The sequence below is a fragment of the Rhizobium sp. A22-96 genome (assembly GCF_053521805.1).
The window spans coordinates 1-55,929 of sequence record NZ_JBNWDQ010000012.1 but is presented as its reverse complement, the minus strand read 5'-3'; the positions used below and the strand labels follow the sequence as shown (position 1 = coordinate 55,929).

At 60.0% G+C, this 55,929-nt stretch carries 54 protein-coding genes and 1 riboswitch (1 of these 55 only partly in view); of the genes, 21 read left to right on the top strand and 33 right to left on the bottom strand.

Annotated features, from left to right (window positions below):
- The 4 genes from ACQZ6F_RS33190 to ACQZ6F_RS33175 form a co-directional block, all read right to left on the bottom strand.
- Positions 1-1,032 carry the 5' portion of a glycosyltransferase family 39 protein gene (locus ACQZ6F_RS33190; RefSeq protein ID WP_449096250.1) on the bottom strand. 531 nt of this gene lie to the left of the window's left edge, so only the first 1,032 of its 1,563 coding nucleotides appear in the window; the start codon lies at positions 1,030-1,032; the stop codon falls past the left edge of the window.
- A 301-nt stretch (positions 1,033-1,333) separates the two neighbouring features.
- Positions 1,334-2,539, bottom strand: coding sequence for an adenylate/guanylate cyclase domain-containing protein (locus tag ACQZ6F_RS33185; RefSeq protein WP_449096251.1), 1,206 nt, complete (start codon positions 2,537-2,539; stop codon positions 1,334-1,336).
- 30 nt (positions 2,540-2,569) lie between these two features.
- Positions 2,570-4,171 (bottom strand): MDR family MFS transporter, encoded by a 1,602-nt coding sequence (locus tag ACQZ6F_RS33180; protein WP_077471013.1) that lies wholly within the window; start codon positions 4,169-4,171, stop codon positions 2,570-2,572.
- A gap of 77 nt (positions 4,172-4,248) precedes the next feature.
- Positions 4,249-5,481 carry an HlyD family secretion protein gene (locus tag ACQZ6F_RS33175; protein WP_077471012.1) on the bottom strand — a complete coding sequence of 411 codons (1,233 nt, stop codon included), beginning with the start codon at positions 5,479-5,481 and terminating at the stop codon, positions 4,249-4,251.
- Positions 5,482-5,618: 137 nt separating this feature from the next.
- Here ACQZ6F_RS33175 and ACQZ6F_RS33170 point away from each other — a divergent pair, with 137 nt between their 5' ends.
- Both ACQZ6F_RS33170 and ACQZ6F_RS33165 read left to right on the top strand, forming a co-directional pair.
- A complete protein-coding gene (locus ACQZ6F_RS33170) occupies positions 5,619-6,521 on the top strand; it encodes a LysR family transcriptional regulator (protein ID WP_077471011.1) in 903 nt (300 codons plus the stop codon).
- A gap of 99 nt (positions 6,522-6,620) precedes the next feature.
- Entirely contained in the window at positions 6,621-7,091 is a 471-nt protein-coding gene (locus ACQZ6F_RS33165; protein ID WP_449096252.1) for an MEKHLA domain-containing protein, read from the top strand.
- Between the two features lie 110 nt (positions 7,092-7,201).
- Here ACQZ6F_RS33165 and ACQZ6F_RS33160 read toward each other — a convergent pair whose 3' ends face one another.
- Entirely contained in the window at positions 7,202-7,600 is a 399-nt protein-coding gene (locus tag ACQZ6F_RS33160) for a RidA family protein (protein ID WP_449096253.1), read from the bottom strand.
- 159 nt (positions 7,601-7,759) lie between these two features.
- Between ACQZ6F_RS33160 and ACQZ6F_RS33155 the strand changes: the two genes are divergently transcribed.
- Entirely contained in the window at positions 7,760-8,353 is a 594-nt protein-coding gene (locus ACQZ6F_RS33155; RefSeq protein WP_449096254.1) for a TetR/AcrR family transcriptional regulator, read from the top strand.
- 12 nt (positions 8,354-8,365) lie between these two features.
- Here ACQZ6F_RS33155 and ACQZ6F_RS33150 read toward each other — a convergent pair whose 3' ends face one another.
- Complete coding sequence (locus ACQZ6F_RS33150; protein ID WP_449096255.1) at positions 8,366-9,121, bottom strand: SDR family NAD(P)-dependent oxidoreductase; 756 nt, start codon at positions 9,119-9,121, stop codon at positions 8,366-8,368.
- Positions 9,122-9,306: 185 nt separating this feature from the next.
- On the opposite strand from ACQZ6F_RS33150, the gene ACQZ6F_RS33145 reads away from it, so the two are divergent.
- Positions 9,307-9,855, top strand: coding sequence for a VOC family protein (locus ACQZ6F_RS33145; protein ID WP_077471007.1), 549 nt, complete (start codon positions 9,307-9,309; stop codon positions 9,853-9,855).
- A 48-nt stretch (positions 9,856-9,903) separates the two neighbouring features.
- On the opposite strand, the gene ACQZ6F_RS33140 is transcribed toward ACQZ6F_RS33145, so the two are convergent.
- A complete protein-coding gene (locus tag ACQZ6F_RS33140) occupies positions 9,904-10,752 on the bottom strand; it encodes a LysR substrate-binding domain-containing protein (protein ID WP_449096256.1) in 849 nt (282 codons plus the stop codon).
- A 98-nt stretch (positions 10,753-10,850) separates the two neighbouring features.
- Here ACQZ6F_RS33140 and ACQZ6F_RS33135 point away from each other — a divergent pair, with 98 nt between their 5' ends.
- Both ACQZ6F_RS33135 and ACQZ6F_RS33130 read left to right on the top strand, forming a co-directional pair.
- Positions 10,851-12,161 carry an aspartate aminotransferase family protein gene (locus tag ACQZ6F_RS33135; protein ID WP_449096257.1) on the top strand — a complete coding sequence of 437 codons (1,311 nt, stop codon included), beginning with the start codon at positions 10,851-10,853 and terminating at the stop codon, positions 12,159-12,161.
- Positions 12,162-12,740: 579 nt separating this feature from the next.
- Positions 12,741-13,112, top strand: a complete 372-nt coding sequence (locus ACQZ6F_RS33130) for a hypothetical protein (RefSeq protein ID WP_449096258.1) — start codon at positions 12,741-12,743, stop codon at positions 13,110-13,112.
- Positions 13,113-13,282: 170 nt separating this feature from the next.
- On the opposite strand, the gene ACQZ6F_RS33125 is transcribed toward ACQZ6F_RS33130, so the two are convergent.
- From ACQZ6F_RS33125 to ACQZ6F_RS33110, 4 genes are all read right to left on the bottom strand, one after another.
- Positions 13,283-15,007, bottom strand: coding sequence for a peptidoglycan D,D-transpeptidase FtsI family protein (locus tag ACQZ6F_RS33125; protein WP_449096259.1), 1,725 nt, complete (start codon positions 15,005-15,007; stop codon positions 13,283-13,285).
- 165 nt (positions 15,008-15,172) lie between these two features.
- A complete protein-coding gene (locus ACQZ6F_RS33120; protein WP_449096260.1) occupies positions 15,173-15,943 on the bottom strand; it encodes an SDR family NAD(P)-dependent oxidoreductase in 771 nt (256 codons plus the stop codon).
- A 63-nt stretch (positions 15,944-16,006) separates the two neighbouring features.
- Positions 16,007-17,206: an arabinose transporter gene (locus ACQZ6F_RS33115; protein WP_449096261.1), complete on the bottom strand. Its 1,200-nt coding sequence runs from the start codon at positions 17,204-17,206 to the stop codon at positions 16,007-16,009.
- A gap of 72 nt (positions 17,207-17,278) precedes the next feature.
- Complete coding sequence (locus ACQZ6F_RS33110; RefSeq protein ID WP_449096262.1) at positions 17,279-18,619, bottom strand: amidohydrolase family protein; 1,341 nt, start codon at positions 18,617-18,619, stop codon at positions 17,279-17,281.
- Positions 18,620-18,747: 128 nt separating this feature from the next.
- Here ACQZ6F_RS33110 and ACQZ6F_RS33105 point away from each other — a divergent pair, with 128 nt between their 5' ends.
- Entirely contained in the window at positions 18,748-19,653 is a 906-nt protein-coding gene (locus ACQZ6F_RS33105) for a LysR family transcriptional regulator (protein WP_449096263.1), read from the top strand.
- Between the two features lie 25 nt (positions 19,654-19,678).
- On the opposite strand, the gene ACQZ6F_RS33100 is transcribed toward ACQZ6F_RS33105, so the two are convergent.
- From ACQZ6F_RS33100 to ACQZ6F_RS33040, 13 genes are all read right to left on the bottom strand, one after another.
- Complete coding sequence (locus ACQZ6F_RS33100) at positions 19,679-19,885, bottom strand: dehydrogenase (RefSeq protein ID WP_449096264.1); 207 nt, start codon at positions 19,883-19,885, stop codon at positions 19,679-19,681.
- A 62-nt stretch (positions 19,886-19,947) separates the two neighbouring features.
- The gene (locus ACQZ6F_RS33095) at positions 19,948-20,187 is read right to left on the bottom strand and encodes a hypothetical protein (RefSeq protein ID WP_068394662.1); all 240 of its coding nucleotides are present in this window, start codon (positions 20,185-20,187) and stop codon (positions 19,948-19,950) included.
- A gap of 111 nt (positions 20,188-20,298) precedes the next feature.
- On the bottom strand, positions 20,299-20,676 hold the full coding sequence (locus ACQZ6F_RS33090; protein ID WP_077470998.1) for a hypothetical protein: 378 nt from the start codon (positions 20,674-20,676) through the stop codon (positions 20,299-20,301).
- 336 nt (positions 20,677-21,012) lie between these two features.
- The gene (locus ACQZ6F_RS33085) at positions 21,013-23,133 is read right to left on the bottom strand and encodes a carboxy terminal-processing peptidase (RefSeq protein ID WP_449096265.1); all 2,121 of its coding nucleotides are present in this window, start codon (positions 23,131-23,133) and stop codon (positions 21,013-21,015) included.
- Between the two features lie 263 nt (positions 23,134-23,396).
- The gene (locus ACQZ6F_RS33080) at positions 23,397-25,127 is read right to left on the bottom strand and encodes an ABC transporter substrate-binding protein (RefSeq protein ID WP_449096266.1); all 1,731 of its coding nucleotides are present in this window, start codon (positions 25,125-25,127) and stop codon (positions 23,397-23,399) included.
- A gap of 69 nt (positions 25,128-25,196) precedes the next feature.
- Positions 25,197-25,484 (bottom strand): DUF2160 domain-containing protein, encoded by a 288-nt coding sequence (locus ACQZ6F_RS33075; RefSeq protein WP_449096267.1) that lies wholly within the window; start codon positions 25,482-25,484, stop codon positions 25,197-25,199.
- Between the two features lie 12 nt (positions 25,485-25,496).
- Positions 25,497-26,363 (bottom strand): carbohydrate ABC transporter permease, encoded by an 867-nt coding sequence (locus ACQZ6F_RS33070; protein ID WP_246662612.1) that lies wholly within the window; start codon positions 26,361-26,363, stop codon positions 25,497-25,499.
- A gap of 47 nt (positions 26,364-26,410) precedes the next feature.
- On the bottom strand, positions 26,411-27,283 hold the full coding sequence (locus ACQZ6F_RS33065; RefSeq protein ID WP_449096268.1) for a carbohydrate ABC transporter permease: 873 nt from the start codon (positions 27,281-27,283) through the stop codon (positions 26,411-26,413).
- A 2-nt stretch (positions 27,284-27,285) separates the two neighbouring features.
- Entirely contained in the window at positions 27,286-28,356 is a 1,071-nt protein-coding gene (locus tag ACQZ6F_RS33060) for an ABC transporter ATP-binding protein (RefSeq protein WP_449096269.1), read from the bottom strand.
- A gap of 15 nt (positions 28,357-28,371) precedes the next feature.
- Positions 28,372-29,454, bottom strand: coding sequence for an ABC transporter ATP-binding protein (locus ACQZ6F_RS33055; protein ID WP_449096270.1), 1,083 nt, complete (start codon positions 29,452-29,454; stop codon positions 28,372-28,374).
- A 626-nt stretch (positions 29,455-30,080) separates the two neighbouring features.
- The gene (locus ACQZ6F_RS33050) at positions 30,081-30,608 is read right to left on the bottom strand and encodes a hypothetical protein (RefSeq protein WP_077470991.1); all 528 of its coding nucleotides are present in this window, start codon (positions 30,606-30,608) and stop codon (positions 30,081-30,083) included.
- The gene (locus ACQZ6F_RS33045; RefSeq protein WP_449096271.1) at positions 30,605-31,633 is read right to left on the bottom strand and encodes an SAM-dependent methyltransferase; all 1,029 of its coding nucleotides are present in this window, start codon (positions 31,631-31,633) and stop codon (positions 30,605-30,607) included. The genes ACQZ6F_RS33050 and ACQZ6F_RS33045 overlap by 4 nt, the downstream gene beginning before the upstream one ends.
- Entirely contained in the window at positions 31,630-32,436 is an 807-nt protein-coding gene (locus tag ACQZ6F_RS33040) for a DUF1295 domain-containing protein (protein WP_449096272.1), read from the bottom strand. Before ACQZ6F_RS33040 ends, ACQZ6F_RS33045 begins: the two co-directional genes overlap by 4 nt.
- Before the next feature lie 172 nt (positions 32,437-32,608).
- On the opposite strand from ACQZ6F_RS33040, the gene ACQZ6F_RS33035 reads away from it, so the two are divergent.
- Genes ACQZ6F_RS33035 through ACQZ6F_RS33015 form a run of 5 tightly spaced genes read left to right on the top strand, consistent with a single transcriptional unit; the run spans position 32,609 to position 36,875 of the window.
- Complete coding sequence (locus ACQZ6F_RS33035; protein ID WP_449096273.1) at positions 32,609-33,982, top strand: NAD(P)/FAD-dependent oxidoreductase; 1,374 nt, start codon at positions 32,609-32,611, stop codon at positions 33,980-33,982.
- Positions 33,979-34,812 carry a DUF1365 domain-containing protein gene (locus tag ACQZ6F_RS33030; RefSeq protein ID WP_449096274.1) on the top strand — a complete coding sequence of 278 codons (834 nt, stop codon included), beginning with the start codon at positions 33,979-33,981 and terminating at the stop codon, positions 34,810-34,812. Before ACQZ6F_RS33035 ends, ACQZ6F_RS33030 begins: the two co-directional genes overlap by 4 nt.
- Entirely contained in the window at positions 34,799-36,031 is a 1,233-nt protein-coding gene (locus ACQZ6F_RS33025) for a class I SAM-dependent methyltransferase (RefSeq protein ID WP_449096275.1), read from the top strand. Before ACQZ6F_RS33030 ends, ACQZ6F_RS33025 begins: the two co-directional genes overlap by 14 nt.
- 27 nt (positions 36,032-36,058) lie before the next feature.
- Complete coding sequence (locus tag ACQZ6F_RS33020) at positions 36,059-36,430, top strand: DUF2147 domain-containing protein (RefSeq protein ID WP_449096276.1); 372 nt, start codon at positions 36,059-36,061, stop codon at positions 36,428-36,430.
- Between the two features lie 28 nt (positions 36,431-36,458).
- Positions 36,459-36,875 carry a DUF2177 family protein gene (locus ACQZ6F_RS33015; RefSeq protein ID WP_077470986.1) on the top strand — a complete coding sequence of 139 codons (417 nt, stop codon included), beginning with the start codon at positions 36,459-36,461 and terminating at the stop codon, positions 36,873-36,875.
- A gap of 64 nt (positions 36,876-36,939) precedes the next feature.
- Here ACQZ6F_RS33015 and ACQZ6F_RS33010 read toward each other — a convergent pair whose 3' ends face one another.
- Complete coding sequence (locus ACQZ6F_RS33010; RefSeq protein WP_077470985.1) at positions 36,940-37,827, bottom strand: cation diffusion facilitator family transporter; 888 nt, start codon at positions 37,825-37,827, stop codon at positions 36,940-36,942.
- 69 nt (positions 37,828-37,896) lie between these two features.
- Positions 37,897-38,457 carry a manganese efflux pump MntP gene (locus ACQZ6F_RS33005; RefSeq protein WP_449096277.1) on the bottom strand — a complete coding sequence of 187 codons (561 nt, stop codon included), beginning with the start codon at positions 38,455-38,457 and terminating at the stop codon, positions 37,897-37,899.
- 1 nt (position 38,458) lies between these two features.
- Positions 38,459-38,632, bottom strand: a riboswitch (yybP-ykoY riboswitch).
- A gap of 498 nt (positions 38,633-39,130) precedes the next feature.
- Between ACQZ6F_RS33005 and ACQZ6F_RS33000 the strand changes: the two genes are divergently transcribed.
- A complete protein-coding gene (locus tag ACQZ6F_RS33000) occupies positions 39,131-40,504 on the top strand; it encodes a phosphatase PAP2 family protein (RefSeq protein ID WP_449096278.1) in 1,374 nt (457 codons plus the stop codon).
- 75 nt (positions 40,505-40,579) lie between these two features.
- Here ACQZ6F_RS33000 and ACQZ6F_RS32995 read toward each other — a convergent pair whose 3' ends face one another.
- The 4 genes from ACQZ6F_RS32995 to ACQZ6F_RS32980 all read right to left on the bottom strand — a co-directional run bounded on the left by ACQZ6F_RS32995 (position 40,580) and on the right by ACQZ6F_RS32980 (position 46,863).
- A complete protein-coding gene (locus ACQZ6F_RS32995) occupies positions 40,580-40,759 on the bottom strand; it encodes a hypothetical protein (RefSeq protein ID WP_136686931.1) in 180 nt (59 codons plus the stop codon).
- 237 nt (positions 40,760-40,996) lie between these two features.
- Positions 40,997-42,484, bottom strand: coding sequence for an MFS transporter (locus tag ACQZ6F_RS32990; RefSeq protein WP_449096279.1), 1,488 nt, complete (start codon positions 42,482-42,484; stop codon positions 40,997-40,999).
- A gap of 40 nt (positions 42,485-42,524) precedes the next feature.
- Positions 42,525-45,674, bottom strand: coding sequence for a multidrug efflux RND transporter permease subunit (locus ACQZ6F_RS32985; protein WP_449096280.1), 3,150 nt, complete (start codon positions 45,672-45,674; stop codon positions 42,525-42,527).
- 7 nt (positions 45,675-45,681) lie between these two features.
- Positions 45,682-46,863, bottom strand: a complete 1,182-nt coding sequence (locus ACQZ6F_RS32980) for an efflux RND transporter periplasmic adaptor subunit (RefSeq protein WP_449096281.1) — start codon at positions 46,861-46,863, stop codon at positions 45,682-45,684.
- 224 nt (positions 46,864-47,087) lie between these two features.
- Between ACQZ6F_RS32980 and ACQZ6F_RS32975 the strand changes: the two genes are divergently transcribed.
- The 6 genes from ACQZ6F_RS32975 (at position 47,088) to ACQZ6F_RS32950 (ending at position 50,674) form a co-directional block, all read left to right on the top strand.
- Complete coding sequence (locus tag ACQZ6F_RS32975) at positions 47,088-47,783, top strand: response regulator (protein WP_136686933.1); 696 nt, start codon at positions 47,088-47,090, stop codon at positions 47,781-47,783.
- Positions 47,767-48,825, top strand: a complete 1,059-nt coding sequence (locus tag ACQZ6F_RS32970) for a sensor histidine kinase (RefSeq protein ID WP_068394696.1) — start codon at positions 47,767-47,769, stop codon at positions 48,823-48,825. Before ACQZ6F_RS32975 ends, ACQZ6F_RS32970 begins: the two co-directional genes overlap by 17 nt.
- Positions 48,826-49,010: 185 nt before the next feature.
- Positions 49,011-49,334 (top strand): hypothetical protein, encoded by a 324-nt coding sequence (locus ACQZ6F_RS32965; RefSeq protein WP_077470978.1) that lies wholly within the window; start codon positions 49,011-49,013, stop codon positions 49,332-49,334.
- Positions 49,335-49,503: 169 nt separating this feature from the next.
- A complete protein-coding gene (locus ACQZ6F_RS32960) occupies positions 49,504-49,932 on the top strand; it encodes a polyketide cyclase (RefSeq protein WP_449096282.1) in 429 nt (142 codons plus the stop codon).
- 10 nt (positions 49,933-49,942) lie between these two features.
- The gene (locus ACQZ6F_RS32955) at positions 49,943-50,383 is read left to right on the top strand and encodes a MarR family winged helix-turn-helix transcriptional regulator (protein WP_449096283.1); all 441 of its coding nucleotides are present in this window, start codon (positions 49,943-49,945) and stop codon (positions 50,381-50,383) included.
- A gap of 33 nt (positions 50,384-50,416) precedes the next feature.
- Positions 50,417-50,674 (top strand): hypothetical protein, encoded by a 258-nt coding sequence (locus tag ACQZ6F_RS32950; RefSeq protein ID WP_449096284.1) that lies wholly within the window; start codon positions 50,417-50,419, stop codon positions 50,672-50,674.
- 81 nt (positions 50,675-50,755) lie between these two features.
- Here the strand turns inward: ACQZ6F_RS32950 and ACQZ6F_RS32945 are convergent, their stop codons facing one another.
- Positions 50,756-51,376, bottom strand: coding sequence for a TetR/AcrR family transcriptional regulator (locus ACQZ6F_RS32945; protein ID WP_449096285.1), 621 nt, complete (start codon positions 51,374-51,376; stop codon positions 50,756-50,758).
- A 131-nt stretch (positions 51,377-51,507) separates the two neighbouring features.
- Between ACQZ6F_RS32945 and ACQZ6F_RS32940 the strand changes: the two genes are divergently transcribed.
- A complete protein-coding gene (locus ACQZ6F_RS32940) occupies positions 51,508-52,257 on the top strand; it encodes an SDR family NAD(P)-dependent oxidoreductase (protein WP_449096286.1) in 750 nt (249 codons plus the stop codon).
- Between the two features lie 127 nt (positions 52,258-52,384).
- Here ACQZ6F_RS32940 and ACQZ6F_RS32935 read toward each other — a convergent pair whose 3' ends face one another.
- Complete coding sequence (locus tag ACQZ6F_RS32935) at positions 52,385-52,960, bottom strand: YdeI/OmpD-associated family protein (protein ID WP_449096287.1); 576 nt, start codon at positions 52,958-52,960, stop codon at positions 52,385-52,387.
- A 366-nt stretch (positions 52,961-53,326) separates the two neighbouring features.
- Between ACQZ6F_RS32935 and ACQZ6F_RS32930 the strand changes: the two genes are divergently transcribed.
- The gene (locus tag ACQZ6F_RS32930; RefSeq protein ID WP_449096288.1) at positions 53,327-53,704 is read left to right on the top strand and encodes a hypothetical protein; all 378 of its coding nucleotides are present in this window, start codon (positions 53,327-53,329) and stop codon (positions 53,702-53,704) included.
- Between the two features lie 61 nt (positions 53,705-53,765).
- Here ACQZ6F_RS32930 and ACQZ6F_RS32925 read toward each other — a convergent pair whose 3' ends face one another.
- The gene (locus ACQZ6F_RS32925) at positions 53,766-55,619 is read right to left on the bottom strand and encodes an ABC transporter ATP-binding protein (RefSeq protein WP_449096289.1); all 1,854 of its coding nucleotides are present in this window, start codon (positions 55,617-55,619) and stop codon (positions 53,766-53,768) included.
- Between the last annotated feature and the right edge of the window lie 310 nt (positions 55,620-55,929).

Sequence of the window (55,929 nt, the reverse complement as noted above, 5' to 3'; positions counted from 1 at the left end):
GAGCGGCAGCAGAAACAGAAACGGCAGCAGCCATCGGTCGCGAAATTCCGTGAGCGTCGTGACGACGATCAAGGCCAGCAATATCGCTGCCGTGCTCAGGAATATGGTTCCGACGAAATCACTCCATTGGCTTCTCGAGCGTAGCGATCGCAGAAACGACCGGCGAAAGGTCAGGAAAAAGACCACGGTCGTCGGGGCGGCGATTGCCACGCTGGTTTTAATCAACTCGATGACGCCATTGGCGATATCGGAAAGTTTGCCACCCGCTCCCCGTTCCGACATGGTCTGCACGGTCGTGGCCAAAACCCGGTCCATGTTGGATATCATCCACAGCGCATGCGGCAGGAACACCAGAATCGCGATTGCGGGGGCCAGAAGGAAGCGCCTGTCCAGCAGTCTCTTCCGACCCTCCGGATGACAGAGGACGGCCACGAAAACGCTGATGATGATAAGGGCAAAGTTGTACTTGGTGAGCATTCCGAGCCCGGCCCAAAGGCCGATCATCGCATAGGAACCCAATGTCGGCCGACGGATGGTCGTCACCACGAAGTAGATGAACAGGACGACGGCGAGCAGCGTGCCGACCGTATGCGTCAGGTCCCTCTGCGCCTGCCAGAACATCTGGGGCATGGTTAGCAGAGACAAGGTGGCAAGCGCCGCCAGTCTTTTGTCGTTGAGGAGCTGTTTCGCCAGTCCATGATAGGCCAGATAGACCAGGAAAAGCAGTAGGTTTTTCAATATGGCAAGCGACGCAACGCTGGTGCCGAAGATCTCGAACACGCCATACTGGACCCAATTGTAAAGCGGCGGCTGGGCATCATATCCCCAGGCCAACCATTGCCCGACCACGAATTGCTGGGCCTCGTCGATCCGCACGGAACTCGAAATGGAAATGCGAATGGCGGCCTGTACGCAGAAATATACGGCGAATACCCAATCCACCCACCTGAAGTCGGAAAACAACCGCTCGCTCGTCGCCGACTTAATTCGGTCAAACATTTGCGAAAAATTGTTCTGCGCGAGAGCCTTCATTCAATTCTCCGTACCGCTGTCAATATCTTGTCAGCGTCCTGTCATTTCGTTCATGGCAAACGGTGGTCTACGCTTCCAAGGAAGACGTTACCATGACGTTTTGGCTGTCTGCGGAATATTTCCAAGGCGGAATGCCTGAAAACCACCCAAATCGACAGGGTGTGTAGCCATTCTATGACACCCTGTTGAGCGCTGGCTTTCTCCATGGCAGCGGCCTGGTGCTTATAACAGCATGGCAATCCCAGCCCTATAAAGAAAATCGGGGAGCCCTGCGGTATTGTGTCCTGCGGGCACCAATTGTTCAATGTGCGATCGTGAACAGCTCCATCGCATCGGCCAAACCTTTCAGCCGCTGCGGCCCGATCGAAACCGCATTTGAGATCTGCGCCTTCTCGCGGAAGGATTCGGACATCAGGAGCGCTTCACCCCTTTCGCTGCAGATGCCCTGGATACGGCTGACGACGTTGACATCGGGCCCGATCAGCGTGAAATCCAGTCGGCTGCCCGAGCCGACATTACCGTAGCTGACCTCGCCGTAATGTAGCGCGATCCCCGCCTTGACACGAATGCCGTCATAGTCGAAGCGCTCCACTTCATTGAGGATCGCTTCCGCCGATGATAGCGCGGCATGGCAGGCTCCGGGTGGATCAATCCCTGGGAAGAAGGCGAGAACGGCATCGCCCATGAACTTCAGCACTTCGCCGCCTTCCCGCGTGATCGCGGGCACGACCTTATCGAAATAGGCGTTCAACAGGCCAAGAACTGTGTTGCCGGGCAGCCGGTTGGACAATTCGGTGAAGCCGCGCAGGTCGCAGAGCAGAAGTGCTGCCTCCATGGATTCGATTTCGCCGCGGCGGATATGTCCGGCAAGGATCCGGCTCGCCGTCATGGGGCCGATATAGGTGTCGAGCAGGCTGAGCTCGCATTGCCGCAGGACACGCAGCTCGCACGTATTGCGCAATGCCGGCAGGATGCGCTCGATTACTTGCTGCTCGATGGGGGTGAAGCCACCTTGGCGGCGCGTGCCGAAGACGGCCGTGCTGATCGGTCCGTCTGCATTGCACAGCGGCGCGATGATCAGCTGCACCAGTCCGCGGCCGGAAAAAATGTCGATATGCTGCCAGGGGCCATAGGGGCTTTCGCCGGGGCCGACGATCAATGGCTCGCGCATTCCCTGCACCTTGAGCAGTGGCGTATTGGCAAAAGCCAGGCGTGAGCCATGTTCCCGGTCATGAACCTCGATCGGCTCGCCCGGCGCCCAGGCAAAGGTGCGGCCGATAAAATCGGGATGCAGCGTCGTCAGATGCAGGGTTAATCGGTCGACGGGAAGGCCGAGTGCCCGCAGGCGGCGTCCAAGCCCGAAAACGAGGCCGGCTTCGTCGAGGGCGTGGCACTCATCGCCTGTCAGCCATTCGACGAGGGTAAGGGTTGCTGCGGAGTTGATGCCAGCATGGGGGGCTTTGGGGTTCGGCGTTGCAGCTTCAGGCAGGTCTAGCAGCATGGTCATGATTATCTCCTCCTGTTTTGGGTGCCGCGCCTAGTGCGCACCGGCACCCGAGAGATGACCGGATTTCTTGAGGAACAGACTGGCAAGCAGAGCGACCCCCAGAGCGACGCCCAGCAGGAAGAACGTGTCGCTGAAGGCCATGATATTGGCCTGCTTGCGCAGGCTGGAGGCAATGGCGACGATTGCCTTGTGGGTGGCAAGCGCCTGGTCGCTGACACCATGATTCATGAAATAGGTGGTCAGTCTGGCGACCCGGTCGCGGGTGGCGTCTTCGAACATAGAGACCGAGTTCGTCAAGATATTTGAGTGGAACTGCTCGCGCTTGGTGAGAAAGGTCTGCAGTGCCGCGATGCCGACTGCGCCGCCGAGGTTGCGCATCATGTTGAAGAGTGCGGAGGCCGAGCCGGCATTTTCCTGCTCGATGCCGGCGGTGGCGATTGCAGTGAGCGGGGTGAAGGCGAGTGCCTGGCCGACGGCGCGAACGATGTTCGGCCAGAAGAGCTGATCGCTGGCATAATCGCCTGTCATGTAGATGTTCATGAAGTTCGAGGCAGCGAAGAGCGCAAAGCCGACGATGATCAGCAGGCGGGCGTCGAAACGCTTCATCAGCCGCGGCACCAGCGGGATCAGGAGCAGCTGGGGAATGCCGGTCCAGGCGAGTACCATGCCGATCTGCTCGGAATTGTAGCCTTGAATGCGGGTCAGATAGATCGGCAGGATAAAGACGGAACCATAGAGCGCGATGCCCATCAGGAAGTTGGCGAGGATGCCGAAGCCGAAATTGCGACGCACCAGCAGGCGCAGGTTCAGCAACGGATGGGCGGCCCGCAGCTCGATGATAAGGAAGAGCGTCAGCGACACGACGGCGATGACCGACAGGCGGACGATGAACGGCGAACCGAACCAGTCGTCCTTGTTGCCTTCTTCCAGCACCGTCTGCAGCGCGGCAAGGCCGACCGCCATGGTGATGATCCCTGGCCAGTCGCCCTTGGCGAGCAGCGAGAGGTTCATCGGCGCACGGTCGAGCGAAGCCCACAGCATGCCGACCATCAGGATGCCGGGCACCAGATTGACGTAGAAGATGTATTCCCAGCCCCAGCTTTCGGTGAGGTAGCCGCCGATGGTGGGACCGATTGCCGGGGCAAAGGTTGCCGATAGGGCAAAGAGCGCAAGGCCCATCGGTTGTTTCGCCTTCGGCAGCATCGTGATGATGATGGTGAATGCCATCGGAATGAGCACGCCGCCGGAGAACCCTTGGATTGCGCGCAGGATGATCATCTGCTGCAGGTTTGCGGCAAAGGCGCAGGCGACCGAGAAGAGCAGAAAGAGGATAGCATTGGTCAGCAGATAAATGCGGACTGAAAAGACGCGTGCAAGCCAGGCGCTGAGCGGGATGACGACGATCTCGGCGATCAGATAGGAGGTCGAGATCCAGCCGCCGTCATCCGTTCCGGCGCCGATCGCGCCCTGGATGTCGGCAAGCGAAGCGTTGACGATCTGGATGTTCAAGACCGCCATGAAGGCGCCGAGCGTCGAGCCGATCACGGCGGTCCACATGCGCAACGGCGTCATCGCAGGTCTGGCCGCGGGCGCGACCGAATTGTTGTTTGCGGCAATCTGAAGAGTGGCCATGACGCTTCTCCTTCCGGCTTATGCCGAAATAATCTCATGACAATGTTGAGGTGATAATCGACGAAGGAAGGGAAGGATCATCCAGCCTGGCCGGATAATCCCTCCGCTTTGGCAGTCGATGTCTGGGCGGCCTTGGTGTCGATTTCAGGCTCGACCGACATGCCGGACCGCAGCAGGCCGGCGAGATGTTCGTCATCGATGACGATCTTCACCGGGATGCGCTGAACGATCTTGGTAAAATTGCCGGTGGCATTATCCGGCGGCAACAGCGAGAATTCCAGGCCGCTTGCCGGCGAGAGGCTGTCGACATGGCCCTTGATGGCGACGTCGGGGAAGCTGTCGACCTTGATCTCGACCGACTGGCCGGGGCGCACATAGGTCAGCTGCGTTTCCTTGAAATTGGCGACGACATAGACCGAGTGCAGCGGTACCACCGCCATCAGCTGCGTGCCCGAGGTGACGTACTGGCCGACACGGATCGAGCGGGCACCGACCGTGCCATCGACGGCGGCGACGATATCCGTGTAGGAGAGGTTGAGTTCGGCCTGCTGCAATGCTGCCGCGGCACGATCACGCTGGGCGGCAGCCTGATCGCGCTGTGTCTGCAGCACCGGCACCTTGTTCTGGGCCGCGACAAGTGCTGCCTGATCCCGTTCGACTGCGGCGGCTGCCTGCTTGCTGGCCGATTGCGTTTCTTCTGCGCGCGATTGCGTGCCGGCACCATTGCTGATCAGGCGCGCCTGGCGGGCGGCGTCGGACTGTGCGTAGTCGAGGGAAGCCTGCGAGGCATCGATCGTTGCCTTGGCCTGCCCGATCAGCGACTGCTGCAGAAGGATCTGCGCATCGATATTGGCGATGGCCGCGTCCGCGGCCTTGAGATCAGCCTTCGCCTGCGAAAGCGCGGCCTGGAAGTCGCGATCGTCGATGCGGGCAAGCACCTGGCCGGCCTTGACCGTATCATTGTCGTTGACCAGGACGTCCTTGATATAACCGGCGACCTTTGGGGCGATGGCGGTGTAATCGGCCTTCACATACGCGTCGTCAGTGGACTCGATGAAGCGGCCGACCGTCCAGTAGTGATAGCCGTAATCGGCGCCCAGAGCGACGCCGGCCAGCAAAGCGGCAACGAGCAATCCGCGCTTGATGAGCTTGCGGCCCGTCCCGGGAGCCTTCGTGGCCGCAGGGGTTGTCGCCTCGGCGGGTGGTGCCTGCGGCGCTTCGGCAGCGGGGGATTTTGCCACCTCTCCCGCAGGAACAGCCTCGGCCTGGCTCGCGTTTTTGAAAGCCTCGTTGCGGGGTAGTTCGACCATGTGTCCGTCTCCTTAAACATCGCAGCCCTTTCATGAGGGCCTTTTTGATGCCATGAAGATGCGTCCGAACGGTCCTTCTGATAATCTCCTCAAATCGGGAAGGATCATCAACTCACAGCGGATAATCCGAGGGTTACATGGATCGGCTGACCAGCCTCACAGTCTTTGGCCGGGTGGTGGAATGCGGCGGCTTTTCCGCCGCCGCCCGCCGGCTCAACATGTCCGTCACCATGGTGGGCAATCACGTACAATCGCTCGAGGACCGCCTCGGCGTGCGGCTTTTGAACCGCACCACGCGCAAGGTGAGCCTCACGGAGACCGGCAAATATTATTATGAACGCTCCGCACAGATCCTTGCCGATCTGGAGGAGGCCGATCAGGCGGCCGGTGCGCTCTCGACCACGCCACGCGGCACGCTGAAGATCCATTCCAACACGGCGATCGTGCGCTTCCTCGTGCCTGTCATCAGCGAGTTCATGGCCCTCTACCCGCTGATTTCGATCGATTTCGGCGTCAACGAGCGCATGATTGACATGGTCGAAGAGGGTTACGATCTCGCCATCCGCACGGTATCGCCGCCGGATTCGACACTGGTCGTGCGCAAGCTCACACCCTGGCGTCACATGCTGGTCTGCTCGCCGGCCTATCGCGATGCACATCCCATGCCGAAAACACCGGCTGAGCTCGCCGAGCACAATTGCCTGCAATATTCCTATTATCCCTATGGCGACGAATGGCGCTTCGAGGATGCCGAGGGGAGGCAGCAAAGCGTCAAGATCTCCGGCAATGTCGTCTCCAACAGCCCCGAGATGCTTCGCTATCTGCTGGCGAACGCACAGGGCATCTTTCTTGCCCCGAGCTTCATCGTTTTCGAGGAGGTCGCCGCCGGCCGCCTCATCCGCATGCTGCCGGACTACCGCCCCGTAGAGTTCACCATCAACGCAATCTACCCCAACCGCAGCCACCTGCCGACCAAGGTACGGCTGTTCATCGATCTCCTGGTGGAGCGCTTCGCCGAACATCGCAAATGGATGAGCTGAGCAGTGCGGCCTTCTGCCGCCACCCGCAATCTCGCTTGCCAACAGGGCGGGAGAGCGATGTATTCACGAACGGTGCCCATGGTGACTGGAAGGAAACAAATGACTCGCGAGCCTGAAGCCAACGCCGCGGATTTGTCGGTTGATGATGAGTTTTTCGCGCTGCTGACGGGCAGCTTTCATCGCATCGTCGGGACAACGCTCGCCCATGAGGGGCTTGGAGCGGAGTGGCTCTATCACGACGCTCCTTTCGTTGTTCTGGCCCACAATACGGACGCCGACCCGCGCTTCGTCTATGCCAACAAAGCCGGCCAGAACTGCTTCGAATATCCTTGGGACGAATTCATAACGCTGCCCTCGCGCCTTTCGGCGGAGCTTCCCAATCGCGAGGAACGTCAGCGGCTCTTGGATGCGGTGACGCGCAATGGCTTTATTTCCGATTATCGCGGGGTGAGGATCGCCAAATCCGGGCGGCGCTTCTGGATCGAAGACGGCATTGTTTGGCAGCTCATCGACAAGGATGGCAATCGGCGCGGCCAGGCGGCGACCTTTTCCAGATGGACCGACGTCTAACTTTTATGCCTTCAATAACGGCATCGCCAATACGATCGTCACCACCAATAGCCTATCCACCATGGTCTCCCGGGCGCCAATCCGGGAGATGATCGGTTTAGCAGCGAGGATCAGGCTTTCGAGGGGATGCGGGCGATGACCTTGATCTCGAAATCGAATCCCGCGAGCCAGTTGACGCCGATCGCGGTCCAGTTCGGGTAGGGCGGCTTGCCGAAAATCGTCTGTTTGACGCCCATGATGGTTGGGAACTGGTTTTCGGGGTCGGTGTGGAATGTCGTCACATCGACGATATCGTCAAAGGTGCAGCCTGCTGCATCCAGCGTCGCCTTGAGATTTGCGAAAGCGAGCTGGACCTGGCGTTCGAAATCCGGCTCTGGCGTGCCGTCGGAGCGGCTGCCGACCTGTCCGGATACGAAAAGCAGGTCACCGGACCGGATGGCGGCCGAATAGCCATGTTCTTCGTAAAGTGCGTGTCTGTTTGCAGGAAAAATTGCTTCGCGTTGGGTCATGCTGGGTCTTTCTTCATCGTCGTTGGCTGGAGCCGGTGAGACCAGTCGAGGGCTTCACAAGTTGCGGCATTATTTGATATACGGTGCGTATGTAGGATTATTCAGATACGGATCGTATGTCAAGTTCATATACGATGCGTATGTGAAAATGAGGATGAGATGCCGGAACGTCGCGTCGATACGATGGAAAAGAACCGCGTGAAGCTGATTGCGGCTGCGCGAAAAGCCTTCGCCGAAAAGGGATATTCGGCAGCGTCGATGGACGAGATAACAGCCGATGTCAGCCTGACGCGGGGCGCTCTCTACCATAATTTCGGAGACAAGCGCGGGCTTCTTGCCGCCGTCGTGGAACAGATCGACTCGGAGATGGCTTCACGCGCCCAGGAGGTCGGCGCCAGGGCGGGCGATGATTGGCAGGGCCTGCTTGCAGAGGGCGCAGCCTATATCGAGATGGCGCTCGATCCCGAAGTCCAGCGCATCGTTCTGCTCGATGGCCCTGCGGTGCTGGGTGATCCGTCGCAATGGCCGAGCCAGAGCAGCTGCCTTCAGGCAACCAGGCGGACGGTGGAGGGCCTGATTGCGCGGGGAATTCTCAAACCGGTCGATGCGGAAGCCGCTGCCCGACTTCTCGGCGGGGCTGCCCTTAATGCCGCTCTCTGGATCGCCGCGAGCGACGATCCGCAGAAGGTTCTGCCGAGAGCGGTCGATGCATTCCACGCCATGGCTGCGGGCCTGCTCGTCAAGCCTGCATGAGCCGCCAGTCCGCTATCGTGTCGTCCAGCCGCCGTCCAGAACCAGATTGGCGCCGGCCATGAAGGAGGATTCGCTGCTGGCCAGAAACAGCGCGGCATTCGCGCATTCTTCGGGAGTGCCAAGCCGGTTGAGGATCATTCGCCGCTCGAAACTTTGCCTCATCCCTTCGGGGTCGTCGCTGGCCAGGAACACATCCTCCAGCAACTTCGTCGAGACCGGGCCGGGGCAAAGGCAATTGACGCGAATGCCTTCGGGGCCGTGATCGATGGCCATGGCCTTGCTCAGCATCACCACGCCGCCCTTGGAGGCGCAATAGGCAGCCACATTGGCTTCTCCGACGAGGCCGAGTTCGGAGGCGACGTTGACGATGACGCCGCCCGATTGCCTCATCGCCGGGATAGCCGCCTTCGAGCACAGGAAGACGCCCTTGAGGTTTACCCTCATCAGCCGATCCCATTCATCCTCCGTCGTCGTGGTCACCGGCTTGTAGAACTCGATGCCGGCATTGTTGACGAGCACATCGATCCGCCCGTGCTCGCTCACCACCGCATCGACCATGCTTCGAACCTCGCGCTCGGAGCCGACATCCGTCTTGCAAAAGCGCGCTTTGTTTGGTCCTATCGCGGACAGTGAGGCAGCTTCCTGTGTCGCATCGCCGATGTCGGCAATGATCACATGTGCGCCTTCGCGTGCGAACTTTTCTGCAATGGCAAAACCTATTCCTCTTTGGCCGCCGGTAACGACCGCAACCTTGTCTTGCAATCTCATCAGGATTCTCCCAAATGCTGTATTGGATCGCGTGGTGCTAACATGGCGGATAATGGCCCTCAAGGAGGTCGATGCGGCTTGAGCGCAGCGGCGCTTGATGAAGACAACAATCGAAACGCAACCGAGCCCGGGCTGAGTCTCGCAAACAACGGCTTCGGCTCCGGGTTCCGCAATGGGAGACTTGCATGACAAAGACAGCACCTTCGGGATTGCCCGGCCTTCTCGGACAGGAGCATACTGGGATTACCGTTCCCGATCTCGATGAGGCGCTGGACTTTTTTGTGCGCATCCTCGGCTGCAAACATGCCTATACGTTCGGCCCGATCTGCGATGAGGAGGGCGACTTCATGCAGCAAGCGCTTGGCACCCATCCCCGCGCCCGCATCCGACGCGCCGCGCTCATCCGCATCGGCCACGGCTCCAATCTGGAGCTTTTCGAATATGAGGCGCCAGACCAGCGCCGCCTCGACCAGAAGAACAGTGATATCGGCGCCTTCCATGTCGGGCTCTATGTCGAGGATATTCACGCAGCCAAGGCCTATCTTGACGCTGAGGGCATTGTGACCCGTCTCGGCCCGCTTCCCATCACCGAGGGGCCGAATGCCGGGCAGAGCATTCTCTATTTCCAGTCGCCCTGGGGCATGCAGCTTGAAGTGATCAGCTATCCCGACGGCATGGCCTATGAAAAGACGGCTGAAACAGTTCTCTGGTCGCCGAAATTTCCCGCGAATTGATGGTCGGGAGAGGGGTGGCGCAGCGTGTTACCGGCATTGGAAACACGATCAAAGGTCGGGCAGAACCGCCTGTATGTGATTGCCCAAGGCCTTCGCGGCTGAGGACGGCCGCGCCTCAGCATATTCGAGCGCTATGCCGATCGTCGGGAGCGACGGCAGGCCGGCCGTGATGATGTGAAGATCCGGCGGCACGGCCGTTCTCGTCAGCACGCTGATCGCATGGCCGGATCGCGCAATGGCGATGAGCCCGGCCAGGCTGTTGCTGGCAAAGGCGACCCTGTAGCGCCGGTTGATTGCCTCCATCGCATCGCATGCCGCCCGATAGTCCAGCGTCGTCGGCGCCGATAGCGCCAGAGGCAGGTTAGGGTGGTCGAGAATATCCGGTTCAGGCGCGTTTCCGACCCATACGAACTCCTCCCTTCGCAGCACATCGCTATTGGCCACGTCAGCGATGGATATGAGTGCCACGTCGATCTGTCGGCGAGTGAGCAGCGGCCGCAATTCGGTGGTCGGCGCGCAGACCATGCGCAATTCGACATCCGGGTGGCGGGCAAAAAAGCTCCTGAGAACACCGGGCAGGAACGCGATCGAGTAGTCCTCAGGACAGCCGAGGCTGACCGAACCCCTCAAGGCTGTTCCATCCATATCGGCGAGGATGTCGTCGTGCCTGGCAAGGAGAAATTCCGCATGTGCCAGCAGCTTCTCACCCGCTGCCGTCAGGCGCACGCCTGATCCGCTGCGATGAAGGAGCGCCTGTCCGATTTGATCTTCGAGCCGTTGCATCTGCATGCTCAGTGTCGATTGGGTTCGCCCTACCTGCAAGGAGGCAAGGCTGATCGAACCCGTTCGGGCAATGATGGCGAAGTTTCTGAGCAGGGTGAGATCGAGATCACGCATGTTATCAATTTTCTCAATATCCGAGTAGAAGAATATCAATTTGCCTGAAATGGCAAGTCTCGCTAGCCATAGGATGACCGCTAACGAGGAGCCGTATGATGTCGCTGAATTCCGATCCTGCATTCTGGGCGTCCGCCAACAAGCATCTCACGCGATATGGCCCCAGCTTCGAAACCATTATCGTCGAAAGGGCGGAGGGCAGCTTCGTCTATGATGCCGACGGGCGTGCCATCCTCGATTTCACCTCCGGTCAGATGAGCGGTGTTCTCGGCCACACGCATCCCGACATCGTGGCAACCGTCGACCGGCAGATGCGGACAGTGGCCCATCTCTTCAGTGGCATGTTGTCCCGGCCGGTTGTCGATCTGGCAACGCGCCTGGCGGCACTCGCGCCGGGGCTCGATCGGGTGCAGCTCCTGACGACTGGCGCCGAAGCAAACGAAGCTGCCATCCGCATGGCGAAGCTGGTTACCGGCGGCTACGAGATCGTCGCTTTCGCACAGAGCTGGCACGGCATGACAGGGGCGGCGGCCTCGGCGACCTATAGTGCCGGCCGTCGCGGCTACGGCCCTGCCGCCGTCGGCTCGCTGGTGATCCCGGCACCCAATTCTTATCGTCCGCGTTTCACGCATCCGGATGGAAGCAATGACTGGCAGACGGAACTCGACGATGCCTTTTCGTTGATCGACCGCCAGTCGACGGGCAATCTCGCGGCCTTCATCGCCGAGCCGATCCTGTCGAGCGGCGGCATTCTCGAACTGCCGCCGGGTTACCTGGCGGTTCTCAAGCGCAAGTGCGAAGAGCGCGGCATGTTGCTGATCCTCGATGAGGCACAGACGGGGGTCGGGCGAACCGGGCACATGTTCGCATTCCAGCGTGACGGCGTGACGCCGGATATTCTCACCTTGTCGAAGACATTGGGGGCGGGGCTGCCGCTTGCCGCCGTCATGACGACCGGTGACATCGAAGAGAAGGCGCATGAAAGGGGCTTCCTGTTCTATACGACCCATGTGTCCGATCCGCTGCCGGCAGCCGTCGGCTTGACCGTGCTCGACGTGGTCGAGCGGGACGGTCTTGTCGGACAGGCGATCACGCGAGGCGAGCGCCTGCGAAATGGTCTTTCGTTGCTGCAGCAGCGGTTCGAATGCGTTGGAGACGTGCGCGGCCGCGGCCTTCTTCTTGGGCTTGAGATCGTCGCCGACCGCCAGACGAAAGCGCCCGGCTTCGAGCTCGGGGCCAGGGTGATGGAGGAAGCTATGCTGCGGGGTCTCAGCATGAACATCGTGAAGCTTCCGGGCATGGGCGGTGTGTTCCGCATCGCCCCGCCGCTGACGGTTTCGGATGCGGAGATTGATCTGGGAATAGTGATCATGTCGGATGCGATTGCCGCCGTTACCAAGGCTGCCTGAACACTGGCAAATGCACAGGCCAGTTGCTCCATAGCGACGGAGCTGAACCGGCATCCCCGCCGAGCGGTCTAAACAGGGTAGACCGCTCGGGCAGTGGCGCGGGAAGAGCGAACGGTAAATGGCGTCGGGTATAAAACATATCGGTTGATTTCCGACCGAATCGGTCTATATCGTCTTTTATGCCGCCGCTTCATGGTGGGGTGGCTGTGATCGATTGTCATTATCCGAAGGAAAACACGTGAAATCTCGCGCAACTCTCTCCGTGTCTTCACTGTAGCTTTCTACAAATCGCCATCTGCGTGATGGTCAGCTCATTGAGTTCTCATAAGCGCTAGCCGCCTTGGCTCGAAAGCCTTGTCGGATGGGCTTTTTGCGAGCTCAATTTGGCTGCCATCGGTAAGCGATAACGCACATCAACAGGAATGGACCATCGACGGCCTTAACACGCTGCCGGTGCGACCGGATATCTGCGCCTTCCATCCGGCCTTCACGAAACCCGGGGTTCAGACTACCTCGGCATTGAACCCCGCACCAGACAAAGCATCCCAATTTCAACCCGTTCAGGACCGACCAAAGCAAATGAAACCAGTGCTCGCTTCCCTACTCGTAACCGCCATCTTGCTATCCGGCTGCCAATCGTCCCAGCAGTCGCTGGATAGCGCCTATGCCAGCTGCGACCGCATCGGGCTGCGCCCTGGAACGATGGAATATCGCCGCTGCACGCAGAACATATATGCGGAAAACCGTCAGAAGGCAGATCAGGCCGCAGCGGCAGTTGCGGTTGGTGTCGCGGCTGGAGCGGTCGGGGCCTATGCGATTTCCGAAGCGTCGAAGAAGAAGGACAGGAAGGACCGCGATCGGTATTACCCGGACCGTGGCCGCCGGTACTACTATGACGACTATTCCAGGCGCCCCGCCTCCCCGGTGTATGAGACAAGGCCTGCCTGGTAATCTCTGGTAGTAGCCGGATGGTGAGGTTGTTTTCCGACGCATCCGGCACGCCTTGCGCAGACGCCATCAAGGCAGCATGGAAGCAACAGGAAATAGCGGCAATCAGTGGAACTATGCGCCGCTAGGCCTCCCGGCTTACGCTGCGTCATTTTCGGAATGACGTAACGCCCTCAATAGGACGCGATCTGACTTGTCCCGAAATCCGGCTCAACACCAAGGATCGGCGCCGCGCGGCTGATGATGTCGTGAACCATCGGCGCGGCAGTCTCAGCGGCGAGGTTCAGGTGGTTCACCCCTGTCAGCGGTTGGTCGATGAAGGCCAGGACCACATATTTCGGGTCTGCCATGGGGAAGGCGGCCAGGAAGGAGTTGAAGCTGAGCTTATGCGAATAGACGCCGTGGATCACCTTGTTTGCCGTGCCCGTCTTTCCGCCGACATGATAGCCGGGGACGTCGGCAGACCGACCGGTGCCCTGCTCGCCATTCAGCTTAAACAGATATCGGATGGTGTCGCTGGTGCTCTTCTTGACGATGATCGTTTCCGTTTTTTCCGCCTCTTCCTGCGTGCGCGGAAGGAAGGTGGGCTCGATCAGCTTGCCGCCATCAATAAGGGCTGCGCCGGCAACGGCGGTCTGCATCGGCGTGGTGGCGACGCCGTGGCCGAACGCTATGGTTATGGAGTTGAGCTTCTTCCAAACCTTCGGTTGGCTCGGCGTTTTCACCTCAGGCAGTTCGGTCTGCATCTTCGACAACAGTCCGAAGCGGGTCAGATAGGCCTTCTGGCTGACCATGCCCACCTTGTCCATCATCTTGGCCGTGCCGATGTTGGACGAATAGCGGAAGATTTCCGGGATCGACAGGACGCGCCGCGGCACGTCGCGGTCATCATGGATGATGAAGCCGCCATAATGCAGAGGAGCGCTGGCGTCGAAGGTGTCCGATAGCTTGACCGTACCCGTATCAATGGCGAGCGCGATCGAGAAGGTCTTAAACACCGAGCCCATCTCGTCGGTGCCATTTGACATGCGGTTCAGCCAGCCCTTGTCGCCGTCCGCCTGCGGATCGTTCGGGTCGAAATCGGGGGCCGAGGCCATGGCCAGTACTTCGCCGGTGTGAATGTCTAGAATGACGGCGCCGGCCGCCTGGCTCTCGTACCGACCGATCGCATCCGACACCACGTCGTGGACGATATTCTGAACGCGCAGGTCGACTGAAAGCCGGACCGGCTGCAGCGTATCCTGGCTCGTCAGGCCCGTGGAATCGAGGTCCGACAAGCCCTGCGTGTCGAGATACTTCTCCATTCCGGCCACGCCATGATTGTCGATATCGACATAGCCGAGGATGTGAGCGGCCGTGCGGCCGCCGGGGTAGAAACGCTTGACCTCCGGCCGGAAGCCGATCGCCGGAATGCCGAGCGCCAGGATTTCGCTCTGCTGCTTCGGCGTCAATTGGCGGCGCAACCACGCGAAGTGCGAACGGTGGTCGGCGAGCTTCTTGTAAAGGGATTTACGGTCTATATCAGGAAAGACCTGGGCTATCTTTTCCACCGCCTCGTCCGCATCGACCACGCGGTTGGGTTCGGCGAACATCGAGACTGTGCGAATATCGGTCGCGAGCAATTCGCCGTTTCGATCGACGATATCGGGGCGAGCAGCAGTCGCATGTTCGGGCGGAATCGACGAGGTCTCGTCCCTTGGCGCCATGCCGAAGAAAGTCAGCCTTGCAAAGACCACGATGTAGACCATCACAAGTACGCCGCCGAGCATCACAATGCGCGCTTTTGCAAGCTTGCTGTGACCCGCAGCATTCACGGGAGGGCGCCGTTGCGAGCCTGGGCCGAAGGTAAGCCTGACCAGGCGACCGCTGTTTACGCTTAGAGCGTGGATGATCGACATTACCGACTTCATTCGCGAAAATGGAAAAGCGGGGGCGCCTTTCGAACACGAATTTATAGGGTCAAGATGGTTAACAAGAGGCTAATCCCAAGCCTTTCCATCCCCCTCGCGTAAGATGTCCGCCGGGTGCTCTTCTCCGACATGGATGAAGAGCACTGCGTTCGGTCAGGCGGGCAAGCCGACCCCGGAAATATCGGCACATATCGATAAAAGCCGGTCCTGCAAGGCCGGGTCAGAGGCCTGCGGGTTCGCCGGCATGCGTTTCAGGTGGTAGAAATACTGCCCCGTCACATCGGCGTCCGGCCTGTCTCCCGCCGCAAGCCAGGCCTGGGTGCGATGGGCCTGATCCATATCGTCTGGTGCCGCCGAACCGCCCATCTTCGTCGGCACCCAGCCGGGCTCCAGCGAATTCGCACAGACATCCGGCCATAGGCGGGCCATCGCGAAGGCGAGGATGGTGTCGTGCAGCTTGCTTTCCGCATAGGCTGAGGAACCGTTCCAGCGGCGCGTCTTCCAGAGAATATCATCCAGATTGGCATCGGCACGGTGATGCATTCCGGAGCTCAGATAGACGAGACGCTTCGGCCGCTCGATCAGCGCCGTGAGAATATAGGCCGACAGTGTATTGATCGCAAAGACATGCGGAAGACCATCGGCAGTCAGGTGGTGGACCTCACGGTAGCCGACGGCGGCGTTATGAATGACGGCATCGAACCGGCCGAGCGCGTTGACTTCGGTGGCGACATTCTTGGCGCCGGCGATGGTTTCAAGGTCACCGATGACGACGGCCTCCGCTGTGGGCAGTGCTCGCCTGGTCTCTTCGGCACGGGCGGCGTTGCGGGCGTGCAGAACGACCTGATGGCCCTGTTCCGCGAGAAGTTCGCCAGCCATCAGGCCGAGGCCTTTGGACGATCCGGAAATGAAGATACGTGACATGAGAATGCTCCGTTGTTCAATGGGTGCCGGCGACCGGGATGTCGCCGGTTGGAAAGTGAAGGGTCAGACCTTGGCGCCGCGGCGGCCGAGCACGAGAAAGGCGCCAAGGATGGCCGCGGCTGCACCGAGGATATAGACCGCAGCATAGCCGAACTGGCCGGCGATGACGCCCGCCAAAGGGCCGGCAACGCCGTAGGCGATGTCGAGAAAGGCAACGAAAGCACCCATGGCGCTGCCGCGATTGGCGGGCAATACGCGCTTCAGGGCTTCGACGCCGAGCGCCGGGAAGACCAGCGCGCAGCCAAGGCCCGTGACGAGCGCGCCGGCAAGCGCGACCATCTCGATCGGTGCCGCCCAGAGCAGAGCCTGCCCTATAGCCTCGATTGCCAGCGACCAGAAAGCAACTCGGTAGCCGCCGATCCTGTCCGGCAGGTGGCCGAATACTGCGCGCATGAAGATGAAGCCGATGCCAAAAGCGGTCATTACGAGGCCGGCATGCGCCCAGCCGCGCTCCGCGAAATACAGTGACGCGAAGGCCGTAAGGCCCGACAGGCCGACGCCCGACAACATCAGGCCGAGGCCTTCTTTCCAGATCTGCCCGATGACACGGTAGAAGGGCAGACGCGTTCCCGTCGGCGTGGTGTAGGACGAGGCACCCAAGGCGATGGCGGCTGCCATGATCGGTGCGACAATGCAGGCGACCATGGCGGCCTCAAGACCATAGGTCTGATAGAGAATCATGCCGATCGGTGCACCAATGGCAAGGGCGGCGAACATGGCGATCCCTGTCCAGGACATCGATTTGCCGGCGCGTTGCGGCCCGACCGAGGCGATCGACCAGGAGACGCAGCCGGTGACGAACTGGCTCTCGCCGAAACCCGCAACCAGCCGGCCGAGAATAATGACCGCGAGGCTTAATTGTGGGCTCAGGGTCGGCAAGGCGGCGACAAGATAGAGCAAGCCGCCGAAGGCGCAGGTGACCGCACCTTGCAGGGCCGCGCGCCTGCCGCCATGGCTGTCGGTCAACCGGCCCGAATAGCCACGGGTCAGCACGGTTGCGAGGAACTGGATGCCAATGGCAATGCCGACGACCAGGTTGCCGAAGCCAAGCTTGTCATGGACAAACAGCGGAATGACCGGCAGCGGCAGGCCGACGGCAAGATAGCCGCAGAACAGCGCGGCGATGATGCCCGGCGCTGGACGGGAGAGATGGATGGGCGCGCTATCTGCCGGATTCGCGCCGTCGAGGACCGGTGGTGACATGACGGTCTCCTTTCATGCCTGGATGAATTTTGGGTGGTGGCGTGCCGACGGTTGGCGGCACGCCTGGCCCTGTTAGGCCGCTACAGAGTTAGCGAAGAGCTCTGGCCGATAACCGCTGGCCTCGAGCAGATGGTCGCGCGATGCGCTAATCTCGGTGGTCAACTTGTCGAGATCGACATCGAGTAGCTTGCCTCCACGCTTGCGCAACTGGCCGGCGACCATGACGGTATCGATGTCCGCACGCGAAACTGCCTGAACGATGGTGCCGATGGCGTTATTGACCGGGAAGACTGCCACACCGTCGGTGCGGACCATGATGATGTCGGCTTGCTTGCCGGCGGCAAGCGTGCCGATCGACCCTTCGAGTCCGGCGGCGCGGGCGCCGTGGATAGTTGCGGCCTTCAGGACCGCCTCGACCGTGATCGGCGCCGGCACATCCGCTTCACCGCGGAAACGGCGATAGCGCATGGCCGAACGCTGCTGACCGAACAGGGCGTGCATTTCCCCGAACATGTCGCTGCCGAAGGCGGTATCGAGATCGATGCCGATCGCAGGCGTGAGACCGTGATCGATCGCCTGCTGATAGGCGAAGCTTTCGTCATCGAAGCCGAAGAGCGCGTCAGAGCGCGGATTGACTGTCACGTTGACACCGACCTCGGCGAACAGCCTCCAGGTTTCCTGCGGGATGCGCGTGCAGTGATTGAAGATATTGTGCGGGCCGAGCACGCCTTTCTCGGCAAATTCCGGACCGAGCTTTGCGAGATCGCCGATGAATTCGGTGAGAATGCGCATGTCCAGGCTGCGCGCGACCTTCCACCAGTCGAGATTAAGCTGACCGAAGAGCCCGACCTTTACCAGGCCGCCATCATGGTTCCAGTTCGAGGCGAGGCGCTCCAGATCATCCGGCAGATGGGCGGAAGAGGCCTTCTTGTCCATGGCCGGACCGACCATGTGTAGCGCCCGGATGCCGGCGCCGTCTAATGCATCCAGCGCTGCGTCTGTATGTTCGGGGCTGCGGGAGCTGTGGCAGGCATCGATGATAGTGGTGATGCCGGCATCAAGCGAGGCTACTGCCGTCAGTCGGGCGCTCAGATACATATCCAGAGGTCGATAGTGGCTGCCCAGGGTTTCGGCGACCACGCCGATATAGGCGAAGAGGTCGTCGACATCGGGCATCAGCCGTCGCATGACGCCAAGCCATGCGTGGTGATGGGCGTCCACCAGGCCGGGCATGACAATGGTGCCACGGGCATCGATGATCTCGGCACCATCCGCCTTGATGTCGGCACCGATCGCCGCGATGCGATCGCCCTCTACCAGGATGTCACCCGCAGGCATGTTTTCGGCTTTTGCGTCCATTGTCAGGATGGTGCCGCCCTTGAAAAGCGTGCGTCTTGCATTTTGTGTGGTCATGGTCCCATGCCCTTTCGTCTATGGTCAGGAAAGGCTCGGTGGCCTCGGGTGGGACTATCGCTCTGGAACACTCTTGAATTAAGTGCGATTATGTCAGATGCTTCCTGACTAAAAATCAGGAAGCATCGATGCCATTCGATGGGAGAATTTTGTCGGGCGTAAGCGTGCTGGCCGCCGTGATCGAAGGCGGCAGCTTCGTCAAAGCCGCAGGCCTTATCGGCATTACCGACTCCGGAGTGAGCCGCGCGATCGGACGGTTGGAAGCGCGACTTGGCATCCGGCTTCTGGACCGCACCACCCGCTCCGTCATGCTGACTGACGAGGGGCGCCGCTTCTATGAGGAGGTAAAACCGCATCTCGACGCGATCGAGAATGCTGCGGCTGTCGCCTCCGGCGCTTCGTCCGCGGTACGCGGTCGGCTGAGGGTGGATATCGACCCCTTCTTCCTGCCGTTGGTCCTAGCCGGCAAGCTGGGTGGCTTCTGCAACCGCTACCCGGAACTCACCGTCGAATTCGTATCGAGGGAACATGTCGCCGATCTGGTTTCCGAGGGGATCGACCTTGCCGTCCGCTTCGGCCAGCCGCGCCATTCGAGCCTCGTCTCCCGCAAGCTGATCGAGGCGCCGATCCTGACTGTCGCAGCGCCATCCTATCTGGCGCGCCATGGAAGGCCGGGGCATCCCTCCGAACTCGGCGCGCATCGTTGCCTGCAATTTCTCGATCCGCATAGCGGCCAACCGTTCGAATGGGAGTTTGTCGGCGCGCATGAGACGCTATTGGTCGCCACCTCCGGCCCGCTGACCTTCACCGACCCGAAGACAATGCTGGAAGAATGCGTCGCCGGCACCGGCATTGGGCAGATCATCGGCTGGGGTGTTCGCCATCTGCTGGATAGCGGCGAATTGATCGATCTCTTTCCGGACTGGCATGGGGAACGCTTCCCTCTCTATGCTTATCATCCCTCACGCAAGCATCCGCCTGCCAAGGTTCAGGCCTTTCTGGATTTCTGCGTCTCGGTCATCCAGCGGCTCTAGCCTATCCCGCAAAGATCATTCCTTCTCAGCTTTGATCCATGCTCGGTTCCCAGCCACGGGTCATGCCTTTGCTCATGCATGCGGAGGCAAGCGAAAGCTGGTAGCGAAGATGCTGAATGCGCTCCACAAGGTCGCCGATCGCGGCTCGCGGATCTCCATCATGGGCGGCCAGGATCGCCTCGACAGGATCGAACTCCACGTCTTCAACAGCTTGAGCAGTTTCGGCACTCATAGGACGCACATCTCCGTTCCGCCGACCGATGGCGGTACTCATCGTCAAGCTGTCGGTCGATCTCAGGCGGCGTTTAGATCGGCGATTTCGCCGTGCTTTGCCAGAAGGCGAGGGGCCGTCATGTCGCCGGTCTCGTCATCGACCATGACCGCATAGGCGGCCACGCCGATAAAGCGTTCCGACATGGCCGAAGCAATCTTCTCGGCGCTCACGGCATTGGATGCCTGCCGCATTTCGCCGGGAACGAGATTTCCGCGGTTTTTCTTGTACGGCAGGATGATGAATTTTTCGGCGGTTGCCATGGTATTTTCCCTGATTTGTTCCTATTATGTTCTTGATCAGGGAGAAGTCAAGCTGAAGTTCTGGCGCGGTTCAGACTCTTACGCCAGATCCCGGTTTGACGCAGTGCCTTGTCAGACTTCCATGATCTCTTCAAAGGACTCGGGGAAAGTTTCGCGCGCCACCTTCTCGTTGATGACAAGCATCGCCTCATAAGAGGTTGGATCGAAGTCCTTATCTGCCGCCATGACCTCGCGCCCAAAGAACAGGTTCAGGCGTGCAGCATCCAGGTTGCCGCGTGCAAAGGGCTCGGGTCCGAAATAGTGCCAGAGCGCGTGCAGGAATGCCGCATCGATCCGATGTTCCAGCGAGCCCTGTCGTGCGCGGCGCGGCAGGCTCTTGATCGGCGTCACGCCCTTGTGGTTTGCGCGGCGAATGGTGAATTGGACGCCTGTCCCCGGCATGCCTGACGGAAAGCCGCGATATTTGATCATGTCGGAAATCTTGGTCATCGCTCTTGTTCCTCCCTCGCTATGGGATCGCGCCGGTGTTTCTTTCGATGCCAAGGAAAGGCAATGGAGGCAATCATGCGGCCTCCATCCGTCGTCATTCCATTGACCCGTCCACCCTCAAGGATTTGGCGAGCGAGCCTGAAACACCGTTGCCGACATCGTCGATTTGAAATCCGACATAGGCCATATCGACTCCACCGTGCAAGAGCGCGGTGGCCGGATACATCTGCATTGGTCCAAATGCACCACCCAGCGCGACTATCCTGCTTCTGCCAGGCAAAGCTGCGGGCCTGAACGGCTGCTCCGGCCGCCGCGATTGTGCCCTCCGGGAAGCGGCTATTTTCCGTCAGTGCCTGCCGGTCGTTGTGCAGCAGTCTTCGGTCCTGTTGCCTGCAGATCCGCCTCATCAGCGAGAATGGCGGCCGCCTCGTTCAGGAGAACGTCCTTTGCGCTCTTGCGGGCTTTTTCAATGGCGATATCGGCACTCAGGCTACGTTCGTTGGCCTGCAGGCCGTCGTCTTCACTGGTGTCAACGCCATCGTTTATCTGCTCGCGCGACTTCAGCCGTTTTGCCTGAGCGGCCATTTCGTTACGACGCTCGGTTTCATTGAGGGAGATCACGCCTTTTTCGCGCTGGGCCTTCAGTTCGGCAACATCCTGCACAAAGCGCTGAAAATCCGGATCGTTCTGTACGCGGGCGTCGTGGCGGCTCTGCAGCTGCGGCAGAACTGCCTTTATATCACCGTCAGGCACATAGTTTGCGGGTTTGACCTGCGTCCACGGCAGCGCATTGTCATAGCTCGACTCGCCAAATGTCTTGGGGTCCGAGAGAGCCGGGAAGCTGATGTCAGGCGTGACGCCGCGCAGCTGTGTGGTGCCACCATTGACGCGGAAGAACTGGGCAACCGTCAATTTCAGCTCGCCGAATTTCGGCTTGGCGTTATGAGCCACCTGGTCAAGATTGACCACCGTCTGCACGGTGCCCTTACCGAAACTGGGCTCTCCGACAATCACGCCGCGGCCATAGTCCTGTATCGCGGCGGCAAAAATCTCAGAAGCCGAGGCCGAACCGCGATTGATCAACACGCCCATCGGGCCAGTCCAGGCCGGCTGGGCGAGATCGTCGCTCTCAACATCGACCTTGCCGCTTGCATCGCGTTGCTGAACGATCGGGCCCTTGCCGACGAACAGGCCCGTCAGATCGATCGCTTCGGAAAGCGAGCCGCCGCCATTGTTGCGCAAGTCGACCAGAACGCTGTCGACATTGTCCTGCTTCAGCTCTGTCAGAAGCTTGGCGACATCGCGGCTTGCGCTTCTATAGTCCTTGTCGCCTTTTCGGCGCGCTTCGAAGTCTTCATAAAACGCCGGCAGGGTAATCACCCCGACTTTGCGTGTGGCGTCGCCATCCTTTACCGACAGGATGGTCTTCTGGGCAGCCTGCTTTTCGAGGCTGATCTTGTCGCGCACCAGGCTGATGATGCGATGCTTGGCGTCCGGCCCGGCATCCGCTGGCAAGATGTCGAGGCGGACGACGGAATCTTTCGCGCCGCGTATCATCTGCACGATTTCATCGAGGCGCGTTCCCACGACTTCCTTGATGGGGCCAGTCTCACCCTGACCAACACCGGTGATGCGATCACCGACAGCAAGCTTGCCGGACAATTGCGCCGGGCCGCCCGACACGAGCTCGCGGATGGTCGTGTAGTCGTCTCGCTCCTGCAATACCGCGCCGATGCCGACCAGCGACAACTTCATGGAGATGTCGAATTCAGCCGAGGCGGTCGCGCCGAAATAGTCGGTGTGCGGGTCGACCGATGTGGTGTAGGCGTCCATGAACGACTGGAACACATCGTCGCTCTTGTACTTGTAGGCGCGCTCGAGGGAGTTCTGGTAGCGCTTGTCGAGCGTATCGCGAATGGCGTCGTCAGCCTTGCCCGCCAGCTTCAGGCGCAGCCAGTCGCTCTTGACGCGCTTGCGCCAGAGATCATTGCTCTCCGCCTCGGATTGCGGCCAGGGCTGCTTGTCGCGCTGCAGGGAATAATCTTCCTTCACGCTGAAATCGAAGCCCTTTTTGAGCAGGCTGCGGGCGTAGGTCATGCGGTCGACGACGCGCTGCTCATACAGGTTGAAAATGGAAAACGGGATCTGCAGATCTTCCTGGTTCATGGCGTCGTCAATCTTGGTGCTGACGGTCATGAACTTGTCGATATCCGCCTGCACGAACAGGACGCGGTCCGGATCCAGAGACTTGATAAACCGGTTCATCACCTTGACCGACAGGGCATCATCAAGCGGAACCGGCCTATAGTGGAAACGCGTGAGAAATTGCGCACTCAAATGGGCGGCCTGCCCCTGCTGCGGCAGCGGCGTCAAAACGGGCGGTGAACCGGCTTCCAAGGCATATGCCGACGGAGCAATTGCCAGAAACGCAAAGAGGAAACCATGTTGTATACGCATTGAGCTTTGATCCGATTCTCAACGTTGAGCTTTTTATGTCTGATGTTGGTGTAACAATTATGGTTTTTTGGCAACCGGAAGGACGTATTTCGTCTGTAAAGTTTTCCGGAAAGGCAGATCAGAGGGCTTCTGCGCATGCGACTGATCAGCCTGGCGCGGAGTAAGGCCGCCCCTGTTTGTCGGGTGTCCTGTAAATACTATGCCCTCCCCGGCGGTTCACATCGGGGAGGGCACGGCTTGTTGAGAAAAGCCGAGGAGCTCGACTATTTCTTCGCGTCGGCCCAGCTCTTGACCAGCTCATCGTAGTTGACGGTCACGGGCTTTTCTTTCTCGGTCGCGATCTTCAGCTGCGGAGCGAGATGGCCGTTCTTGACGGCATCGGCGTTCCAGTAAGCGAGATCATGCTCTTCGGCGAGCTTCGGACCGATGTCGCCCTGAACGCCGGCGCGTTCCAGGCGCTGCATGACCTTTTCCTGGTCGGCGCAAAGCGCATCCATGGCGCCTTGAGCATTCTTGGCGCCCGATGCGGCATCGCCGATCGCCTGCCACCAGAGCTGCGCCAGCTTCGGATAGTCCGGAACGTTGGTGCCGGTCGGCGACCATTGCACGCGGGCCGGCGAGCGATAGAACTCGATCAGACCGCCCAGTTCCGGCGCACGCTTGGTGAAGCTCTTGTCGCGGATGGTGGATTCGCGGATGAAGGTGAGGCCGACATGGCTCTTCTTCACGTCCACCGTCTTCGAGGTCACGAACTGCGCATAGAGCCATGCGGCCTTGGCGCGGTCGACCGGCGTCGATTTCATCAGCGTCCAGGATCCGACGTCCTGATAGCCGAGCTTCATGCCTTCCTTCCAGTAGACGCCGTGCGGCGAGGGTGCCATGCGCCACTTCGGCTTGCCGTCGGCATTCATGACCGGCAGGCCGGGCTTGACCATGTCGGCGGTGAAGGCCGTGTACCAGAAGATCTGCTGGGCGACATTGCCCTGTGCCGGAACCGGACCGGATTCAGAGAAGGTCATGCCCTGGGCTTCCGGCGGTGCATAGGCCTTCAACCAATCGAGATATTTCTGGATGGAATAGACGGCAGCTGGGCCGTTGGTATCGCCGCCGCGGGCGACGCAGGAGCCGACCGGACGGGAGTTGGCATCGACCTTGATGCCCCATTCGTCAACCGGCAGGCCGTTCGGCAGGCCCTTGTCGCCATTGCCGGCCATGGAGAGCCAGGCATCGGTAAAGCGCCAGCCGAGCGATGGGTCCTTCTTGCCATAATCCATATGGCCGTAGACCTTCTTGCCGTTGACGTCGCGGCCGGTGAAGAATTCGGCGATATCCTCATAGGCCGACCAGTTGACCGGCACGCCGAGCTCATAGCCGTACTTGGCCTTGAAATCGGCCTTGTTCTTCTCGTCGTTGAACCAGTCGTAGCGGAACCAGTAGAGGTTGGCGAACTGCTGGTCGGGAAGCTGGTAAAGCTTCTTGTCAGGCGCGGTGGTGAAGCTGGTGCCGATGTAGTCAGGGATATCGATGCCGGGATTGGTAACATCCTTGCCTTCACCGGCCATCCAGTCGGTCAGATTGCGCACCTGCTTGTAGCGCCAATGGGTGCCGATGAGGTCGGAATCGTTGACCCAGCCGTCATAGAGGTTCTGGCCGGTCTGCATCTGTGTCTGGATCTTTTCGACGACGTCGCCTTCCTGGATGACGTCGTGGGTGACCTTGATGCCGGTGATGGCGGTGAAGGCCGGTGCCAGAACCTGAGATTCATACTGGTGTGTCGTCAGGGTTTCCGAAACGACCTTGATTTCCATGCCCTGGAAGGGCTTGGCCGCGTCGATGAACCACTGCAATTCCTTTTCCTGGTCGGCGCGCGAAAGCGTCGAGAGATCGCCGATCTCCTTGTCCAGGAATTGCTTGGCCTCGTTCATGCCGGCATGAGCCGCGCCGGCCAAGGCCAGCAGAGCGACAGCCGTCGTCGTCAAGAGATGTCTTCGCATAAATTCCTCCCTACAGGTTGCGAATATCATTCAGGCGGCCAGACCCCCCGGCCTCCGTACCAGTTTGCTTCAGACCAGACGGAAGACGCCGATGGCGTAGACCACGGAAAGAGCAAGAGCCCACCACAGGCTAGGGCCTCCCAGGCCCAGCCAGGCGATGTGGATGAAAGCGGCGCCAAGCAGTGAAATGAACAGCCGGTCGCCGCGTGTGGTTTCGAAATGCAGGATGCCGACGCGCGGATTGCCGCCGGGCGAAACATATTCCCATACCGCCATGCCGATCAGCAGCACGAAGATCGTCGCGAAGAACAAGGCTGTCGGCAGCGTCCAGGCCATCCAGGAAAAATCGGTGTTCATGACGGTTTCCCTTCAGACGCGGCCGAGCGCGAAGCCCTTGGCGATGTAGTTGCGGACGAAATAGATGACGAGCGCGCCGGGGACCAAGGTGAGCACGCCGGCGGCGGCAAGCAGGCCCCAGTCCATCCCGGCGGCCGAGACGGTCCGCGTCATGATGGCGGCGATCGGCTTGGCGTCAGTCACCGTCAGGGTGCGGGCAATCAGCAGCTCCACCCAGGAGAACATGAAGCAGAAGAAGGCGGCGACGCCGATACCGCTTGCGATCAGCGGAATGAAGATCTTGATGAAGAAGCGCGGGAATGAATAGCCGTCGATATAGGCCGTTTCGTCGATCTCCTTCGGCACGCCGGACATGAAACCTTCGAGGATCCAGACCGCCAGCGGCACGTTGAACAGGCAATGCGCCAGCGCCACGGCGATATGGGTGTCGATCAGGCCGAAGGCGGAATAGAGCTGGAAGAAGGGGAGCGCAAAGACAGCCGGCGGCGCCATGCGGTTCGTCAACAGCCAGAAGAACACATGCTTGTCGCCGAGGAAGCGGTAGCGCGAGAAGGCATAGGCAGCCGGAAGGGCGCAGGCGACCGAGATCACCATGTTCATGACGACATAGGTGATCGAGTTGATATAGCCCTTGTACCAGGACGGATCGGTGAAGATGATCGTGTAATTACGCAGCGTCGGCTGGTGCGGATAGAGTGTCAATCCGCCGATAATCTCTTCGTTCGTCTTGAAGCTCATGTTGATGAGCCAATAGATCGGCAGCAACAGGAAGATGATGTAGATCGCTGGCACGAGCCAGGACCAACGCCCCTTTTCGCTTCGCCGGTGAGCAACCTGGGTACCGGTTGTATTCGCGGCTGAAGTGCTAGGCGCCGTCATCGTCTGTATCGCGGCATCTCCGGCCGTGGTGGACATCGATTTGCCGCTCATCGGCTTGCCCCCGCATCGTAATTGGTCATGACGGTGTAGAAGACCCAGGACAGAAGCAGCACGATCAGGAAGTAGACGAGCGACATGGCGGCCGCCGGACCGAGGTCGAACTGGCCGAGCGCCATCTTCACGAGGTCGATCGACAGGAAGGTCGTCGAATTGCCGGGGCCGCCGCCGGTGACGACGAAGGGTTCGGTATAGATCATGAAACTGTCCATGAAGCGCAGCAGCACTGCGATCAAAAGCACTCGGTTCATCTTCGGCAGCTGGATGTAGCGGAAGACGGACCAGCGGGAGGCGCCGTCGATCTTGGCGGCCTGGTAGAAGGCGTCGGGAATAGAGGCGAGGCCGGCATAGCAAAGCAGCACGACAAGGCTGGTCCAGTGCCAGACATCCATCAGGATGATCGTCGCCCAGGCGTCGACCGGATCGGAGACGTAATTGTAGTCGATGCCGATATTGACGAGGACATAACCCATCAGTCCGATGTCGCTGCGGCCGAAGACCTGCCAGATCGTTCCGACGACGTTCCACGGGATCAGAAGCGGCAGCGCCATCAGCACCAGGCAGATCGGCACGCCGACGCCTTTCTTCGGCATGTTGAGGGCGATGAAGATGCCGAGCGGCACTTCGATCGCCAGGATGACGAAGGAGAAGATCAGGTTGCGGAACATCGCATCCCAGAAGCGCCCGGACTGCAGGATCTGCTCGAACCATTGCGTCCCCGCCCAGAAGAAGACGTTGTTGCCGAAGGTATCCTGCACGGAATAGTTCACCACGGTCATCAACGGGATGACGGCGGAAAAGCCGACCAGCAGCAGGACGGGAATGAGCATGAACCAGGCTTTGTTGTTCCAGGTCTTGTCCATGATCAGGCTCCCATCTCGACGCGCCAGGAGTTGGCATAGATGTTGATGCCGGCGGGATCGAAGGCGATATGCGGCTCGGCCGGCACCACCTGATCCTCGCCGATGACGGCGACGATATCCTGCCCGTCGAGCTTGGCGCGGACCACCTTGCGCCGGCCGAGGTCTTCAACCTTGGTGACGGTGGCGGGAATGCCCTCGCGGCCGATGCGGACGAATTCGGGACGGATACCGAGCTCGGAATGCCCCTCGCGCTTCTCCACGGGGGCACCGGGCAGCGCGATCGTGCGGTTGCCGAGCCGAGCGTTTCGGCCGTCGATTTCAACCGGCATGACGTTCATACCCGGCGAGCCGATGAAGTAGCCAACGAAAGTATGGCGCGGGCGCTCGAACAGGTCGTTCGGCGTGCCGATCTGCACCACCTCGCCATTGTACATGACAACAACCTTGTCGGCGAAGGTCAGCGCCTCGGTCTGGTCGTGGGTGACGTAGACCATGGTGAAGCCGAAGCGGCGGTGGAGCTGCTTCAGCTGCGAGCGCAATACCCATTTCATATGCGGGTCGATGACCGTCAGCGGCTCGTCGAACAGGATGGCGTTGACGTCGGGGCGCACGAGGCCGCGACCGAGAGAGATCTTCTGTTTGGCATCGGCCGTCAGGCCACGGGCCTTGCGGTGAGCGCTGTCGGAAAGGCCGATCATCTCGATGATCTCATCGACCTTGCGCTTTACCTCGGCCTCGGGAACATGCCGGTTGCGCAGCGGGAAGGCGAGATTGTCGTAGACGGTCATCGTGTCGTAGACGACCGGGAACTGGAAGACCTGGGCGATATTGCGCTCCTGGGTCGACAGCCGGGTGACGTCCTTGCCATCGAACAGGATGCGACCCTCGGAGGCCTGTACCAGACCGGAAACGATGTTGAGAAGCGTGGTCTTGCCGCAGCCCGAGGGGCCGAGCAGCGCATAAGCGCTGCCGTCCTCCCAGCTGTGGTTGACTTCCTTCAGCGCGTAGTCCGCATCCGATCTGGGATGGTCGTTATAGGCGTGCCTGATATGGTCGAGGTCGATGCGTGCCATTGACGATGTCTCTCCTCAGGCGGCGTGTTGCAGGTCGGGAGCGACGGCGGCGCCATCGGTGTCGAAGACCATGATATGGCGCGGGTCGATATAGACATTGATTGCATCGTCGACATCGAGGTGCTGGACGCCCTGGGTGAGCATGACCCAGCGGCGGCCGGAAAAATCGAGATGGATGAAGCTTTCCGAGCCGGTGATCTCGGTGACGGTGACCTTCGCCGGTGCGGCGACGGCTTCCGGGGTCTGTGGCGCAAGTGCCAGATGGTGCGGCTGGAAGGCTATGGTGTAGCGGCCGTCCGGCTGATCTTCGAGGCCTTGCGGCACGGGCAGGCGGATATTGCCGTCGAGCACGAGCTCTTTGCCGCGCTTGTCTGGCATGATCGTGTTCAGCGGCGGATCGGCGAAGGTTGTCGCGGTGATCAGGTCCTTCGGATTGCGGAAGACCTCGATCGTCGACCCGAATTGCGTGATGCGGCCTTTCGAGAGCGTCGCGGTATTGCCGCCAAGGAGCAGCGCTTCGGATGGCTCGGTGGTGGCGTAGACAAAGATGGCGCCGGATTCGGCGAAGATCTTCGGCAGCTCGGCGCGCAGCTCCTCGCGCAGCTTGTAGTCGAGATTGGCAAGCGGCTCGTCGAGCAGCACCAGCCCGGCCTTCTTGACGATGGCGCGGGCAAGGGCGGTGCGCTGCTGCTGGCCGCCGGAAAGGCTGAGCGGCAGGCGATCGAGGAAGGGGCCGAGCCGCAGGATGTCGGCGGCTTTCTTCACTTCCCGGTCTATGGTTTCAGCATTTGCGCCGCTCAGGCGCATCGGCGAGGCGATGTTGTCGTAGACGGTCATGGCTGGATAGTTGATGAACTGCTGGTAGACCATGGCGACGTTGCGGCGTTGTACCGGTACGCCGGTGACATCCGTGCCATCGACATGAATCGTGCCCGTGGTCGGCTTGTCGAGGCCAGCTATCAGTCGCATCAGCGACGTTTTTCCCGAAAGCGTCGGCCCAAGCAGCACATTCAGCGTGCCGCGCTGCAGCGTCAGGTTCGTCTCCGCAATATGCGTCTCGCCGCTAACCGACTTTGACACGCCTCTTAGTTCAAGCACGATATGCTCCCCTCTGTGCATCGCGTAATAGCGATGCTGCGACGGATTATCGACCATAAGGCCGCTTGCTGCTTATTGAGTAACGTCCGGAAGAGCATCTCCCGGCCGGATCGCTCCTATTTCACCAAGCAATTTCTGCTGACGAGACGGGTTTCGGCGTTGGTGCCGAATACCGCTTGCTTCCGATAAGTTCGGAGCGGGGGAGTAGCTCTGGGGAAGGGGATTGCTTCAAAATGGCTGTGAAATCGCGTGGACACAATCCACCGCGGAAACAGTTCGGCCCGTACAAGACCGACACCTGCTTCTCGTTCGAACGCATGCGATGGGTACGGCTGATTGAGCCGTTCCTCACATCGCTATCAAAGACGTCTATTCTGTCGAAATGACCTTTGGACAATGATTTCTCCCCCATTTCGATTTCCGCCCCTCACGCGAAAACCGAAACTGGAAAGACGATAAATGAAGCAAAAGGAATGTCAAACGAAAACTTAGTGCGTTTCAGTTTCGCTTCATAATTCCGATTTTGGCCTTGTTTTAAAACAAAATAGTGAAGGTGGGGACTGCCGCTGGTCGTCAAATCTTCGCGGCCGGTCGACGGACCGTGAGGATGGCTGCAGCAGGTTCGGTTAGACGGAAGGATCGGCCCTGATACCGGCATAGCGCAGGCCGATAAACGCCATCAGGCTTGCGACGGCAAAGGCGTTGATGCTCAAGAATGTTGCGAGCTGATCGTTGTTCCAGGGAAAAACCGGGTCTTTGACCATCCACCACGAGGTGGCGAAACAGACGAAGACGAAGCAGGCGAGCCCACGCTGCCACCATTTCTCGGCTGCGTAAAAAGATACCATCACCAATGCCATGCAAGGGGCGAGGAACAGTAAGGTCGCAGACGCTTTTCCGAAGATGACCGTTTCGAAGACGGTATCCAGCGTGCCGATAAGCGGCAGGGCTAGCCGAGCGAAAAACGGGGATCGTCCGGCCGCCAACGGGATCGCAAGAAAGAAGGGAATGGAGACAAGCGTTAGTGCAGATATCCCGACGCCCTGGCCGATCAGCCACCACACATAAAGCGGGTAGAAGGGCTTGTTGGCGATGATGACCCAGGCAATCGTCACCGTGGCCTGGGTCAGCGGATCGAGCGCCTGTCGGTTCATCCCGCAGGCTTCAGAAGATAATGGCCGACGCCCCAGACATCGCCATTGTCATGGCCGAACAGACCGGCGGTCGCCAGGAAGAAAAGCCGCCAGCGCCGTTGCCAGAGTGCACTGTCCTTGCCATAGACATCAGCGAAGATTGGCTGGATATGGCCGATCTCGCGATCGAAATTGGCAAGCCAGTCGAGCGCCGTGCGGCGGTAATGGATCCCGGACCACCGCCATTTTCGTTCGAGCGTAAACAGATCGCCGAACCTGCATGGCAGATCGTGGGCCGGCATGATGCCGCCGGTGAAGAAATGATGGGCAATCCAGTCGGCGGGATCGTCATGATCGAAGCGATAGGAACGGTGTCTGTGCGTGAAGACGTGCAGGAAAAGTCTGCCATCCGGTTTCAACCAGCCGCGAACCCGTTCCAGCAAGGTGCGCCAGTTCGACATGTGCTCGAACATCTCAACCGAGATCACACGATCATGGCGTTCGCCGGTGGCGAAATCATTCATGTCGGCGGTCACGACCGTGAGATTGGTCAGGCCACGCTTACCGGCAATATCGACGATATATTCGCGTTGCGAAGCCGAGTTCGATACGGAGGTGATGCGAGAACGCGGAAATTGCTGCGCGAGGTAAAGCGACAGGGAGCCCCAGCCGCAGCCGAGTTCGAGAATGCTCATGCCATCCTTGATATCCGCGTGCCTGACCGTTTCGGCAAGGGCTAAGATTTCCGCTTCCGCCAGCGTCGTATCGGCGCTCGGATAGAGGCAGGACGAATATTTTCGTTGCGGTCCGAGGACCAATGCGAAGAATTCGGCGGGCACTTCATAGTGTTGGCGATTTGCCTCCTCCGTATGAATCGCCACCGGAAAATTGCCCATCGTTTCGACGAAGGCCCGTTCCGCATCGTCCGGTATTGCCGCCAATCGCCGCTTTGTGCGTCCACAGAGGAAATCGATACCTGCAAGCGTTATGCCGTCAGTAAGCGGTGCGCGCTCGGCAGCGTTGATGGCAAAGGCCAGCATATTCATATTCGGTCTCCGTGATTGCGGGATTCTTGTTTGCGAGGTCCAGGAAAGAAGGCATTGGTGCGCCGTTGCAGCGCGCGGAATTGATCGCCGCGTGAGCGAAGCATGTGTTCTTCCAGCGGCGGGATTCCGGAGACATGCACCAGCAGCCAGTACATCAGCGCGGGTGCAAGCAGCGACATGAAGCTCGCGACCGAGCTTGAAACCGCGAACAGCGGCCAGGAACACCAGAAGAGCCACTCGAAGAAATAGTTGGGGTGGCGGGAATATCGCCACAGGCCTGTTTCGCAGATCGCGCTCTTTGCTTGCGGTGACTTACGGAACCGCGAGAGCTGTGCGTCCGAAATGGTCTCTCCGGCAAGGGCTGCGATGGCTACGAGGATTGCAACGAAGTCCAGCGCAGTGGGATAGGGTCTGCCGCTCACCGACGCGAGATAGACGGAAAGTACGAGAATGAAAGCCGCCAGCGCCTGAACCTGCAGGAAAAGGAACAGCCGCCCTGCGGCACTATCGCCCCAGCCCTCGATGATTTTCGCATAGCGGGGATCTTCGCCGTTGCCCTTGGTGCGCACTCCAATATGCCCGCCGAGGCGGAGTGCCCAGGCCGCAATGATGATCAGAACGGTCATGCGCCGCCCGAATGCGCCATGGGCGAAGAGGGCTGCAACAATACCGCCGAGGCCGACAGATAGGGACCAGATGGTATCGATCCAGCCGCTGAGGCCGGTCATGCGCTGCACGAGCCAGGCCGCGGCCATGGCCAGCGACAGGCCTATCGCTAAAGCAGCAAGAAGAAACCAATCCATCCATTCACTCGCATTCATGCGCATCATCGCGTTGCTAATGGATTTACGGTGATCGCACTCGACCGGTTTCGCGCCCGTGCAAAAAAATCTCGCGATGCGCGAAACCAGACTCCTTTCCCTTGCGTATCTGTCTTGTGAACCAGGAAACGGTCATTGGGAGAGCAGGGTTTTGATGGGTGATTACGATCGAAACGGAGGCGGACGGCGCCTGAAGATTGCTGTTATCGGCAGCGGCATTTCTGGGCTCTCGGCCGCCTGGCTGTTGTCGCAGCGGCACGACGTGACTGTCTTCGAGGCGGGTAATCGCATCGGTGGCCACAGCAATACGGTAGAGTTCGACGGTGTTGCCGGTCCGGTCGTCGTCGATACAGGCTTCATCGTCTATAACGAAGTCACCTATCCCAATCTGACGGCTCTTTTCCGCACGCTTGAGGTGCCCACGACGGCGTCCGACATGTCTTTTGCCGTCTCGCTCGACAATGGCGGCTATGAATATTCCGGCGGCACAGGCTTCGGTCTCCTGGCACAGAAGTCCAATCTCGTCAGCCCGCGCTTCTGGTCGATGATGCGCGATCTCGTGCGGTTTTATCGCAACGCGCCTCGTGACCTCGCGATGATGGGCGGTATTTCGCTCGATGATTACCTCTCCCGCAATGGCTACGGGCGTCCGTTCCGCGATGATCATCTCTATCCGATGGCAGCGGCCATCTGGTCGACGCCCGCCATGCAAGTCGGTGCCTATCCGGCAGCAAGCTTCGTGCGATTCTGCCGCAATCACGGGCTGCTGGAATTGTGGAACCGGCCGGTCTGGCGCACGGTCAAGGGTGGCAGCCGCGAATATGTGGCGCGCATGACTCGTCATTTCGCTGATCGCATCCTGTTATCGACGCCGGTGACGGCCGTGCGCCGCAACCCGGCGGGCGTCGAACTCGACGATGCCCTTGGCGGCCGGCATGTGTTCGATGACGTCGTCATCGCCACGCATGCCGATCAGGCTCTCCGCATGCTCGCGGATGCGAGCGCCGAGGAGAAGCGTATTCTCGGCGCGTTCCGCTATTCTCGCAACGAAGCCGTGCTGCATGGCGATATCAGCCTGATGCCGAAACGGCGAGCTGCCTGGTCAAGCTGGAACTATGTCGCCGATACGAATGGCGAACCGAGCCAGCCTGCAATCACCTACTGGATGAACAGGCTGCAGCCGCTGGGAGCCGCGGCGCCGACCTTCGTGACGCTCAATCCCCGCCGTGAGCCGCGGGAAGAAACGGTGATCTGCCGTGAAGTTTACGAACATCCCGTCTTCGATCTCGGCACGGACCGCGCCCAGAAAGAAATCTGGTCGCTCCAGGGTGTGCGAAACACCTGGTTCTGCGGCGCTCATTTCGGTTCCGGCTTTCACGAGGACGGCATCCAGGCGGGGCTAGCCGTTGCGGAAGATCTCGGCGGTCTGCGCCGGCCGTGGCAAGTAGCGCAGGAAAGCGCCCGCATTGTCCGCAAGCCACTTGTGAGGCCAATCGAGCTGCCAGTCGAAGTGGAGGCGACCGCATGAGGGTGGACCTTCACTCGGCATTGTTTCCCGGCCATGTCACACATGCGCGGCTGAAGCCGAAACAGCATAGGCTTTCCTATCGCATCTATTCGCTGCTGATCGATTTGGACGAACTCGATGAAATCGACCGGCGCCTGCGGCTGCTGTCGATCGACCGCTTCAATCTTTTCTCGTTCTATCGTAAGGATCGGGGCGATCGCTCCGGCTCCGACCTCAAGAGGCAGGTGGAGCAACGCATGCGCGAAGCCGGCATCGAGCCGGATGGCGGGGCGATCCGGCTGCTTACCATGCCGCGGTTGCTCGGCTGGGCCTTCAATCCGCTCAGCGTCTTCTTCTGCTATGCGAGGGATGAATCGCTGAAGGCAATCCTCTGGGAAGTCGACAACACATTCGGCGAACGCCATGGCTACATGATTCCCGTCGAAGCGGGTTCAGGGTCCGAAATTGTCCAGCACTGCGACAAGGCCTTCTATGTCTCACCCTTCATGGACATGGATCTGCGCTACAAATTCCGCGTGTCACCGCCGGACGAGCTGCTTTCGATCCGGATCGAGACGTTCGATCGCGACGGGATTGTGATGACCGCCCGGCATGTGGCACGCCGCACCGCGCTCACGGACAAAGCCCTTCTCAAGGCATTTTTCGCGATCCCCTTTTTGACGCTCCGGGTCGTTGGCGGCATCCATTGGGAAGCGCTGAAGATCTGGCTGAAGGGCATCCGCCTGCGCGTGCATCCAACTCCACCACAAGAGCCTGTTTCATTCGTCCGCCCACCATACGCAGACGGGAAGGCATCCCATCGAAAGGTCGATGTTCATGAGCCCGTTTGACGATTTTTCCCGCATGTCGCTCAATGCCTCCAAGGATACCGATGGGCTTGGTTTTGCTGGCCACCTTCTGCTGCGGCTGTTGCGGAATATTCGCCATGGGCGGCTCAGGATAGAGCTGCCGTCCGGTGCCCTGATCGAGAAAATTGGTAGTGAGCCAGGGCCAGAGGCAATGATCGTCATCCGCCGATGGCGCATGCTGCGCCGCGTTATCGTCGCAGGGGATATCGGTTTCGCTGAAGCCTATCTCGACGAGGATTGGACGACGCCGGATCTGACTGCCGTCATCCGGTTTGCTGCCAGAAACACGGAGGCGCTCGCGCCGACGGTTACCGGCAGCCCCCTCATGCGGTTCATCAATCGCGCGAAACATTTGTTGAATGCGAATACCAAGCATGGCAGCCGACGCAATATCGAAGCGCATTACGATCTCGGCAATGATTTCTACAAGGAATGGCTCGACCCTTCGATGCTCTACTCCTCCGGGATCTTTGACCGATCGGCTCAAACGCTTGAAGCGTCACAGCAGAACAAACTTGAGCGTATCCTGGAAAGGCTTGATCTCGATGGCAGCGAAAACGTGCTGGAGATCGGCTGTGGTTGGGGCGCACTTGCCATATTCCTGGCGGACCGGGCAAAAGCGAGGGTGACGGGTGTCACATTGTCACCCTCGCAGCTCGCCTGGGCGAAGGATGCGGTCGATAAGGCCGGACAGACTCATCAAGTCGATCTGCGTCTGCAGGACTATCGCGACCTTACAGGCCAGTTCGACCGGATCGTCTCGATCGAGATGTTCGAGGCTGTCGGAGAAGCCTATTGGCCGCACTATTTCGCGACGCTGAAACGCTGCCTCAAACCCGGCGGCCGCGTCGTGTTGCAGATCATCTCCATCGAAGAGAGCCGGTTCGACAGCTATCGCCGCGACACCGATTTCATCCAGAAATACATTTTTCCGGGCGGTTTCCTGCCGTCCGATTCCGCGCTTGAAGCTGCAGTCTCCAAGGCGGGCTTCGTGCTCAGGGACAAGCAACTCTTTGGCAAGTCCTATGCCCGGACACTCGCCGAATGGCGTGCCCGTTTTCATGCCCGCTGGCCGGCGATCGCCGCACTCGGTTTCGACGAGCGTTTCCGGCGGCTCTGGCACTACTACCTCTGCTATTGCGAAGCCGGATTCGAGGAAGGAAGCATAGATGTTGGGCTCTACACGATCGAGCATGCCTGAGGGCGGGAAGCATAAGGAAGCCTGCGCATGAGATCGACAATCCGAGCTTCGGCATTCCTCGTCATTGCCTTCGCGACAAGCGCGCATGCCGCTGCCATAGATGGACAATGGGCGCGCGGAGACGGCAACGCCAAGGTCAGGGTTGCGCCCTGCGGCAAGAACATCTGCGCCGTAAACACCTGGATAAAGCCGGGAACACCGACGGAGAAGGCCGGCGACAAGCTGGTCATGACGATAAAGCCGGGCGCGGATGGTGTTTATTCCGGCAGCGCCTTCGATCCGCAACGGGATTTGACTTACAGGATCACGGTGACGGTGAGCGGCGATCGGATGACGACGAGGGGCTGCGTCATCGCAGGCCTGATATGCAAGGGTGTCGACTGGACACGTATCCACTGACTGACTGATAGCCGCGAAGGAACCTCCGGTGAAAACCTATATCGTCGCCTACCTCTCCACATTGATCGTGTTCGTCGCGATCGATTTTATCTGGTTGAGCGTCATGGCGGACCGGCTCTATCGCCCCATGCTCGGAGACCTGTTGGCGCCGAATTTCCAACTGGCGCCGGCCATTGCCTTCTATCTGATTTATGCGGCCGCCTTGACCTTCCTGGCGGTGCGGCCCGGATTGACATTCGGCTCGCTCGGTACGGCCGTGCTCTATGGGGCGGTTTTCGGCTTCGCCGCCTATGCGACCTATGACCTGACCAATCAGTCGACCCTCAGGAACTGGTCGACGACCCTAACCATAGCCGATCTGCTATGGGGCACGTTTCTGTCGGCCGTTGCAGCAGGGAGCGGCCAATGGCTAACCGAGCGCCTGGTTGGGTCTGCAGGCGCATAAGGTGATTTGAGAGACAGGTCTCCGACTGGCCTGGTCTCCGGTGCAGGATGCGAAACGCAACCCTTCACACGACCACGATTCCCTTGTGCTTGGCTTTGTGTTCGGGCTCTACATGGATTGTTACAATTGCTCCGGAAATCGCTTCGCGCAGGGCGTCCTCAATCCGGTCGCAGATATCGTGAGATTGTCCGACAGTCATTGTCGCCGAGACGACAAGATGAAAGTCGATAAAGGTGGCCTTGCCGGCGTGGCGCGTCCGCAGGGCATGGGCTTCGATGGCGTCATCGGCGTTGAGGGAGATGATCTCCCGGATATGCGCCAGCTCTTCGGGCGGAGCTGCTTCGTCGAGCAGGCCGCTTGCGCTTTCCTTCAGGACGCCCCAGCCGCTCCAGAGAACATGGACTGCAACAAGTGCCGCGATGGCCGCGTCGAGTTGCGTGATCCCGGTCCAGACGACTAGGGCGACGCCGACCACGACACCGAGAGAGGTGATTACATCGGCCATCAGGTGCTTGCCATCAGCGACGAGGGATGCCGAGCGTTGAATACGCCCCTGCCTCATCAAAAGGTTGGCCCATACCACATTTATCACGGTCGCAAATGAGCTGACGGCAAGGCCGGTCCAAGCCGCATCGATCGGCTTGGGAGCAAGAAAGCCGTTATAGGCTTCATGCATGATGGCAACGGCAGCCGCGATGATCAGGGCGCCCACGAGCACCGCGGAAAGATATTCCGCCTTGTGGTGCCCGTAAGGATGCTCTTCGTCCGGCGGTTGGGACGCGATCTTCACCGAGACGATAACCGCCACTGCGGACACGACATTGATGATGCTTTCCAGCGCATCCGATAAGAGCGCGACACTCCCGGTTACCCAATAGGCCGCATACTTGATTGCCAGGACGAGGAGGCTGACGCCGAAACTTCCGAGGGCAATTTTCAGAGATCGTTCCATATCGGTCCCATTATCAGGAAAGGCCGCTGCAAGCCTATCGTCAAAACCATAGTCTGCTGTCGATCGCCGTCAGGCGAGCAGATGTTCATACAGGATGGAGCTGCCAAGCCCGATCAGCGCCGCGCCGGCTATACCCTCGGCAATCCTGCCGAAACGCTCGCCGATCAACCGTCCGACGAACATGCCACCCGACGACATCAGAAATGTTGCAGCGCCAATGGCGGCAGCGATGACGATGATGTTGACCTGGAGGAATGCAAGCGAGACGCCGACGGCCATCGCGTCGAGGCTGGTGCCGATGGCGGTTGCCATCAATACCGCAAAGGACATGGCCGGGCGCGTGTCGTCATCCGCCTTGTTTCGGATCGCTGTGTAGAGCATGTTTGCACCGACGGCAGCAAGCAATCCGAACGCGATCCAATGGTCGACAGCGCTGACATATCTTGCTGCCGCAACGCCGGCTGCCCAGCCGATGACAGGCGTGATCGCTTCCACGACACCAAAAACGATGCCGGTGCGAATGGTTTCCGAAAAGCGGGGCCGGCCCATGGCCGCACCTCGACCGACAGAAACGGCAAACGCGTCCATGGACATGCTGAACGCCAGTACGACAATTGCAAAGAATGACATCTCGAAAGCCTCGCGGACATGCAAACCGGGCGTCCTCCGCCTTGTCCGAGCCAGGCGGGCTTCGCCACGGTCTTGCCGAGCCGATCAATCGACTGAACGTGCCACGTGCAATGCGCACGAGTGTGTTGACACGCTCCCGCTGGGTCAGCGGTGGCTACTCCCCGATGCCCGCAGGACCTAGTTCATCGAGGGTTTCCTGTCAACCAAAAGTCGTGCCGACAGCATCGAAATTATCATTATTTTCCAAATATTTGCAGAGTGTTTTGCAGTTGCAAATGCATATGCAAATCAGTCGCAAAAACTCTCCCTTCAAATGCTCGAAAAGGCCGCGCTTTGCCTCATGCATCAGGGCCCTGTGCAATAAGCGATCGACGACGGAGTTTGCTGCAGGCGGGGCCATGTGGAGTCGCTTGCCATGGAAATTTGGGTGGACCCGCCTTTGGTCTCGCGGCGCCATTGCGGTGTGTGGAAGCCGTCCGGACAACCGGAAAGGGATTGGTGATGGCAGCCGGTTATCGCGACCGAATGCAAGGCCACCCTTCTCTGCCGGGCCGATCATTAAATTGGCTAGTGATCTGAGAGGCTTGATTGATGCGGTGCAAAAACGTGTTGCCAAACCGAAAATGGCGGGGAATTGTTTCGGCCATCAATCGCCTTGCCAAGGAGTTAAACGATGCGGATTTTGCAATGTGCTGCGGTCGCTCTTGGTCTCAGCCTCAGCTATGCTGCCCCCGGGGAGGCGCAGACCGTCGCCAACCTCGCGGTGCTCAAAGGGTTGGGCCCTTTGACGCTGCTGGGCAAAACGCAAAGCGGGAAGGCAGCCCTGTCTTCGAACTACGCCGTCACTGGCGGCATCCAGACGGGCGATATCCGTCAGTCGACCTTGCTCCCCTTTACAGAGCAGCAGCAGCAAGCGCTCAGGGACGCCTATATCACCGACGGCAATCTGGCGGAACTGGCTGACGGTCTCGGGACGACGCTTGGAAGCGCCTATGTCGCGCGGGCGCATTATCAGGATCGCGAGCATTTCACGAGCATATCGCAGGCTGTAGCCGACCTGATCGCCTATACCAATTCGACCACGGGCTCTGATTCCAATGCCGGGAAGTACTTCTTCGCCAACGGTACCACGGATGGCAAGACACCCGTTTCGGCGGAGGCAGCCGACATTCTGAAACAGATTGGCGGCACTACCGATATCTTCGGCTCGAATTACGGCCGGCCGGCCGGCACGTCAGGTGCAGACGCTTTTGGCGACTCGCGCCCGTTCCAGACCGAACCGCAGGTCCTCCCCATTGTCGGCCGCGATTACTTCGGCGTGCCAGCGAATAATACGGTCTACAATCGCGGGCCGGTGATGAACCTGATCGACAGCCCGTCCTTCCCGAGCGGGCACACGACCTACGGCTTCATGGGGTCTATTCTGCTGGCGGTGCTCGTCCCCGAGCGCTATCCGCAAATGATCACGCGCGCGTCGGAATATGGCAACGACCGCATTCTGATGGGCGCGCATTATGCGATGGACGTCCTCGGTGGCCGCACCCTTGCGACCTACGATCTCGCGCACCTGCTCGCCAACGATCCCGCCTATGTCGGGCAGACCCTCAAGGGCGCGCCTGTGATCAAGGACTATCAGGCAGCCGTAACCGCCGCGCGAGCCGATCTGACTGAAACTTTGAAGACCATCTGCGGTGCGGACATCAAAACATGCGCCCAGGACGACATCGGCCGGCTCAGCAACCCGGCCATGAACCAGGCAGCCTATGATGCCACGCAGACCTACGGTCTGCCTGTCGTCTACCCGAAAAACTTCGGCGTGAAGGAAGACGTCAATACGCTGGCTCCGGAAGCTGGCCATCTCCTGACTGCGGCGTTTCCGTCGTTGACGCTCGAGGAAGCCAATCGGATTCTGACCGAGACCGAAGGCCCTGGCGGCGGTTTTCTGGATGATGGTTCTTCGTTCGGTGTCTATTCGCGCCTTAATCTCTATGCGGCATCGATGAGCGCAATCGACCTGTCGGAACGCAAGGCGGCTCAGAGCAAATAGAGGGCAAAAGCCAACATCCGCTGTGGTTACCGCGGCGGTTCGCTCGACATCATCTGCTCAGGCCGCCCGGCCATATCAGCGCCGCATCGCGTGGACGCGGATGAAGCCGGGCGGTCCATTGATCGGGTCTACCCCGGAATATTGGACAGCCGCTCGGATATGGACGTCACCGATCCGTACCACGGCTATGGACAGCACGATGCCGCAAAGCATTGCGATGAAGCAGATTGCCGGCAGCAGACGAAACAGCATCATTGATTCCATTGCTTTCCAAGCCTCGGCTTTTTGGGAGCCCGAACGGGGCGGTTCGCATGCCCGGTAAGGCGGGTCTCTTTCGAGATGATTGATCGAATTCAAAGCAGACGACTGTAGAGGTCGCGTGGAGAAATCGTCAGCGATCGATGGTCGGGAGTTAGACTTGCCCACGAACGTCCCCGCGCGAGATCAATCCCGGTCTCTTTCAAGAGCCGATAAATCCTCCGAGCGCACGCCTTACGGATGTTCGTGCTCCGGGGATGTGTCGCGAAGCGAGATGAAGATGGCGACGGAAAGCAGTGCGATCATGATGCCGGCCAGCATCAAAACCGATCCATGCGCCGTGCCGAAGGCTGCCTGTGCCGCAGCCGCGATCTCCACGCCTCGGGCGCCGCCTACCGCACGTGCGACGGTCATCGCTTCGCCGATGGAATTCCAGGCCCCGTCCTTGGCCATGGATGGATCCGAAAACGACGATCTGTAGATCGAATTGACCAGGACGCCGAACAGGGTCACACCCAGGCCGCCGCCGAGCTCATAACCGCTGCTCTCCAGCGCGCCTGCTGCCCCGGCCTTTTCCTTCGGCGCGCCGCCCATGATCGCGATGGACGATGCCAGAAGGCCAATTCCGAGCGCAAGGCCGAGAATGGCCAGGAGACCGGCGACGATATAGGTGTCCTGCGCCAAGTCGCAGAACGCGATCGCCAGCAGAGAGAATGCCGCCGATGCCATCGACAGCGAGGCGACGATGCGCAAACCGAAACGAGTGGCGAGCCTACTTCCCAAGGGGCCGCCGACGGCAGCGGCGATCACCAGCGGCAGCATGAAGATGCCCGCCTCGAGCGGTGTCTTGCCAAGGACGAACTGAAGCTCCTGCGCCAGAACGAGTTCGAAGCCGGCAAGCGAGGCGCTTGCAACGAAGGCCATCAGCAGGCCGATGCCGATCACCGGCTTGGATAATAGCGAAAGATCCAGCATCGGGTTGTCGGACGCCATCTGTATGCTGGCGAACCATGTGAGGAAGCCCAGGCCCGCGAGAAGCGGGATGAGGCAGAAGATGCTCGGCATCATTTTGAACCCGGACTTCACGCCGTAGACGGTCAGGATAAGTCCTGCGATGAGCAGCACCGCCTGCCCGGGTCTCCAGACGGCCTCGCTATTGCCCGGTGTGGCGGGAACGAGAAGCCAGACCAAGGGGATGACGATCATCATGATGGGAACGTTGATGAGGAAGACCGAGCCCCACCAGAAATGCTCCAGAAGCAGGCCTCCGACGAGAGGGCCGATCGCTGCACCCGCCATGCCGACTACGCTCCAGACGCCGAGCGCATTTGCGCGCTGAGCGTCGTCTTCGAATGTCTGCCGGATGACGGCAAGAATGCACGGCATGATCATCGAGGAGCCGATGCCGAGTACCGCTCGTGCGGCAATCAGCATGGCTGCGGTGGTCGAGAATGCCGCGCCGATGGATGCGACGCCAAAGACTGCAAGCCCGACCAGGAGCATGCGCCGATAACCGATTCTGTCGGCAAGCGTGCCCATCGGGACAAGCATGCCCGCCATGACAAGCGGATAGACGTCGATGATCCACAACACCTCGGTTCCCGATGCGCCCAGGGCAAGGGTGAGGGTGGGAATGGCGACGTGGAGAACCGTCATGTCGACGACGACAGGCGTGAACGCCAGGATGACGGATGAAAGCACTAGCCACGGATTGGAGCGCATTGGACACCTGTAGGAAGGTTTGACGGACAGGCTGACGACATCACTGCGCGGCCTCTGAGACGGACTGGGCGGCTTCGCTTGCGCCGGGGTCGGCGACCGGCCGTTTCGTCCTCATCAGCTTCAGTACGAAGACAAAGAAGGCGGGGACGAAGAAGATCGCGAGGATCGTTCCCGAGATCATTCCTCCGAGGACGCCGGTTCCGATGGCGTTCTGGCTTGCCGCGCTGGGCCCGGTGGCGATCGCCAGCGGCACCACGCCCAGCGTGAAGGCAAGCGAGGTCATGATGATCGGCCGGAATCGGACTCGTGCTGCCTCGACGGCCGATTCCAGCAGCGACTTGCCCTGGGCATAGTAATCCCTGGCAAACTCGATGATCAGAATGGCGTTCTTCGCCGACAGGCCTATGATCGCAATCAGGCCGACCTTGAAATAGATGTCGTTCGGTAGCCCGCGCAAGGACATGGCAAGGACGCAGCCGCCAATGCCGAGAGGCACCACCAGCATGACGGACAAGGGGATCGACCAGCTTTCGTAAAGACCTGCCAGCAGCAGGAAGACGAAGAGGATGGAAAGGCCGAACAGGATCGGAGCCTGCGATCCGGAAGCGATCTCCTCGAGCGACTGGCCGGACCATTCGAAACCGAATCCTTCCGGAAGCGCTGCCGCCAGGCGCTCCATCTCCTTGATGGCCGCACCCGACGACTGACCATGTGCGGCTTCGCCGGTAATGCGCATGGCGGGATAGCCGTTATAGGCGACGATCTGCGGAGGGCCTTTCTGCCAGCGGGCAATAGCGAAGGAGGACAGCGGCACCATGCCGCCGCTTGAATTGCGGACGTTGAGCTTCATCAGGTCTTCGGACTGCATGCGGCTGCGTCCCTCGGCCTGGACGATCACGCGCTGCATACGGCCCGCATTCGGATAGTCGTTGATATAGGACGATCCGAGATTGGCACTGATCGCGTTGTTGATATCGGCAAACGAGACGCCAAAGGCATTGGCCTTGTCGCGGTCGATGACCAGCACGACCTGTGCCGCCTCGGCCATCCCCTCGGTTCGGACATTGGTCACCACACTGCTGGCAGCGGCGCTGCTCATCAGTTGGTCGCTCGCAGCCTTGAGCGCCTGCTGGCCCTTTCCGGCTCTGTCCTGAAGCCGGAATGAGAAACCATTGGTCGTCCCGAAGCCATCGATAGCAGGCGGCGAGAGCGCAAAGGATGTCGCATCCTTGATCGCGAACAGCTTCTTGTTGACGCGGTCGGCGATCTCCTGGGCGCTATTGTTGTCACCGCGTGCGCTCCAGTCCTTGAGCGTCACGAAAGCGATGGCGGCATTAGGGCCGCTGCCGGAAAAGCTGTATCCCTGGATCGTGAAGATGTTTTCGACCGCCGGCTCCTGCCTGAAGATCGTCTCGACCTGCTTCAGCGAAGCGACCGTCCGGTTGGCGCTGGCTTCGGCCGGCCCCTGCACGTCGGCAATCAGCGTGCCCTGGTCCTCATCCGGAACGAATGCCGTCGGAAGGTTGACGAACAGGTAGCCGACGCCGACGAACAGCGCGAGGTAGATCACCATCATCCGCAGCGAGCGTTTTGCAGCACCCGCAATGGATGCCGAATAGGCTGATGTCAGTTGCTCGAACTTGCGATTGAACCAGCCGCCGGGGCCTTTCTTCTCGTGATGGTTTGCCGAGACGGGCCTGAGGAAAGTGGCGCAAAGTGCCGGTGTCAGCGACAGGGCCAGGAAGGCCGAGAAGATGATCGAGACCACCATTGTCAGGCTGAACTGCCGATAGATAACGCCGGTGGCGCCGGGGAAGAAGGCCATGGGCACGAAGACGCAGGACAGGACGAGGGTAATGCCGAGGATCGCGCCGGTGATCTGCCCCATCGCCTTTTGGGTGGCTGCCTTTGGTGGCAGCCCTTCTTCCACCATGATGCGCTCAACGTTCTCGACCACGACGATGGCGTCGTCGACGAGAATGCCGATCGCGAGCACCATGGCAAACATGGTCAGCACGTTGATGGAGAAGCCGGTGGCGTACATCACCGCGCATGTTCCGAGCAGCGCGACCGGCACGACCAGGGTCGGTATGACCGTGTAGCGGAAATTCTGCAGGAAGACGAACATGACGATGAAGACAAGCACCATCGCCTCGATTAGGGTGTGAACGACCTTTTCGATGGAGGCAGTGACGAACGGGCTCGTGTCGTAGGGAATGGAATACTTCACGCCCTGGGGGAAGAACCGGGCCAGTTCGTCCATCTTTGCCTTGACGGCGTTCGACACCGCCACGGCGTTGCCCGTCGTCGATAGCTGGATCGCAAGGCCGGCGCTCGGCTGCCCGTTCAGGCGCGTCGCAAACGAATAGGCTTCGGCTCCGTTTTCGATGCGGGCGATATCGCGAAGCCTCACGGTCGAGCCGTCGGCATTGGCCCTCAGGATCACGTCGCCGAAGGCTTCGGGGCTGGAAAGCTGACCTTGAACGATGACGCTGGCCGTGATGTCCTGGGAAACGGGATTGGGCGAAGCACCGATCTGCCCGGCCGCGACCTGAGCGTTCTGGGCCGTGATGGCAGCGTTGACATCCTCTGTCGTGAGCTTGAACCCGACCATCTTGTTGGGATCGATCCAGATGCGCAGCGCCCGCTGGGAGGCGAAGAGCTGCGCCCGGCCGACGCCCGGCAAGCGCCGAAGCTCACCCAGGATGTTGCGGTTGATGTAGTCGCCAAGCGCGATCTCATCCATCTTGCCGTCGGTCGACGTCAGAGCGGCGATCAAGAGGAAGCCCGAGCCCGCCTCGTCGACATCGATGCCCTGTGTCCTGACGGTCGCCGGGAGGCGGGCCTCGACCCGGCGGATGGCGTTCTGCACATCAACGGTCGCCTTGGCGATATCGGTGCCCGTCGCAAAGGTGGCGCTGATGCTGACCGATCCCGAGTTGTCGGATGTGGACTCGAAATATTTCAGGCCGGCGACGCCATTCAGCTCCTCCTCGATCTGTCGTGTGACGCCCTGATAGATCTCCTGCGGCGAGGCGCCAGGGTATGAAGTCGAGATCGAAATCTGCGGCGGCGCGACGTTCGGATATTGGGCGACCGGCAGGAACGGGATCGCGATGATGCCAGCGATCATGATGAATAGGGCGAAAACCCATGCGAGGACGGGGCGCCTGATGAAGAACTGTGCCATTGGATACCTAGTTTGCCGCCTGCTCGGGGCCTTGTTCCTTTTGTGTGGCGACCCATGGTTCGGCCACGACCTTGCTGCCCGGCTGGATCTTGTGGACACCGTCCACAACGACCGTCTCGCCATTTCTCAGCCCGGAGTCGACGCTCCATTCGGCATCGAGCGCCTGGCCGAGTACGACGTCGCGGGCTTCGGCTTTGCCGTCTGCGCCGATGACAAAGACCTGCGGCTTGCCTTCCGCCGTCCGGGTGACGGCACGTTGCGGGATGGTGATCCCGTCCTTGCGGATCGCCTGCTCGATACGCACGCGGACATACATGCCGGGCAGCAGGTCGCCGCCGGTATTCGGAAATTCCGCCCTCAACGTGACTTGGCCCGTATTGGGATCAACCCCGGCATTGGAGAAGAGAAGCTTGCCGGGTAGCGGATAAACGTCGCCGCCGTCGAAGACCAGTTCGACCCGTGCCTGGCTCCGGCCGGAGCTCTCCAGTTTGCCCTGGGAAACGGCTCTTTTCAGCGCAAGGAGATCCTGTGCCGACTGGGTAAAATCGGCGTAGACCGGATCGATCTGCTGGATCAGGGCCAGATTGGAGGATCCGTCAGCTGTGACCAGCGACCCCTCGGTCACCAGCGCCGCCCCAATGACCCCGGTGATCGGAGCGCGTACCTCGGTATAGTCGAGATTGATCCTTGCTTCTTCGAGCGTTGCTTCCGCCAGCGCCACATCGGCATCGGCCTGGGCCAGATTGACGCTCGCCGTATCGAAATCGACGCCTGTCGCGATGTTTTGCTTGCGAAGCGCGCGCTGCCGTTCCAGTTGCTGCCGTGCATTTGCCTGCGTTGCCTTTGCGCGCTGCAGGGAAGCCTCGGCGCTTTGAACCCTCACTCGAAAGAGGCGGGGATCGATGCGATAGAGGACGTCGCCCTGCTTCACCAGGCTGCCCTGCTCGAAGACCCGTTCCTGCAGGATTCCCGAGACGCGCGCCCGGACTTCGGACACGCGCGTGGCGGCGATGCGGCCCGGAAGCTCGTTTGCGACGGGAATTGGATGGGCGACAAGCTTGATGACACCGACCGCTGGCGCCGGCACTTCCGCGCTTTCCTGTGCATGGGCAATTCCGGCCGTCGAGGCGAGAAGAAGCCAGGCGAGGAGATAGGCCCTCGGGCGCGTCGGTCTAGGGGTAGTCCGCATGGATGCATGTCCTGGTTACCCGCCGTCAAGGCGAGATCAAAAGAAGGGAAATGCATGGGCTCGGCCGGAGCTTGCCGGGATACAGCCCATGCTTGTTGCCGCATACGATATGACCTGCAGATTGTTGCGCTTCTGTTTGCTATATGTGGAGGTTGTGTGGAGGCGGACGATTGAATATTGACTGCCGGGCCGGCTCAGCCTTTCCTGATGGAAAGGGGGTGCGAATGGAAAATGCGCTTATTTTGATCATCGAAGACGAGCCGGAGATCTCCGATATTCTGGAGCGCTATTTCGCGCGCGAAGGCTTCCGGATTCTGACGGCCTCCGACGGCGAGATCGGTCTTGCTCATCATCAGCGTTTGAGGCCGGATCTCGTGGTCCTCGACGTCAAATTGCCGAAAGTCGATGGTTACGCCGTCCTCGCGACGATCCGTCAGCGCGGAGATACGCCTGTCATCATGGTGACGGCCCTTGCCGAAGACTTCGATAAGCTTCACGGCCTGCGCTCGGGCGCGGACGACTATGTCGTCAAGCCTTTCAACCCCGCCGAGGTCGTCGCACGGGCACGCGCCATCCTCAGACGTGCCACGGGAAGCGGCCTGACGAATAAGGTTTTGCGCGTCGGCAGGCTTTCCGTCGATCCGATGGCTCACGTCGCCTATGTCGACCTTCAGGACGGCCGCGCGGCGCTTCCCTTGACCCTTACCGAATTCCGCATTCTCGAATATATGGCGGGCTCCCCGAACCGGGCTTTCGAGCGCGGCGAGATCGTCGATGCCTGTCTTCCCGAAGGAGACGCATTGGACCGCACGGTCGACAGCCATATCAGCAAGCTGCGCAAAAAGCTGGAGGCGGCCGGCGTCGGCAATCTTCTGAACGGTGTCAGAGGGATAGGCTACCGCCTTGGCGAGTTTGGTTAGGAACAGTCTCAACCGGCAGATCGTCTGGTCGACCACCATCGTTGCGTTCGTGTCGCTTTCGGTGATGTTCTTCGGCTTCCTGATCTATGGCTGGGTTTGGGATTGGCTGTTTCCCGACCCCAGTGCGTCGGAAGATTGGGCGCCGACCGACTTCGTGGTGCTGGCCATCAATGTCGCGATCGGTCAGGCCGTCGGCGCCTATGTCGGCTGGCGGCTTGCCCGGCGGCTGGTCAAACCGCTCGTCGCGGTGACGCAGGCGGCCCGCACGATCGCCGAAGGTGACTTTACCGGCCGTGCGACCGGGCAGGGAACCTTCGGTGAAGCGGACCGCCTGATCGAGGATTTCAACCAGATGGCGGAGAAGCTGCAGAAGGCCGAAAAGGAGCTGCAGTACTCGAATTCGGCCATCGCCCACGAATTGCGGACACCTCTCACCATCCTGCGCGGTCGCATGCAGGGTCTTGCGGATGGCGTCTATGAGCCAAGCCAGGACGTCTTCCGTGGATTGATCGGACACATCGACGCGCTGACGCGGATTGTCGATGACCTGAAGACGCTGTCGCTGATGAATGCCGGGCGGATGGAGCTCGATTGCACGCGGTTCGATCTGGCCGCCGAGGTCGCCGACGTCATAAGCTCGGCGGCACCAACTCTTGCCGATTGCCGGATCGAGGTCGAAACCAGTCTCGAGCGCGTCATCCTGAGCGCAGACCGGGCTCGCATCCGACAGGCGGTCCTGGCCCTCATCGACAATGTTGGTCGCTATGCTCCCGGATCGAAGCTAGAAGCAGTGGTGAAAGTGGCGGGCGACGCGTGTCTGATATCGATTTCCGACAATGGGCCGGGAATGACGGGCGTGGAGCGTGAATATGCGTTCGAGCGCTTCTGGCGGGCCGACGATGCGCGCACGCGAAAGACCGGCGGATCGGGTCTCGGACTTTCCGTCGTCGAAGCCATCGCCGAAGCGCATGGCGGGCGCGCCGCGATCGAGCGGCGAACCGGAGGTGGCACGAAAGTCACCGTCACGATCCCACGCGCTTGATACCGGATCGCGCTTCGTCGCTGCGTGTGTGAGCCAGTGCCGGCGCGCGCATGAGATCGGCATCCCCCATCGGCCTCCCGATGCAGGCCGAATAGTCACAAATCTTTGATATCGAGCCGAGCGCTGTTTGGAACCGGTCCCTGTGGAATTGGTTATATTACCAATGGACTCAAGGGAGGACCGTCATGCCAAGTTCACTATCATACGCCGCCAGCGCAATCCTGCTGTTCGGTGTTACCGTCGCGTCTGCCTATCCCGCTTCAGCGATTTCGCGCATCAGTTCGACCACGCAAACCTGTGCGGCGCTGCGCCAGACGATCAACCGCGAGGGAGCTGTTATCGTGACGCATCCTGGAACGCGGCAATCCGGCACGCTCTATGACCGTTATGTGCGCGACAGTGACTATTGCGACTCCGGCGATGTCGCGACTGACGATTGGGTGCCGGCGAAAGATGGAAGTTGCCGTCTCTCCAATTGCCAGACCTATGAGCCGCCTTTTGATAATTGAGGTGTGATGGCTTCCGCCAACGGTAAGAAATGCCGGAATCCGCACCTGCAAGGGCGCCGGGAAGGGTGTCCAATGAGGCTCGAAGATTCTTCTTGCAATATAGTCTGTGCACAGATAATCTGTGTATAGATTAAATCGCTCATCGAGCAGGAAGAACGGAGCCAAGGCAATGTGGACCAATGAATACACCGCCATTTCCCCCCTCCCGGCAAGAGCTATCTGGAACGCACTCAAGGCAGTGCACGAAGGCCGTCTCACCTATGAAGGCGCCGACACCTTCGTGCTGCACGGGCCATTTGCCAAGGGCACGCGGGTGTCGGTCACTCCCATGGGGCAGGACACGTTCGAAGCCACCATTGTCGACCTTGTGGAGAATGTGACCTATGCCGACGAGACGTCCTTCGGCGATACGACATTGCTGTTCCGGCATACGTTGACGCCGGTTGAAGGTGGCACGCAAGTGACCCACCGCCTCGAGATCTCCGGCCCCTCGACCGGCGAAGTAGGACCGGAACTCGGACCTCAGATCAGCGGCGACTTCGACGTCACGATGGCCAGGCTGTTCGAAAAGGCGAAGGAGTTTGAGCATCTTGGTTGATGGAGAGCATTTGAAGACGCGTTTTAAAGAGGGACCATCCCACAGCCCTGGACTGTTGCTGTGGCGAACGACCATGCGCTGGCAGCGCGCCATGACGGCGGCGCTGGCCCCGCTTGACCTGACACATGTTCAGTTCGTGCTGTTGGCCTCGGCGATGTGGCTCGGTCGTTGTGGCGAGCCCCCCAATCAGGTGCAACTTGCCGCTCAGGCGGGCACTGACGTGAAGATGACTTCGGATGTGATTGCCCGGCTTGAGGCCAAAGGGCTGGTTGCACGAGAGGCCGATCCCAAGGACTCCCGCGCCAAGGTCATTCGCATCACCGAGGCTGGAGCGGCATCGGCACAGCGTGCCATTGTCGCCGTCGAGAGTGCGGATGCGGCTTTCTTTGAGCCGGTGGACGACGCGAAACTTGTCGCTATGCTGCAACAGCTTGCGGGCGACATTCGCTAACGACCGGGATTGCCGTCGCAAGAGGAGATCGAATTGCCCGGAGACGACCATCGCTATGTGGAAATGACAACGCGTCTCAGATCGTTGCGGTCGTTCTGCGACTTCCTGGCGAATGGCGGAGTGGTTCGGATCGCACAGGCGGACGGGTCGCCATTCGAGGACGTGACTGCAATCCAGCTGCAGCGAAGCAGCCAGGAAGCCGAAGCCCTTGCTCGGATGCGAAGAAAGCTTTTTCCCGAGCTTGCCGACGAAGATGTCTCGCCCAGCCTTTACAGCAGCAACCCAGAATGATCGCAGGAGATTGTATGAAGGCCGTGCTGTAGCCGGCTATCTCTTCGTGAGCACTGCCCGACATGGCAAGCGGACCAAAAATCAGAGGCGTCGTCCCTCGGCCGCGGCGCCGCCGAACTTCAGTCCGTCGACAAGCAGGCTCAGCATTCGATCGAGATACGCCTCGCCGGCCGGCTCCGACACGGCCATGGACAGGTAGGCGATCGTGCGCAGCAGGTCGCCCGGCTCGACATCCCCTCGAACGTCTCCGTGCGCAGCTGCGGCCTTCAACAGGGATGCAAGCGCAGGCTCGAAATTGGAGCGGAAATATGCAGGCAGAGCGTCGTAGGCGGGATCACCGGAATGCAGGGCTGCGACAAGCCCCTTCTTGGCGGCCAGGAACCCTGTAAATCGCTTCAACCAGCGTGCCAGCGCCTCGCCGGGTGGATGCGCCGCCGCAAGGACGGCGGCCTGCTCGGTACAGGCGTCAACTTCCCGGCGGAAGACGGCCAGGATCAAGTCGGACCGTTTCGGGAAACGACGGTAGAGCGTTGCAATGCCCACGCCCGCCCTCGACGCGATCTCGCGCACCGGAGCATCGACCCCCGAAGTCACGAACACCTCCTTTGCCGCCTGCAGAAGGATGTCCTCGTTCTGCCTGGCGTCCGCCCGCAGGCGACGCTTGGTGCCGCCACTCTTTTCCCTGTCGTCCCGCGAGTCCATCGAAAGACACATGCCCCTTGATAAGTGGATCATTGTTCCGTATATGCCTATATATGGATCGTTGATCCGCTTAATTCATTACCTAGTTCCGTGCATTCCAACAAGTTGCTTCATCATAAAGGATGCTTTTCATGCAGGAAAAGATGCTCGCTCTGGTTACCGGAGCAAATCAGGGCCTCGGTCGGCAGATCGCCAGCGAGCTTGTCGCTAACGGTTATGTTGTTCTCCTCGGCTCGCGTGATTTCGAAAAGGGCAGTGAAGCAGCCGAAAGCATCGGCGCCGACGCTCATGCTATCCAACTCGACGTGACGGATGCCGCCAGCATTGCCGCCGCCGTCGACCGCATCCGGTCCGAATTCGGTCATCTCGACCTTCTCGTCAACAATGCCGCCATTTCCAACGCCGGAAGACCGGGCCGGTCGCTTGAGGAGAATATGGCGGCGAGTCGGGCCAGCGTCGCATCGATCGACGAAATGCGGACCGTCTGGGAGACGAACGTCTTTGCGGTTCTGGCCCTTACTCAGGCAATGCTGCCGCTCCTTCGCGCGGCACCGTCCGCTCGCATCCTCAACGTCTCGAGCGGCGTAGGGTCGCTGACGCTGAATGCGGATCCGAGCTTCCAGTACCGGGCCGGCTTCGGTGTCATCTATGCAGCCTCGAAGACCGCTCTCAATGCCGTCACGCTGTCGCTTGCCATCGATCTCGAACCCGAGGGAATCAAGGTCTATGCGGCAAGCCCGGGCTTCACGGCCACGGCGCTGAACAACTTCCAGGGCACGGATACGGTGGAAGTCGGGGCACGCAACCTTGTCCGCGCCGCGCTCGACACTGAGAGCCCGACCGGGACCTTTACCGGCCCGAGCGGCATTCTTCCATGGTGACCGAAAGGCCACCAGGAATGCACTCCCACACGATGCTGTGATCCCTCGCGAATGTCCGCAAGAAAGGGCAGGTGCCCGATTTTATCGGGCCGCCCTCTCGGTCGGATCATAGGCCTGACAATCCGATTCAGCCTGACTGTTCTTCTTCCGCCAGAATCCGGACGAAGTCGGTCATGATCCGCTGGCGGGTCTCCTCCCGTCTCGCAGTCTGGATGCGATGGTAGATCGAAAAGAGGCGGCCGCGGCCGAGCTTGTCGAAGACGCTCTTCGCCGCGGCGTTCTCAGCCAGCATCGACAAGAATGCTTCGGGAAATTGCATGGTTGCTCCACTGGCATAGGCGGCATCCCAGCGGCCGTCGGACTTGGCGGCAAGGACGGCCTGAAGTCCAGGGTCACGCATCTTTCCTTCGATGATGAGTTTCTCGGCATGCGCACAATTGATCTTCGACCAGCCTGACTTCGCCTGGCGCGGTGTGAACCGTTGAAGCCACGATGCCTCGTCATGGCTCTTCTTGATTCCATCGATCCATCCCCATGCCAGTGCGGTGACGACGGCTTCCGACCAGGACATCGATACGGTCCCGGAGCCCTTCTTGAAAAGCCTGACCCAGACCTCGGATGATTGCGAGTGGTTGCTGACCAGCCAGGCATCGAAGGCGGCGGCATTCGGAAACGCCTGAACTTTGCTGAAATCGACATCCATGACGGTGCTCGAAACCCTGATAATTGGTGATCCGATCTTGTAGCAGCGACCTACTGACAGTTTCTGTCAGCTATGCAGGCGTTCATGTCGCAAAACCTGGTGTTTCGGATAAAAGCGCCTGGGTTTTGCGTGGGCATTGATACCGAGAGAAGATGCTGGAGCGGCTTCTTTGCGCGATACGCAGCTAAGCAAGTTCAACCGGACAGCTGCCTGCCGAAGTTAGCCCAGGGCCGATGGCGTGGCGCCTCTGCTCAGCGCTTGATGAACGGCAGCGAAATGCAACATTCACAGCCGGTTCAGCGCGCCAATGTCATTAAGTCACCAGAAAGAGCTTACTTCCTCACCCAGGCTCTGACGGAGTAGACGATGAAAAAGATCATTCTCTCGACACTTGCCACTGTGGTTGCGACCGGCAGCATCCTGACGTCCTATGGGACGGCTAATGCCCGTGACTATCGTGAGCACCGCCACGGCGACAGAGGGGCTGCCATCGTTGGCGGGTTGGCCGCAGGTATCATCGGCGGGCTGGTCGCCGGCGCTCTCATCAAGGACAGGGATCGTCCGCAGTATGATGATGATGCAGACTATCGCTACAGCAGGGCCCCGCGCTACGAAGGCAATGTCGGTTATCGCGATTACGGCAGCTCGCGCTACCGTTACAGCAACGGTCCGCGTTACGAGGACGACTCCGACTATCGCGCTTTTGACGGCTCGGACTATCGTTATGATGGTGGATGGCGTTGATATCGACGATTTCGTCGGCCGGGGTGCTATAAGGGCAAGCTGATTAGAGGTGGATCAAGCCTCAGCTGAGCTTCTCAGGAATGAAGCCGCCGGTCTGGCGTCGCCACAGATGGGCAAACAAGCCATCTTGACCAACCAGTTCGTCCGGCCTGCCTTCCTCCACGACCTGGCCCTTATCAAGCACGATTATTCGATCCATCTTGGCAATGGTGGACAGGCGATGCGCGATGGCAATCACCGTCTTTCCCTCCATAATCACGTTGAGTTTCTCCTGAATAGCGGCTTCCGACTCACTGTCGAGAGCTGAGGTTGCCTCATCGAGCACAAGGATCGGCGCGTTCTTCAGAAGCGCGCGGGCAATCGCCACGCGCTGCCGCTGGCCACCTGAGAGCTTGATGCCGCGGTCCCCAACGAAGGCATCGTAACCCTTGCGGCCGTCGCTATCCGAAAGGTCCGCAATGAATGCATCGGCCTTTGCCATGATCGCCGCTTGTTCGATCTCATCCTGAGTCGCTTCTGGCCGGCCGTAACGGATGTTGTCGCCGACCGAGCGGTGCAGCAACGCGACATCCTGGGCGATGACACCGATGGCGCGGCGAAGGCTTGCCTGCGTGACCACCCGAATATCCTGGCCGTCGATGAGGATCGAACCATCTCCAATGTCGTAGAAGCGCAGGAGCAGGTTTACGAGCGTCGTCTTGCCGGCTCCGGAAAGGCCGACGAGCCCGACCTTCTCACCCGGCAGAACCGTCAGCGACAACCCGGCGATAACGGGTTTGCCGGTCTTGTAACCGAAGTGGACGTCTTCGAAGCGGATCTCACCGCTCTCGACCTTGAGATCAGCAGCGTCCGGTCGGTCCGTAATGGTGGGTGGCGTTGTCATCACAGGCATTGCGTCCTTGATCGTGCCAACCGCCTGGAACATCTGTTGGCCCATCTGCAGGAACGTGAAGATCTGTGCCGATAGCCGGTTCAGGATATAGATGGCACCGACGAACTCGCCGATGGAGAGGAACCCGTTGATGAGCCCCGAAAAGCCTATCGCGAGCATCGCCAGCCACAACGCCGTATTCAGGACCACGACGGTCAGTTCCGATGTCCGATAGATGCGTTGTTCGCTTTGCTGCGTCTGGACGGATTTTTGGATGATGCGGCGGATGGCACCGGCCTCGCTGTCTTCAGCCGCAAACTGCTTGATCATCTGCATATTGGTGTAGAGATCTGTGATGGCGCCGGCGACGAGGCTGCGCTGCTTGGCCGTGCGGCGGGAGAGCTCGACAAAGCTGGGAACCACCTTGAACGTGAACGCCACATTGAGCGCGATCCAGATAACGACAGGCAAGGCAAGTTGCCAGGACAGCGCGCTCAGAAGGACAACTGAGCCAACCAACTGAAAGAGGAAACGGGGGATGGACTGGAACGACGCAATGATCTGTTGCTGGACGGCGGAGGCAACCTGCTGCAACCGCGAAGCGACCTGCCCGGCATAGAGGTCGTGGAAGAAGGCCAGATCCTGCCGCTCTACCGCCTTATGGCCCTGCCACTGGATAGCGGCCGGCATGCCAATGCCGAGCGTATGTGATGTGAGCGTATTCAGCAGAAATGAGGCGATTGGCATGGCCGGAAAGATCAACAAGCCGAGAAAGGCGAGTAGAGGCCACTCATTGCGCAGGAAGGCGGAAGCGCCTTGTTGCGTGACGCCATCGACAATGACCGAAAGGCCCCAGACGATGGTCAGGTTGATGGCCTCCATCGTCACGGAAGAAAGTGCGAGCCCAATCAACACGCCGCGAAACATGGATATGAAATGCAGAAGGACAGCGACCGGTCCCTTCGATGGCAGCGGCCGGTAGGGGATATCGAGCGGCCGGATCAGTTTTTCGAAGGGACGGTATATGGCGTCTGAAATCGACATGGCTCGCTGGTGTTCTAAATGGAAAGGAGGCGAGGGACTCATTTACACGGGCTCAGATAGGAACATCTTCCGGCTGCAATCACAATTGATACACCCTGGGCTATGTCAGAAATGCGGCGGTAGGCATGCCAAGCGCTCAAGCGCCGGATTTGGGAGTATCCGGGGGAGGGCGACCGAGGTGGGGGCGGGGCGGTCTTAATAAAAGGGAGCAGAGCAGCGAGAGAGATGGCCCTGTAAGGTTCTCATAATGTTGGACCTTCAATCGGATGCAACTTTTCATGAAGGAGTTGTGAAAATGCATTCGATCGCA

Coding starts and splice junctions, on each gene's coding strand:
- ACQZ6F_RS33185 (WP_449096251.1), bottom strand. CDS start 2,539: ATGACCATGCTGCTAGACCTGCCTGAAGCTGCAACGCCGAACCCCAAA.
- ACQZ6F_RS33180 (WP_077471013.1), bottom strand. CDS start 4,171: ATGGCCACTCTTCAGATTGCCGCAAACAACAATTCGGTCGCGCCCGCG.
- ACQZ6F_RS33175 (WP_077471012.1), bottom strand. CDS start 5,481: ATGGTCGAACTACCCCGCAACGAGGCTTTCAAAAACGCGAGCCAGGCC.
- ACQZ6F_RS33170 (WP_077471011.1), top strand. CDS start 5,619: ATGGATCGGCTGACCAGCCTCACAGTCTTTGGCCGGGTGGTGGAATGC.
- ACQZ6F_RS33165 (WP_449096252.1), top strand. CDS start 6,621: ATGACTCGCGAGCCTGAAGCCAACGCCGCGGATTTGTCGGTTGATGAT.
- ACQZ6F_RS33160 (WP_449096253.1), bottom strand. CDS start 7,600: ATGACCCAACGCGAAGCAATTTTTCCTGCAAACAGACACGCACTTTAC.
- ACQZ6F_RS33155 (WP_449096254.1), top strand. CDS start 7,760: ATGCCGGAACGTCGCGTCGATACGATGGAAAAGAACCGCGTGAAGCTG.
- ACQZ6F_RS33150 (WP_449096255.1), bottom strand. CDS start 9,121: ATGAGATTGCAAGACAAGGTTGCGGTCGTTACCGGCGGCCAAAGAGGA.
- ACQZ6F_RS33145 (WP_077471007.1), top strand. CDS start 9,307: ATGACAAAGACAGCACCTTCGGGATTGCCCGGCCTTCTCGGACAGGAG.
- ACQZ6F_RS33140 (WP_449096256.1), bottom strand. CDS start 10,752: ATGCGTGATCTCGATCTCACCCTGCTCAGAAACTTCGCCATCATTGCC.
- ACQZ6F_RS33135 (WP_449096257.1), top strand. CDS start 10,851: ATGTCGCTGAATTCCGATCCTGCATTCTGGGCGTCCGCCAACAAGCAT.
- ACQZ6F_RS33130 (WP_449096258.1), top strand. CDS start 12,741: ATGAAACCAGTGCTCGCTTCCCTACTCGTAACCGCCATCTTGCTATCC.
- ACQZ6F_RS33125 (WP_449096259.1), bottom strand. CDS start 15,007: ATGTCGATCATCCACGCTCTAAGCGTAAACAGCGGTCGCCTGGTCAGG.
- ACQZ6F_RS33120 (WP_449096260.1), bottom strand. CDS start 15,943: ATGTCACGTATCTTCATTTCCGGATCGTCCAAAGGCCTCGGCCTGATG.
- ACQZ6F_RS33115 (WP_449096261.1), bottom strand. CDS start 17,206: ATGTCACCACCGGTCCTCGACGGCGCGAATCCGGCAGATAGCGCGCCC.
- ACQZ6F_RS33110 (WP_449096262.1), bottom strand. CDS start 18,619: ATGACCACACAAAATGCAAGACGCACGCTTTTCAAGGGCGGCACCATC.
- ACQZ6F_RS33105 (WP_449096263.1), top strand. CDS start 18,748: ATGCCATTCGATGGGAGAATTTTGTCGGGCGTAAGCGTGCTGGCCGCC.
- ACQZ6F_RS33100 (WP_449096264.1), bottom strand. CDS start 19,885: ATGAGTGCCGAAACTGCTCAAGCTGTTGAAGACGTGGAGTTCGATCCT.
- ACQZ6F_RS33095 (WP_068394662.1), bottom strand. CDS start 20,187: ATGGCAACCGCCGAAAAATTCATCATCCTGCCGTACAAGAAAAACCGC.
- ACQZ6F_RS33090 (WP_077470998.1), bottom strand. CDS start 20,676: ATGACCAAGATTTCCGACATGATCAAATATCGCGGCTTTCCGTCAGGC.
- ACQZ6F_RS33085 (WP_449096265.1), bottom strand. CDS start 23,133: ATGCGTATACAACATGGTTTCCTCTTTGCGTTTCTGGCAATTGCTCCG.
- ACQZ6F_RS33080 (WP_449096266.1), bottom strand. CDS start 25,127: ATGCGAAGACATCTCTTGACGACGACGGCTGTCGCTCTGCTGGCCTTG.
- ACQZ6F_RS33075 (WP_449096267.1), bottom strand. CDS start 25,484: ATGAACACCGATTTTTCCTGGATGGCCTGGACGCTGCCGACAGCCTTG.
- ACQZ6F_RS33070 (WP_246662612.1), bottom strand. CDS start 26,363: ATGACGGCGCCTAGCACTTCAGCCGCGAATACAACCGGTACCCAGGTT.
- ACQZ6F_RS33065 (WP_449096268.1), bottom strand. CDS start 27,283: ATGGACAAGACCTGGAACAACAAAGCCTGGTTCATGCTCATTCCCGTC.
- ACQZ6F_RS33060 (WP_449096269.1), bottom strand. CDS start 28,356: ATGGCACGCATCGACCTCGACCATATCAGGCACGCCTATAACGACCAT.
- ACQZ6F_RS33050 (WP_077470991.1), bottom strand. CDS start 30,608: ATGAACCGACAGGCGCTCGATCCGCTGACCCAGGCCACGGTGACGATT.
- ACQZ6F_RS33045 (WP_449096271.1), bottom strand. CDS start 31,633: ATGAATATGCTGGCCTTTGCCATCAACGCTGCCGAGCGCGCACCGCTT.
- ACQZ6F_RS33040 (WP_449096272.1), bottom strand. CDS start 32,436: ATGGATTGGTTTCTTCTTGCTGCTTTAGCGATAGGCCTGTCGCTGGCC.
- ACQZ6F_RS33035 (WP_449096273.1), top strand. CDS start 32,609: ATGGGTGATTACGATCGAAACGGAGGCGGACGGCGCCTGAAGATTGCT.
- ACQZ6F_RS33030 (WP_449096274.1), top strand. CDS start 33,979: ATGAGGGTGGACCTTCACTCGGCATTGTTTCCCGGCCATGTCACACAT.
- ACQZ6F_RS33025 (WP_449096275.1), top strand. CDS start 34,799: ATGAGCCCGTTTGACGATTTTTCCCGCATGTCGCTCAATGCCTCCAAG.
- ACQZ6F_RS33020 (WP_449096276.1), top strand. CDS start 36,059: ATGAGATCGACAATCCGAGCTTCGGCATTCCTCGTCATTGCCTTCGCG.
- ACQZ6F_RS33010 (WP_077470985.1), bottom strand. CDS start 37,827: ATGGAACGATCTCTGAAAATTGCCCTCGGAAGTTTCGGCGTCAGCCTC.
- ACQZ6F_RS33005 (WP_449096277.1), bottom strand. CDS start 38,457: ATGTCATTCTTTGCAATTGTCGTACTGGCGTTCAGCATGTCCATGGAC.
- ACQZ6F_RS33000 (WP_449096278.1), top strand. CDS start 39,131: ATGCGGATTTTGCAATGTGCTGCGGTCGCTCTTGGTCTCAGCCTCAGC.
- ACQZ6F_RS32995 (WP_136686931.1), bottom strand. CDS start 40,759: ATGATGCTGTTTCGTCTGCTGCCGGCAATCTGCTTCATCGCAATGCTT.
- ACQZ6F_RS32990 (WP_449096279.1), bottom strand. CDS start 42,484: ATGCGCTCCAATCCGTGGCTAGTGCTTTCATCCGTCATCCTGGCGTTC.
- ACQZ6F_RS32985 (WP_449096280.1), bottom strand. CDS start 45,674: ATGGCACAGTTCTTCATCAGGCGCCCCGTCCTCGCATGGGTTTTCGCC.
- ACQZ6F_RS32980 (WP_449096281.1), bottom strand. CDS start 46,863: ATGCGGACTACCCCTAGACCGACGCGCCCGAGGGCCTATCTCCTCGCC.
- ACQZ6F_RS32975 (WP_136686933.1), top strand. CDS start 47,088: ATGGAAAATGCGCTTATTTTGATCATCGAAGACGAGCCGGAGATCTCC.
- ACQZ6F_RS32965 (WP_077470978.1), top strand. CDS start 49,011: ATGCCAAGTTCACTATCATACGCCGCCAGCGCAATCCTGCTGTTCGGT.
- ACQZ6F_RS32960 (WP_449096282.1), top strand. CDS start 49,504: ATGTGGACCAATGAATACACCGCCATTTCCCCCCTCCCGGCAAGAGCT.
- ACQZ6F_RS32945 (WP_449096285.1), bottom strand. CDS start 51,376: ATGGACTCGCGGGACGACAGGGAAAAGAGTGGCGGCACCAAGCGTCGC.
- ACQZ6F_RS32940 (WP_449096286.1), top strand. CDS start 51,508: ATGCAGGAAAAGATGCTCGCTCTGGTTACCGGAGCAAATCAGGGCCTC.
- ACQZ6F_RS32935 (WP_449096287.1), bottom strand. CDS start 52,960: ATGGATGTCGATTTCAGCAAAGTTCAGGCGTTTCCGAATGCCGCCGCC.
- ACQZ6F_RS32930 (WP_449096288.1), top strand. CDS start 53,327: ATGAAAAAGATCATTCTCTCGACACTTGCCACTGTGGTTGCGACCGGC.
- ACQZ6F_RS32925 (WP_449096289.1), bottom strand. CDS start 55,619: ATGTCGATTTCAGACGCCATATACCGTCCCTTCGAAAAACTGATCCGG.